Here is a 43,056-nt window from a genome sequence, read left to right as displayed (position 1 = left end):
CCACACCCCAACCAACCCCACGGCGTGTCACCCCAAAACCCAAAAACCAGACGGCGTGTCGCAACCCACCACACCCACGACCAACCACCACCACACAAATACCCGCAACCGGCAGCGCCAACCCTCACCCAACCGCCGCCCACTCCACAAAGAAGCAGCACCCGCACTCAAACAAAAAGAGACGGGCCGCAGCTTTTCAACTACGACCCGTCTCTACCTCTCGCGATCCAGCGCAAGAACTACAAGTTATGCACGAACACCAGCAAGCGTCTTCTTTCCACGACGCAACACAGCAAACTTGCCGTGCAGCAGATCGCTTGAAGAAAGCGTCGCATCCTCGGCAGTGATCTGCACGTTATTCACGTACACACCACCCTGCTTAATTGCACGACGTGCTTCAGTCACGCTTGGCACCAGGTTTGCCTCAACCAAAAGCTGAGCAACCTGAGCATCAACGACACCAGCATCAGCACCGCTCGCCACCGGCAGCTCATCAAGTGCCGCCTCAAGCGTTGCCGCATCGAGCGCGGTCAGATCGCCCTGACCAAACAGAGCCTCGGAAGCGAGAATCGCAGCGTCAACCGCAGCCGATCCGTGCACCAAAGTAGTTACCTCAAGGGCAAGCTTCTTCTGAGCTGCGCGACGGAATGGCTCCTCAGCGACGAGACGCTCGTACTCTTCAATCTCAGCACGGGACATGAACGTGAACACCTTGAGACGATCAATCACATCGGCGTCAGCCTGGTTCAGCCAGAACTGGTAGAAGCGGTAAGGCGAGCACATCTCGGCATCGAGCCAGATTGCGTTGCCCTCACTCTTACCAAACTTGGTGCCGTCAGAGTTCGTGATCAGCGGTGTGCCGATTGCGTGCGCCGACTTGCCCTCAACCTTACGAATCAGATCGGTTCCGCTGGTCAGGTTGCCCCACTGATCGCTGCCGCCCGACTGCAGTTTGCAATCGTACTGACGGAAGAGCTCAAGGTAGTCGTAACCCTGCAGAATCTGGTAGCTGAATTCGGTGTAGCTAATACCTTCATCTGAATTCAGGCGAGCGGCAACGGCATCTTTCTTGAGCATGGTGCCCACACGGAAGTGCTTACCAATCTCACGCAAGAAGTCGATTGCCGAAAGCGGTGCGGTCCAATCGAGATTGTTCACGAGACGCACTGCGTTCTCGCCCTCGCCAGAAAGGAAACGCGATACCTGACCCTGCAGGCGCTTGACCCATTCCTCGACTGTGTCGCGACTGTTGAGGGTTCGCTCAGCGGTTGGGCGAGGGTCACCAATAAGTCCGGTTGATCCACCGACGAGGCCAAGAGGCATATGCCCCTTGAGCTGCAGTCGACGCAGCAGCAAAAGCTGTACGAGGTTGCCAAGGTGCAGGCTCGGTGCGGTTGGATCAAATCCGCAATAATACGTGAACGGAGCACCCTCGAGCAGCTCAGAAAGCGCCTCGGGGTCGGTCGATACGTGCACCAGCCCGCGCCACTCCAGCTCGTCCCAAAGGGTCGCGAAGCTGTCATCATTGCGCTGGGCCGACATGATCTCGGCTCGTTCATCAATTACAGACACGACAACAATCGTACCGGGTATTGGTACGAAGCGACGACTCGGCGAACCGTCTGCTTTTCGCGTCGGATCGCCCGGCCCCACTCAGCGGTCGTATTGACGCTTACTCCCCCTAGAGACTCACACCAAGTAGCACTTTCAGACTGCCCCACCTCAGCCGCTGGTACGATCGGCTCGGCACTGCAGTCCGATGACTTTCCTGTCATACGCTCGCAAACTTGAAGTATGAACGCACCAACTCTCCAAGCGCAGCTGCTTACCAAGCAATACGGATCAACCCGCGCACTCGACGGCGTCTCGCTCGAGATTGCGCCAGGCACCTCCACAGCAATCATGGGTGCCTCTGGCTCAGGCAAAACTACCCTGTTGCATGTGCTCGCTGGAATCTTGTTGCCTGATTCTGGCACGGTCTCTTTCGAAGGGGTACCGATCACATCGGTCAATGACCGCGAGCGCAGTCGCTTGCGTCGCGATCAATTTGGGTTTGTGTTTCAGCAAGGGCTCCTCCTGCCAGAACTCACCGCGATCGAAAACGTCGCTCTCGCGCTCATGCTGCAGGGCCAGTCAAAGAGCCAAGCAATTGGGCCGGCGGCACATGCCCTCGCAACTCTTGGATTGTCAGGGCTTGAGGATCGCCGAATCGGTGAGCTTTCAGGCGGCCAAGCGCAACGCGTCGCAATCGCGCGCGCCCAGGTGACCGGCGCAAAAGTGGTGTTCGCCGACGAACCAACCGGCGCACTCGATTCATCCACCTCATCCGAGGTAATGGATGCGCTCTTGGCCTCGACGGTTGCGCAGGGTCGCACCCTGGTCATGGTGACGCACGATGCCACAGTTGCCGCACGATGCCAGCGGGTGATCTCGGTGCGCGACGGCCAAATCGTGTCTGATAGTGCTGGCACCATGCAGCGCCCGATCACGCCTCTTGCTGATCCGCTGGCTGCACCGCAAGCGATGCCGGTGCCGCAACCCCAGTACATGCAGCAGTACGCGCAGCCGATGCCACCACAGCAGTACGCACAACCGGTAACACCACCGCAGTACGCACAACCGGTAACACCACCGCAGTACGCACAACCAGTGACACCACAGCAGTACGCACAACCAGTGACACCACCACAGTACTCGCAGCCGCACTACCAACAGCCCCCAGCCGTTGAGAACAACTCGAACGGGGCTGACCGTTGATCTTCAGAATTTACAGACTGCTCGCGCGGCCAAGTAAACAAGGGCTTGGCGCCCTGCTGCTGCCAGGCGTCGCGTTTGCCTGCGTTACCGCGCTCCTCACCATTGTGCTCGGGGGCGCTCAAACCTTCTGGCTGTACACGGACGACATGGCTGGCCTTTACCAACTCTTCACGGTGATGGCCCTGGTGATGATGGGCATTCCGCTCATTTCGCTCGGCGCTGCGGCAGCCAAGCTCTCGGCGCGCAGGCGGGATCACCGTCTTGCCACGCTTCGCTTGTTGGGTGCCACCTCAACAACCACTTCTGCACTGGCGGTGCTTGAAGCAGCATCGATCGCGTTGATCGGTTCAATTGTTGGAGTGCTGCTCGCCCTGGCAGCCAGCCCACTGATTGGCCTGATTCATTTCCGTGGCGAAGCCCTCGGCACTGCCGCAGTGCTGCTGCCCGTTTGGGCGGCGATCGCGGTGGTCCTTGCCGTCGTGATCATCGCCACGCTGAGCGCAGTGCTCAGCCTGCGCCGAGTAAACATTTCACCGCTCGGCGTTGCACTCAAACAGCAGGCACCATCACTGCCGTGGCTACCTGCCCTGATCGCGGTGGTCGGAATCATCTTGGCCAGCCTCGTGATGAGCAATATCGCCTCACTCGGCGGCCTCGCCGGCATGATTACCGGCATAGGTATTGCGCTCACCATCACGCTCTTCGCCATTGACGTAATCGGCACCTGGGTGCTCGGAATGTTCGCCCGTCGTTTGGCAAAGAAAGCCCAAAAACCCGCTCAAATGTTGGGGGCTCGTGCGATCCTCGAATCCCCTCGCGCGGCTTGGCGTCAGCTGTCGGGTGTTGCGGTTTCTAGTTTTGTCGCGGTCTTTGCCGGCGCGGGTGTCGCGTTGCTCGGTCTCGCCGAGGGCAGCGAAAGCGGCACCGGTAACGACGCGGATGCGTTCCTAATCGCAGACATTCGCACAGGAATCATCATCGTGGTGGTCGGAACCTTTGTGATGGTGGCGTGCACGATTGGTGTAAATCAGGCCGCACAGATTCTTGATCGGGCAGACATCTCACGCTCTCTCAGCGTGATGGGCGCACCACTTGAGTTGCAAGACAGCGCCCGAAAACAGGCGGCAATTCGACCGCTGCTCCTGGCTTCGCTCGGCTCAGCCTTGCTCGCCGCTTTCATGCTGCTACCGCTTGTTGGGGCCGCGCTCTTGCTTGCGCCTCTCTCGCTCGCGGTGGTGCTGTCGTCTATCGTGTTCGGGTTTGTGCTGGTACTGGGCGCGCTGCAGGTCACAAAACCGCTGCTGCAGCAGGTGTCAGCCGCATAGTACGCACACCTCAGCAGCGTAAAACACAAAAGCACCCACGAAGAAACCGTGGGTGCTTTTGTGTTTTCAGCGTAGATTAGGCGCGAAACTCACCGATTCGCTCAGCCAGACGAGCCAGCTGCTCGTCAACCCGAATGCGCGCGGTGCCACCGACGCCAACACGAGAATTCACCGAGCCCTCAATTGTGAGCACTTCGCGCACTCCGGGGGTCAGGTGCTCAGAAACCGAGAGCATCTCCTCATCGCTAGGTTCGTGCAGCTCGATACCGCGGTCTTCGCAGTAGCGCACCAACTCACCCGAGATTTCGTGGGCGTCGCGGAAAATTACTCCCTGCTTCACCAGCCACTCAGCAACGTCGGTAGCCAGCGAGAAGCCCTGAGGTGCGAGCTCCGCCATACGCGAAGTGTCAAAACGCATCGTCGCCACCATGCCGGTGAAAGCGGGCAAGAGCACCTCAAGCTGCTGAATCGAGTCAAAGACTGGCTCTTTGTCTTCTTGCAGGTCGCGGTTGTACGCAAGCGGCAGGCCCTTGAGTGTTGCCAGCAGACCGGTCAGGTTGCCGATCAGTCGACCCGACTTGCCGCGTGCAAGCTCGGCAATGTCAGGGTTCTTCTTCTGAGGCATGATGCTCGAACCTGTCGAGTAGCCATCGTGCAATCGTACGAAACCAAATTCTTTGGTGTTCCAGATAATGATTTCTTCGCTGAGGCGCGAGAGGTCGATACCGATCTGGGCGGTGATGAAGGCAAACTCAGCAACCACGTCGCGGGCGGCGGTGCCGTCAATTGAGTTCTCCAGCGGATCGCCGAGGCCAAGTTCGGCTGCCACCAAGCGGGGGTCGAGACCGAGCGAACTACCAGCGAGAGCCCCGCCGCCGTATGGCGAACGGCTGGCGCGTGCCTTCCAGTCGCGCAGGCGCTCAAGATCGCGAATGACTGGCCAGGCGTGCGCAGCAAGCTGGTGCGCGAGCAGCACTGGCTGTGCGTGCTGCAGGTGGGTGCGGCCAGGAAGAATTGCGTCCGGGTGAGCGAGCGACTGATCAAGAATTGCACCGGCGAGATCGAGCAGCAGATTCTCAATCGTGTCGGCGTGATCTAGCAGGTAGAGGCGAACGAGAGTTGCAATCTGATCATTGCGGCTGCGGCCAGCGCGAAGCTTGCCACCGAGTTGTACGCCAGTGATATCAATCAGCAAACGCTCAAGAGCCGAGTGCACGTCTTCGTCTTCTTCGGCAGGCATCGCGCGGCCATCAGCTACGCGGGCCGAAAGCTCATCGAGAGCCGCATGCATGTCACGCAGTTCGTCTTCGCTCAGGTAACCGGCGGCGGCTAGGGCAACAGCGTGTGCCTTCGATCCACGAATGTCATACTGTGCAAGAGTCCAGTCGAATTGGGTCGACTTGCTGAGCAGCTGCAGCTCAGGAGATGGGCCACTGGCAAAACGCCCGCCCCAAAGCGCTCCAGCTTCAGCTGCGCGGTTGCCGGTTTCGTTGTGTTCGTTTGCCTCAGTCACGCTTCAAGCTTAGCGAGCGTTCTGGCTCACGATGCACTCGGGTTGAGGTCGAAGCGCCAAATGGTTGACGTGATCCAACGATCAAGCAGCTCTGCACCGTGCAATGCGAGGTCTGGTCCGAGTTGTTCGAACACCTCGGCACTGATCATGCCGATCAGCGATGACCAGGTTTCAAGGGCGGCAACTCCGAGCACCGGGTCGAAAGTGATGCCAAATTCCGCAGCGCCTGCCGCCAATTCGTTGTGCAGCGCTGCCGAGACAGGCGACAACTTTTGCCCTGGCACTGGGACGGCGCCGCTTTGCAAAGTGCCGCTCGCAAGCAGCCCGATCACCACCGCCATGACTCGCGTGCCAGGTTGGTTCGTCTGCTCGGCGGGAGCTTGATAGCCCGGCACTGGCGTTCCGTAGGCGAGCGCCCAGCGCGCAGGGTGTACGAGCGCCCATTCGCGCATATTTCGCGCGATCATCGCGAACTGTTTGGCGTGCGATGCGCGGCTGCCGGGCGCGAGCAGTGCCGAGTTCGCAAGGTCGTCATAAGCATCAATGATCAGCAAGGTGAGCAATTCGTCCCGGTTGGCCACATGCCGATAGATCGCTGAAGAGGCAACTCCTAGCCCTCGCGCAATCTCGCGAACTGAAAGCGCGGCTGCGCCTACTTCTGCGAGTTGTTCATTGCCTAGGCGCAGGATCCCCTCGCGCATTTGCGCGCGAGCTTCTGCGTGGGTGCGGCGGGGGCGGTTCATGATTCTCAGTTTGGCACGGAACCTTAAGCTGCGCAATTTAGTGAGCACTGATCTTGATATTTCTCCGAATGGTGGGTAGTGTTGCAAACGAATTTTAGAGAGCATTGATCACTAAAGGAAGAAATATGCGCTACCTCATCACCGGAGCAGGTCAAATCGGACGACAACTCGCACTCGACCTCACCGCAGCCGGGCACGAAGTATCCATACTGCGCCGATCCGACAGCCCAATCCCGGGAGCGACCACCATTTCGGGCGACGCCGGCAACCGAGAAACCATTCGCAAAGCCGCCCAAGGAGCAACCGCGATCTTCCACTGCATTCACGCGGCCTACTCGGCAAAAACCTGGCGAGCAGAACTACCACAGCGCGAAACCGCGGTAATGGACATCGCGGCAGAACTTAATATTCCGGTGGTGTTCACTGAGCCTTCGGTCTTGGCGCGCGAAAGCTCAGTGAACACTCTCCCCTCGCGCCAGTTTCACCGCTTGGTGAGGTTCGGGCCGAACTGCTGCGCGCCCGCGCCGCACATCGTGCACGCACGGCCTCAGTTGTTGCCTCGGATCTCTTCGGCCCAACCGCCACCGGCGCGGGTTCCGTCATACTATCGACCGTGGTCGAGCCCGCGAGCAAAGGCAAAAGCGCCTGGGCCCTCGGCGATCCAGACGCAGCCCATGCGGTCACCTACATTCCAGACCTCAGCCGCGCCATGATTGCGGCAGTCCCACTCGCTGCGCCCGGCGGCACAGTACTCATCGCGCCAACCGCACCAGCCCGCACCCTCAGGCAGATGGCGATCGATGCGGCAACGATTGCGGGGCAGCCACGGCCGGAGCGCGCGAAGGTGACGCGTATCCCCCGGGCGATCGTAGCGCTCGGCGGTTTGTTCTCTGCACCAATGCGCGAAATGCACAACCAGCAATACCTCTGGGCAGCACCAAGCACGCTTGAAGCGGGCCGCCTCACGACAGAGTTTGAGTTGCAGCCAACACCCTGGCACGACGTACTTGCCGAGTGGTCCTACACACCCACGACAAGCGCGCAGTCAAACTAGCGCGATTTCACCGAGTGGATACGTTGTCATCGAATGGATACGCGGGGGCAGCGCGAAACCCGCCGATTTGCGAACAACGTATCCACTCGCCGCAAGAGCATGGGGGTGCGAAAGTGCGAAAGTGCGGGCACGGGAAAGCCCCTTGGCCGGGGCGTTCACTTCAATTGCTTTAGCGGGCGAGCAACCAAGCCATGAGCGCTTTTTGAGCGTGCACACGGTTTTCTGCCTCGTCCCAGACAGCGCTCTGCGGACCGTCAATAACCTCAGGCGCAACCTCGTATTCGCGGTACGCGGGCAGGCAATGCAAGAAGATCGCGTCATCGTCGGCGCGAGCCATCAGCTCAGGCGTCACACGATAGGCGCCAAACGTCGCAATGCGTGAGGCTTTCTCGGCCTCTTGCCCCATCGAAACCCACGTATCAGTAATGACTACATCGGCACCAGCAACGGCGGCCTCTGCGTCTGCCGTAACAGTGACGCTGCCACCGGTTTCAGCGGCGATACGCTTCGCGTCTTCAACAATGTCGGCGCGCGGCTGGAAACCCTCGGGGCCGGCAACACGAATGTGCATACCCGCGGTCGCAAAGCCAAGCAGGTACGAGTGCCCCATATTGTTTGCGGCATCACCGAGGTACGTCGCGGTGAGTCCTTTCAGATCGCCCTTGCGCTCGCGCACGGTTTGCAGATCGGCCAAAATCTGGCACGGGTGAAAATCATCGCTCAACGAATTGATCACGGGCACACTCGCGTTGGCCGCCATCTCTTCAAGACCCGCGTGATCAAAGGTGCGCCACACAATGAGCGACACCATACGCGAGAGCACCTTGGCAGTGTCGCTAATGGATTCTTTGGCACCAAGCTGCGCCTCACCGGGGTTCACGATGATCGCATTGCCGCCGAGCTCTGCAACACCTGCCGCGAAACTAAAACGGGTTCGCGTACTCGTCTTGTCAAAGAACACTGCAGCGCTCTTGGGACCCTCAAGGGGTCGCTCCGCGAATCGGTCTTCTTTCAGCCTTGCGGCAAGCTCGAGCACCTCAAGCTGCTCGGCTGGAGAAAGATCGTCATCGCGAAGAAAATGCCTAGTCACTCTCTAAGCCTAGTATCCAGAAAGCAGCGTAGGTTACGCAGCGTACAGCAGCGCAAGCACTGAAAGGTTCGGCTGGTCACGCCAGGTACCACGAAGCGAGTATTGGTCTTCACCAGCTTGCAGCGCTGGATCAACCACTCGCACAATGTCGAGCACCGCAAGGTCGGCCTCTACCCGAGTGCGCGATCCAACGTTTTCTAGCGTCGCGCTCTCCAGGTTCGGAACCAAGTCACCAGCTTTACCGGAACCCTCAATACGGACCGCTGGATCACGTAGCTTCTGAGTGCCGTCGGCGCCCTGCACAAATTCTTCTGCCTGTGGCGCACCGGTCGCAATAAGTTCTGCAATAACCGCGCGATAGACCGGATCGCCAGCAGCATCGCTGATCCAACGGGTGCCGAGCACGCCGTGCTCTGAAGTTCCCATCACAGCGGCCTCGCCGCCCTCGCGCAGAGATCCGCGATAGGTCATTGGCACGTGGTACACGGTGTCGCCACCCGCAGTGACGAGCACGCCTTCGAGGCCAACCTCGCCCGCGGGATCGTCAAGGCGGTATCCGCCAAGGCTTTCGAGTCTGCTCGCGTCACCGTCAAACCAGGACTGCGTCGGCAGCCAGGCGGCAATCACTTCGAGTTTGCTTGGGGCCATCGTGGTCTGGTGCATCAGTGCCATGCCCCGATCCTACGCCCTAAAAACGTGTAGGGGGTAGCGGCCAGATGGCCACTACCCCCTACACGAAAGCAGAAATGCTACTTGGCGAGCTGCTGCTTCAGCTTGCTCGCTGCACGAGCGCGAGTCGTCGCATCGAGGTGCACCTTGCGGATACGCACAACCTCGGGAGTGACCTCAACACACTCGTCTTCGCGAGCAAATTCGAGCGACTCTTCGAGAGTCAGAATGCGAGGAGGAGTCATCGACTCGAAGGTGTCAGCGTTCGCCGAACGCATGTTCGTGAGCTTCTTTTCCTTCGTGATGTTCACGTCCATGTCTTCGCTGCGCGAGTTCTCGCCGATGACCATGCCTTCGTAGACCTCAGCGGTTGGCTGCACGAAGAAGCTCATGCGCTCCTGCAGAGCAATCATTGCGAACGGGGTCACTACACCTGGACGGTCAGCAACAATCGAACCGTTGTTGCGGGTCACGATTGGGCCAGCCCACTCGGCGTAGCCGTGCGCGATTGCGTTGGCGATACCAGTGCCGCGGGTTTCGGTCATGAACTCGCTGCGGAAGCCGATCAGGCCGCGCGACGGAACGATGAATTCCATACGCACCCAGCCGGTGCCGTTGTTGACCATGTTCTCCATACGACCCTTACGAGCTGCGAGCAGCTGCGTGATCGCACCAAGGTGCTCTTCTGGGGTGTCGATGGTCAGGTGCTCGTAAGGCTCGTGCGTCTTGCCGTCGACCTCGCGGGTAACCACCTGTGGCTTGCCAACGGTGAGCTCGAAGCCTTCGCGTCGCATGTTCTCAACGAGAATTGCGAGAGCCAACTCGCCGCGGCCCTGCACCTCCCAAGCGTCTGGACGGCCGGTGTCGATGACGCGAAGCGAAACGTTACCGATGAGCTCACGGTCAAGGCGATCCTTGATCATACGAGCGGTCAGCTTGTGGCCCTTCACCTTGCCAACGAGTGGCGAGGTGTTTGCACCAATAGTCATCGAGATCGCTGGCTCGTCAACCGTGATGGTTGGCAGCGGGCGAACGTCTTCTGCGTCGGCGATGGTCTCACCAATGGTGATGTTTTCAATACCAGCGATGGCTACGATGTCGCCGGGGCCAGCCTGCTCAGCTGGGTAGCGGGTAAGCGCCTTGGTCAGCATCAGTTCGGTGATACGAACGTTTGCAACGGTGCCATCGTGCTTCACCCAAGCAACGCTCTGGCCCTTCTTGATCCAGCCGTTGTGCACGCGGAGCAGTGCAATACGGCCAAGGAACGGTGAAGAGTCGAGGTTGGTGACGTGCGCCTGCAGCGGGTGCTCATCGTCGTAGCTTGGCGCTGGCACACGCTCAAGAATGGTCTCGAAGAGTGGTTCGAGGTCTGGGTTGTCAGGCAGCTCACCGTCGGCTGGACGGGTGTGGCTTGCGGCTCCCGCGCGACCCGAGAGGTACACGGTAGGTACGTCGAGCACTGCGTCAACGTCGATCTCTGGGTTTTCTTCGCTCAGATCACTGGCGAGTCCGAGCAGGAGGTCCTGAGCTTCGCCCTCGACCTCTTCGATACGAGCATCGGGGCGGTCGGTCTTGTTGACCGCGAGGATCACTGGCAGTTTCGCCTCAAGTGCCTTGCGCAGCACGAAGCGGGTCTGTGGCAGCGGGCCCTCACTTGAGTCGACGAGCAGCACAACGCCGTCAACCATTGAGAGTGCGCGCTCTACCTCGCCACCGAAGTCGGCGTGGCCTGGGGTATCGACCACGTTAATGGTGATCGGACCGTTCTTCGCGTGCACGCCCTCGTAGCTGATGGCGGTGTTCTTCGCGAGAATGGTGATGCCCTTTTCGCGCTCGAGATCGTTCGAGTCCATCACGCGGTCATCTACGTCAGCGTGCGCGTCAAAGCTGTTGGTCTGACGCAGCATGGCGTCAACAAGGGTCGTCTTGCCGTGGTCAACGTGTGCGACGATAGCGACATTACGAAGGTCTTCGCGTGTGGCGAGAGCCATATTAAGGGTTCCTAACGAACGAAAATTTGCAACGTTCTATATTACATGCACAAAAGTGTACGTTTTCTAGCCAAAACCTCACCCTATCTCGTCGCAACTGCGAATTGCCCGCTTCGCACCCTTGACGCGTGGTGATCCTGCGTTTAATCTGAAACCAAATGGTTGCATATACTCTCTCAGACGACGCGGTGGATCGCATCTTCAAAGCGCTCGCCGACCGCACAAGGCGCGACATCGTGCGCCGCACGCTCACGCAGCAAGCCTCAATCTCAGAGCTAGCGCGAGAGTACGACATGTCATTTGCGGCAGTACAAAAACACGTTGCAGTACTTGAAGCGGCAGATCTCGTCGCCCGCATCCCCAAAGGAAGGGAGCGCATCATTCAGGGAAACCCCGAAGCAATACGCCGAGCCCAACAGCTACTCGGTCACTTTGAAGAGATTTGGCGAGGCCGCATCGACCGACTCGATGCACTGCTCGCAACAGACAACTAACCCGCAACACCCAAAACGCGAAAAGAGACAAACCATGCCTATCACCTCGGTAGATATCGACCCCCAAGCGCTCACACTCACCGTGATCGCCGATTTCACCGCCCCCGTGCGCAAACTCTGGGACGCCTACCTCGACCCCCGCCAAATCGAACGATTTTGGGGCCCACCAACCCACCCAGCAACCTTCACCCGCCACGACGGATTTACCGGCGGACTCACGAAATACCACATGACCGACCCCGAAGGTCAGACCTACCACGGCTACTGGAACTGGGTAGCAGTAGAAGAAGGAATCTCATTCGAAGTGCGCGACGGATTCGCGGGCGAAGACGGCAACCCAAACCCCGAGCTACCGACAACCCGGGCCACATTCGAATTTTCGCCAACCGCACTTGGCTCACGCCTCGTCACCACCTCATACTTTGATTCACTCGAAGAACTTGAGCAACTGCAAGCAATGGGCATGGTCGAAGGCATGAGTTCTGCCATGGGCCAGATCGACGGCGTACTCGCAGACCTTGCCTCATTCGCATTTGGCAACAGCACCGAAACCCAGCTGATCGGCGACACTCAAGCCCGAGTTTCACGCGTAGTACGCGGCACCGTCGCGCAGATCTGGCAGGCCTTCACCGACGAAGCGCTACTGCGCCGCTGGCAGCTCGGCCCAGACGGATGGGAAATGACCGTATGCGAAGTCGGTTCGAAAGCAGGAGACACCATGCGGACCCAGTGGCGCGAAACCCAATCGGGTGAAAGCTTCGGGTTCACCGGCGAAGTGCTCGAAATCACGCCGCCACAGCGGCTCGTCACGACCGAGCGCATGGTCTCCCCCGCCGATCAAAACGGCGAGGAAAGCCCAGAGACCATCAACGAGTTGACACTTACACCAGTAGAAGGTGGCACGCTTGCCGCCTACCTCATCACCTACCCAAGCACTGAGGTACGCGAGATGATTCTCGCAACCGGCATGGCGGAGGGGCTGGAAATCAGCTTCGTGCGGCTTGAACGTGAGGTGCTTGCGTAACACGTATGAGTGGACAAGGCCGATAGAGGCGAGAGCCATTTCTGGCTCTCGTTCGGCCTCGTCCTGTGCCCGTCTCGGGCACAGTCATTCCGTCATCCTGTGGCCGTAAAGGGAGTTGCCGGATCTCACTAGGCTCTAAGCGCGAAGAGATCCTGCCATCCGCTTCGCGGCCGCAGGAGGACGACTGGGGTTACGCCCGAAGGGCGAGACCAGCAGCGGCTTCGAGTACCAGCAGCGCCGAAAGTCGAACGGTGCGCGCATCATCACTGTCTGCCGTGGCGTCAACCTCGGCAATATCGAGGCCACGCACGCGGTGATCCGCTGCGAGCAAGCGAGCAATGCGACGCAGTTCGTGCGCCTGCAAACCACCAGGAACAGAAGCTGGGCAGCCAGGCGCCACGCTGCGATCACACACGTCAACATCGAGGTCGACGTGAATTGCGCCGCCCCCACCGCCAGCGATTGCGAGAGCTTCGGCGGTGATTTCCGCGAGCGGGCGATCATGCAGTTCATCGCGGTGGATCACCGTGATGCCGAGGTCTTTCGCACGCTGCCGGTAGGCCTGCGAATTGGCGAAGTCGGCGATGCCGATCTGCACAATGTGCCGCGGATTCAGGCCCATCTCGATCAGCCGGCGAACCGGTGAGCCGTTGCTTCGACCGTCACGCAGATCGTGATGAGCGTCAAGGGTGATGAGGCCCGCCGACGCAAGGCCACCGTGCGCCTCGGCCACGCCGAGTGCCGCCGGAACAGTGCATGCGTTGTCGCCGCCGAGCGCGACCACGAGTTCCGACTTCGCCGCGAGTTCGGTGATGAACTTGGCCGCGGCAATCTCGCCGTCTTCAGTATCGGGGTCGGCGACGTCGCCGGCGTCTGCGATGTTCAAGGCTTCGTGCAGCACAATCTCGGTTTCACTGCCACGGTGCCCTGGCGATCCAGCGGCGACAATGTGGGTGGAGTATTTGCGCAAGGCTTCGCGAATGGCCGCGGGTGTTTCGTGCGCGTTTGTTGCCGAAATTGAGGTCTTGCTGGTTGGCACACCAACGATGGTGAGATCGGTGCTTTCACCTGGGGTCGACCACGCACCTGCGCGTGGCCAGAGGGGATCAATTGGAAGCTTCGTGCTGCTCATGATTCGACTCTAAGCATCTGGGCTTGGATCTCGACGTGAATGTCACGCGCACAGTCTGGGATTCCGGACAATACTCAGCTGCGCGAGCTACCCGCGCGAATGAAAGTGGGCTGAAATCGATTCATGAGCAACACAGTGATCCTCGGAGCAGCACCCCTCACCGTCGCCGACGTTGTTGCGGTCGCCCGCCATGACGCCCAAATCAGCATTGATGCCGCCGCCCTCGAGCGTATCGCCGAGAGCCGTCGCATGATCGAAGAACTCGCGAACGACACCCGGCCACACTATGGCGTTTCGACCGGATTCGGCGCACTCGCAAAAGTTCAGATTCCCACCGAGAAGCGCCAGCAGCTACAGCGCAGCCTGATCCGTTCACACGCGGCCGGCACCGGCCCCGAAGTAGAGCGAGAGGTCGTCCGCGCTCTCATGCTGCTGCGCCTGAACACACTCGCCAGCGCACGCACCGGCGTACGTCCGGTAGTCGCAGAAACCTACGCGGCAATTATCAACGCAGGCATCACCCCAGTAGTACACGAGTACGGTTCCCTCGGCTGCTCAGGAGACCTCAGCCCGCTTGCACACTGCGCACTCACCCTGATGGGTGAAGGCCAAGTTCGAGTGAGCACCGACCCGCACACCGCACCAATCGACGCAGCCAAGGCACTCGCTGATGCCGGCATCGAACCACTCGTGCTCGCCGAAAAAGAGGGCCTCGCCCTCATCAACGGCACCGACGGCATGCTCGGCATGCTGTGCCTGGCACTGCACGACCTCACCAAGCTGTTCAAAACCGCAGACTTCGCCGCGGCCGCAAGCGTTGAAGCACTCACCGGCACCGACGCCGTATTTGCTGCCGAACTTCACGAACTGCGCCCGCACCCAGGGCAGGCCGCGGCCGCCTCAAACATGGCGAGCGTACTGAAAGACTCGACACTTGTGCAGCGCCCGCAAGAGGGCGAATTCACTCGCGTGCAAGATGCCTACTCACTGCGCTGCGCACCCCAGGTGCACGGCGCCGCTCGCGACACCGCAGAGCACGCAGCTCGCGTCGCATCGGTTGAGCTGCGTTCAGCAGTCGACAACCCGGTAGTGCTGCCAGACGGTCGCGTTGAGTCGAACGGCAACTTCCACGGCGCACCGGTTGCCTACGTACTCGACTTCCTGGCAATTGCTGTCGCCGACCTCGCCTCGATCAGCGAGCGTCGCACCGACCGTTTTCTCGACGTCTCCCGCAACCACGGCCTGCCACCGTTCTTGGCAGCAGACGCGGGTCTTGACTCCGGCCTGATGATTGCGCAGTACACCGCAGCCGGCATCGTATCCGAACTGAAGCGACTGGCGAACCCAGCATCGGTCGACTCGATCCCGTCATCTGCGATGCAGGAAGACCACGTCTCAATGGGCTGGCACGCAGGGCGCAAGCTACGCCGCGCTATCGACGGCCTGACCCGCGTGCTGGCGATCGAGCTTCTCGCTTCGACCAGGGCACTCGATTTCCGTGCCGCTTCGGCCAGCGGATCCCCCGCCGCAGCAACCGCTGCCGTGCACGAACTATTCCGTAGCCGCATTTCGGCGCCTAACACCGATGGTTTCCTTTCACCGGACATCAACGCCGCATATGACTTTGTGCTCGCAGGCGATGTGGTGACGGCAGCCGAATCAGCCCTGGGCGGCGCAAAGCTCAGCTAATTCGCCCGCAGCGCGGCTGCGCCGCGTTGCTGCGTGGCTGGGCTGCGTTGCTGCGTGGCCGCACCGCCCAGTTGCGCGCGCCGAGTGGATACGTTGTCACCCAGTGGATACCTGGGAGCTCGACACAACGTATCCACTCGGCAACAACGTATCCACTCGCGCGCTGATGCTGTGGTTGGCGCTGAGGCTGACGTTTACGTTTACGTTTACGTTTACGTTTACGCTGACGTTTACGAGAACAGCGTCGCCACTTTCAAAGACAACGCCGCAAGGCCAGCGAGTAGGCTCAAGACATGACCCAGCCCAAGGTTCCGGCGGCAGATCAGACGCTGCGAATCCTGAGCATGCTTGCTGCCGCTCGCGGGCCGATGCCGGCCAGCATGATCGCCTCGCAGCTCGATCTGCCGCGATCCACCGTCTACCACTTGCTAGGCGCCATGCAAGAACACGGTTTTGTGATGCACCTGCCCGAAGAACGTCGCTATGGCCTCGGCATCGCAGCCTTCGAACTGAGTTCGGCATACACCAGACAAGAACCGCTTGCCCGCATTGGTCGACCACTTATCGCTGCACTCGTTGACCGGCTCGGTTTTAGCGGCCACCTTGCGGTGCAGCACGGCCGCGATGTGCTTTACATCATCGAGGAGCGCGCAAAGGGTGCGCCAGCGCTGATCACCGATGTAAATGTGCGCCTGCCGGCACACCTCACTGCAAGCGGCAGAGCGATCCTCGCGGCGCTCTCAAAGCCCCAATTGCGCGCACTTTACCCAAACAAAGACGCATTCGTGCATCGCGCCGACGTCGCCACTGGGTTGCCCGAGACAGAGACGATCGATCGATATTCCCGTTTGCGCACCGTGCTCGACGCGACGATTACTCGCGGATTCGCGGTTGAACACGGCTCGGTTACCCTCGGATTCTCGTCGGTATCTGTGCCGGTACTCGATCACCGTGAGCTACCGGTGGCAGCTATCGCCGTAACGTTTCGAGATGAAGAGGTTGCCGAGGATCGCCTTGCCGAACTCGCCGACGAAGTTCGGGGCGCTGCACGCACACTTTCTTCGCGCATTCACGGGCGCGGGCGGTAAGCATCAACCTCGTTACGTGCAGCTACGGCAGGTCGAGTCCGTTATCGAGCATCGCGAATCCGGCTTCGATCATGCCGATTGGATCGTCGCTCTGTAGTGCGAGCACCTGGATCTGCAGCGCGAATCTTGCGTAGAGCCGCACACTTGCGTTCGGTGGTTCCTGATCTAGTTCTTGGGCGATTTCGACTGCGAGGGCTTCCTCGTGTCGCGTCCACATGCGTGCGCCGTAGTCTCTCAATGCCGGGGTGTTCTCAAGCATTTCCATGAAGCGCTTGGCTCCGTCGCCGTGCTCAAGCATTTCGGCGTGGGTGTCGACGTAGAGCGTTTTTAGTGCTTCAGAAATTGATACACCTGGCGCTCGGTTGCGCACCGCGCCGATCAGCTGTTCCCGCTGTTCGTCGTCTTCGTCAAAAACGATCGCTTCTTTTTGGGAGAAGTGAGCGAACACCGTGGTGGGAGAAACATCGGCAGCATCGGCGATCTCGCGAATACTGACGTTTTCATAACCGCGCTCAAGAAACATGTTTGTTGCGGTGTCAGAGATCAGCTTGCGAGTCGCGGCTTTTTTGCGTTCCCGGCGCCCTGGGCTCACGTTGGTCATGCGGCCATCTTATCGAAGTTGATTCGAAGTTGGACCAGATTCAAAACTGTATTGACTACAAAACTGGTATTGATACACTTTTGCTCATGGCAGCAGAACACACCGCATCAAGCCCGGCTAACAACACACAGCACCGCGCCTGGGCAATGCTCATCTCCATCACCATGCTCAATGTGATTGGCATGACATCCGTGCTGCCAGTGCTGCCATTCTTGGTGCAGAGATACGTAGATACACCCGACCACCTTGCCGTTTGGGTAGGCGTTCTAGAAGCAGTCAATGCACTCTGCGCGTTCATCGTCGCCCCACTCTTCGGCGGCCTCTCCGATCGCTTCGGCAGGCGACCTGTCATTGTGATCGCCACTCTTGGCGCAACGCTCGGATTCCTCACCTTCGGCATCGGCGGGTCAATCTGGGTGCTACTCGCAGGGCGAATCATCCAAGGCATCACGGCCGGAGACATGCCCGCTCTCTTTGCCTACGCGGCCGACATCACGCCACCGAAAGACCGCGCGAAACGTTTTGGCCTACTCGGCGCCCTCAACGGCATCGGATTCATGATCGGACCCGCACTCGGAGGCCTGCTCGCTGCCGTGCACATCGACCTACCCGTATTCTTCACCGCGGCGATGGCCTTCATCGTCGCAACACTGAGCTTCTTCTTTTTGCCAGAAAGCCTGAAACCCGAAAGCCGCACTTCAAAGCTCGAAGTCACCCAGCTGCACCCCTTCTCGGCATTCAAGAAAGCGTTTGTGCGCCCCCAGTTACGGGGGCTACTGGTCGCCGTGATTCTTGTAGGAATCCCGTTCAGCATGTTCGTGAACAACTTCAGCGTGCTCGCACTCGATGAACTCGCATGGACAGCCACAAGCATCGGACTACTCACCTCGTGCATAGGCGTGCTCGACATTGTGCTGCAAGGCGGCCTCATGCAATTACTGCTACCTCGCCTCGGTGAACGCGGCGTGATGATCGCTGGCGTAATCGCACAGGCAGTTGGCCTGCTCGCATTCGCGCTCGTCGCGAGCGTGCTCGCTCAACCCTGGCTTCTGATCATCGGAGCGCTCACCCTCGGCGGGGGCCAGGGGCCGGCCACCGCAGCAATGGACGGCGTGCTTTCACAACAGGTTGGCGAAGACGAACAGGGGTGGGTCGCCGGCGTGATCCAATCACTCAACTCAGGTATCGGCGTGATCGCGCCGCTGCTCGCAGGTTTTCTCTACGCAACAGTTGCGCACTCAGCCCCATATTGGCTCGGATTTGGCCTGGTGATCCTCGCCATAATTGTTATTTCGAAAGCCCCCTTCGCGAGCCCATCACTGCGACGTTCCCGAATCCCAGGCACCTCAGCAACAGCTACTACCGCTGCGACTAGTGCTGAGGCTGCCGCTGCGACTGCCGCACACGAGGGCTCTGCTGAGTAGGGCCCTGATGGGTTCTCGCAAATTTTTGGTCAGCGCGCGTGCCGATTGCTCGGAGGGCTCCGAGGATCGCCACAAGATCGACGAGCTCCTGCATCCAGGCGCCAACAAGCGCTGGCAGGAAGCCAAACGCGGCGACAAGCATGAGCGCAACACTCAAAAGAATGCCCAGCCAAATGCTCTGCAGCGCGATTCGCACGGTATCGCGACCGATCCGCACCGCGTCGGCAACACCCGCAATGGTGTCAAAACGATTGACAATATCAGCTGATTCGCTGGCCGCCGTTGCCCCACGAGCACCCATCGCGAAACCAACGTCTGCGGCGGCAAGCACCGGTGCATCGTTGAGCCCATCGCCAGTCATAATCAATGGCCGCGGAGTGATTGACGCCGCAATCTTCACTTTGTCTGCCGGGGTGCACTCTGCGTGCACCTCAGCGATACCGAGATCATCACCAACCGAACGAGCGGTAGCCTCAACATCGCCGGTCACGATAAGCATACGATCGAGGCCCAACTCTTCAAGCTGCTGCACAGTGCTGAGCGCCTCAGGCCTGAGCGCATCGCGCATGATCAGTGCGCCCGCAAACCGGGCGTCTACGGCAACGTAGATCGCAAGTTCGCCAGGCTCAAGCTCGACTCTCACAAGATCATTCGCGGCCTCTGCTACCCAGGCCGGTTTACCAACCCGAACCTTGCCCCGAACGACACTCTGCATGGCAGTCGCCGATTCAGAGGTCGGTTCAGAGGTCTGCTCAAACGCCGCCTCAAAAGTTGTCTCAAGCGCCTCCTCAAGCGTCGCTTCAACACCGTTCGTAGCGAATTCTTGCGCCTCAGCCATCGCCAGAATCTCAAGCCCGCGATCTTTTGCCGTCTGCACAATAGCGGCAGCAAGCACGTGCGACGAATACACCTCGGCGCTTGCAGCGAATTGCAGCAGTTGATCCTCCGAAACTCCCTCAGCAAGCTGCATCCGAGTGAGCTTTGGCCTGCCTGTTGTCAACGTGCCAGTTTTATCAAACGCGGCCGAGCGAACCCGAGCGAGCTGCTCAAGTGTGCCGCCGCCCTTCACGATGAGACCGTGTCGTGCAGCGCGGCTCATGCCGCCGAGAAACGCGACCGGAGCAGCAATCAGCAGTGGACATGGCGTCGCAACCACAAGCACCTCGGCAAACCGAGTCGGGTTTCCACTCACAATCCATGCGGCCGCAGCGATCCCCAGCGATAGCAGCGTGAACGGCACAGCGTAGCGATCAGCCAGACGCACAGTAGGCGCTTTGCTCTCTTGCGCACGCTCGACCAGCGCCACGATCTGCTGATATTGGCTGTCTGAAGCAAGCGCCTTCGCCCGCAGGTAGATCGCTGTTGAGCCATTCACCACTCCACTCGAAACCACCTCGCCAGCAGCGCGATCAACGGGCAAACTCTCTCCAGTGAGCGAAGACTCATCAAAACTAGCGCTCGGCGAAAGCAGCAGAGCGTCAACCGGCACCACCTCGCCGGGGCGCACCAAAAGCACATCGTTTATGGCGATAGCGTCGACTGGCACCACCTCAAGACTTTCGGCACTTTCAGCATCTGTGGGCATGCCACCGATCACCCTCGTCGCCTGACGTGGAGCGCGATCAAGCAGCGCCACCAGTTCGCGCTTCGAACGGTTTTCCGCATAGTTCTCGAGGGCTTCGCCGCCGGTCAGCATCAACACCACGACAATCGCAGCCCACGGTTCACCAACCAGTACGGCAGCTGTAATCGCGGTCACCGCAAGAATGTCGAGACCAAGGTTTCCCTTCAGCAGCGAGCGCACCATCTGCACTGCTTCACAAGCAGCAATCGCGAGCGCGTAGATTCCGACAACCCACGGAGCGATATCGCGAGCTGGCGTCGCGAGCATCAGCAATCCGACCACGGCGACAACAAGAGTGGTCGCTACAAGAGGGTACGAGCGGATCGCCCGGCGAAATGCGTTCATCACCCCATTCTGCTCTGTTCAGGCATTTTGCGCATCGCAGTGTCGCCTAAGTAAAAGAGCGTGGCCCGCCTGCCGAGCAATTCGGCAAACGGGCCACCAGTTACTGGCTTGAGCTGAGAGGGCTATTTCTCTTCGAGCTCCACCACCGAAATCGGCGCAGTCTCATCAACCAGCTGATACGGCTTTCGCCCGTCGCCCTTCACGAAAACGAAGTAACAAACAGTCAGCAGCGCCACCCAGATCAGGCCGACCCAAAGCGCTGGCCGAGACGCGGGCACGACGCCCACCATCACGATCACAAAGACAATAAATCCAACGGTGAGCCACGACGCCACCGGCCAGAACGGAACCGGGAATTCGCTTGGTAGACGCTTTTCGCGAGCAATCTCTCGCTTCATACGAATATGCGCAATCAGAATAACCAACCACACCAGAACCGTCGCGAAGGTCGCGAGTGCACCAAGCAAAAAGAGCACCTGATCCGGGTAGAAGAAATTCAATACAACACCGATCAACAGGCCAACGATCATTGTTGCGACAGTCATGATCGGCACGCCGTTGCGAGTGGTCTTAGTGAATGATCGTGGGGCCTGACCCTGCTCGGCGAGGCCGTGCAGCATACGGCCAGCACCGAAAATGTCAGCGTTCATGGCCGAAAGGGCTGCCGTCACCAGAATCACGTTGAAGACCGCGGCAGCCGCTTGGAAACCGATGGACTCAAAGATCGACACGAAAGGACTGGTCTCACCCGTAATCTCGTTCCAAGGCTGGATGCACATGATCACGCCGAGCGTGAGTACATAGAAGAGCAGGATACGCAGCGGAACCGAGTTGATCGCCTTCGGCAGCACCTTCTTCGGGTTCTGCGCCTCACCCGCGGTGACGCCAATGATCTCAATGCCGCCGAACGCAAACATCACGATGGTGAATGAGGCGATGAGCCCCCACAAACCATTCGGCATAAACCCACCATGCTCAACAAGGTTTTGTGGGCCCATCTGGTCATGGCCTGCGATGCCGAAACCGAAAAGGATCACGGCGACACCCGCGACGATCAGCGCAATGATTGCGACGATCTTAATCAGAGCAAACCAGAATTCAAGCTCACCAAAGACTTTTACGCCGATGAGGTTAATCGCGGCAATAAAGAAAACCACTGCGAGCACCCACACCCACTGCGAGACATCTGGGAACCAGAAGCGCATGTACAGGCCGATGGCGGTGGCATCAAACACTGCCACCAAGAACATCTCGAAGGCGAAGCTCCAGCCAACCAAAAAGCCGGCAAAAGGGTGAATATAGCGCGAGGCATACTGGCCGAATGAGCCCGACACCGGGTGCCGCACCACCATTTCGCCGAGCGCACGCATCACCATGAAGACGGCCGCGCCGCCAATAATGTAGGCGATCAGCACGGCTGGGCCAGCGGTTTGGATCGCGCCAGACGAGCCCATAAACAGGCCCGTGCCGATTGCCGAACCAAGCGCCATAAAACGAATATGGCGGGCCGTGAGGCCACGCTTCAAACCATTGTCTGGGTTCGTTGCGGTCGCTGTTTCAAAGTCACCAGCATGCACGGTGGGGCTACCACCGGCATTGGGGGGTGTGCTGGGCGACGTTGCCATCTGCTCTCCTTTGTATTGTTGTGGCGCGTCGTCACGCCACGGGTTTGCAGCATGGTGAGGGCAAATCACCCAAACCAAGTCTGGTTGTTTATCGCGGGCGATGCCCCATCGGCACTCGTTCCGCGTGTCTTCTCGATCGAAATAACGGGGCTAAATTTCGCGCTGGCCGGCATGCCACACCGCGGAAGTAAGTGGCATACCTGGGCGGTACGCGAGGTGCGTGACCGATGGCGCATCAAGCAGTTGCAGATCTGCGCGTGCTCCCGGCGCGACCACACCGATCCGCTTATGCGATACACCGCGCGGATCGACCCATCCGTCTTCATGCATGCCAAGCGCAATCGCGCCGCCGAGCGTCGCCGCACGCACCGCCTGCTGCACAGTGAGCTGCATCTGCAGCACAGCGGTCGCCACGGCGAAACCCATTGAGTTGGTGTACGAGGTGCCCGGGTTGCAATTCGAAGCAATCGCCAGCATGGCACCGGCCTCGACGAGTCGTTTTGCTGGCGCAAGCGGCATACGTGTTGAGAGGTCACAGGCCGGCAGCACAGTCGCGACGGTACCTCGCTCGCCAGCACCACCTCGCCAATCTGTCCAAGACCCAGCGAGCGCTTCAACGTCTTCATCACTCAAAAACGCGAGGTGGTCAACGCTCAGCGATCCGTGCTTCACAGCCAGCTGCGCACCCGGACCGTGCCCAAGCTGGTTACCGTGCACCCGAGTAGCGAGCCCCTTCGCAGCCGCCGCCTCAAGAACTCGCGCCGAAGCTTCGCCGTCAAAAGCGCCGGTTTCGCAAAACACATCGACAGCGGTGACAAGCGGCGCAACCGCGTCAAGCATTGGCCCAACTACCAGATCGAGGTATTGCGCTGGATCGGCACCGGCCGGAACCAAGTGAGCACCAAGGAAGGTGACCGCGTCTGCGCTCGCACCAGCGATGCGCGCGCTGCGCACCTCATCTTCGACGCTCAGACCGTAGCCTGTTTTGGTTTCAAAAGTCGTGGTGCCGCCGCGACGACCCTCGTTGATGAGTCGTTCGAGGTTTGCGGCGAGCGCCTCGTCACTTGCCGCACGAGTCGCGTTCACCGTCACATTGATGCCACCGGCAGCGTACGATTCGCCCGCCATACGTGCTTCGAACTCGGCCGTGCGATCCCCCGCGAACACCATGTGAGTATGCGAGTCGACCCAACCCGGCAGCAGCGCTCTGCCAGCCGCATCAAATCGCTCGTCGGCCGCCGGAGCCTCGTGAGTCGGCCCAACCCAGGCAATGTTTTCACCTTCGACGATCACGGCCGCGTCGGCGATACGGCCACCGAGGCCCTCGCCGAGCGTCTCGTCGTTAGTGGTCAGCTCAGCAATGTTCTCAATCAGAAGCGTGCGGGTCATGTCATTACCTTTGCATGAGTTCGGTTGCGGGGATCAGCGAGTGGTTTGGCTGTGGGCTGCGCGGGAGCGAGCTTCCTGTTTTGGCGGCCACCGTCGCGGGAAGCGTTTCGCGGTTTTGGCGCTTTTTGCGGATTCCGAGTATGCGATTTTGCATACTCGGAATCCGCAACGTCGCGCATGAAACAGGAAACCCACTTCCGCGACAAGGCTCGATTGCCTACCAGGCGCGATCAGTATTCAGCGTGGTTGGTTCCATCGGCACACGCACTCCACGCTCTACAGCGACCTCGGCCGCACGCTCGTAGCCAGCATCAACGTGACGGATCACGCCCATGCCTGGATCGTTCGTGAGCAGACGGCTGAGCTTCTCTGCCGCGAGTTCGGTACCGTCGGCAACCGATACCTGGCCGGTGTGGATCGAACGGCCAATGCCCACTCCTCCACCGTGGTGGATCGAAACCCAGGTCGCGCCAGATGAGGTTGCGGTGAGGGCGTTCAGCAGTGGCCAGTCGGCGATCGCGTCTGAACCGTCAGCCATGGCTTCGGTCTCACGGTATGGCGATGCTACCGAGCCCGAGTCAAGATGATCTCGGCCAATTACGATCGGTGCTTTAACCTTGCCCTCTGCAACAAGCTTGTTGAAGAGCAGGCCTGCCTGGTGACGCTCGCCGTAGCCAAGCCAGCAAATGCGAGCTGGCAGACCCTCGAATTCGACACGCTCTGCCGCGGCGTCGAGCCAGTGATGTAGGTGGGTGTTCTCTGGGAAGAGCTCCTTGAGCGCTTCGTCGGTAACACGAATGTCTTCTGGGTCGCCCGAGAGTGCCGCCCAACGGAACGGTCCGAGACCCTCGCAGAAGAGTGGACGGATATAGGCAGGCACGAAGCCTGGGAACTCGAATGCGCGGTCGTAGCCGCCCTTGCGTGCTTCGTCACGGATCGAGTTGCCGTAGTCAAAGACCTCGGCGCCGGCGTCCTGGAATTCGACCATTGCCTTGACGTGTGCAGCCATGGCTGCCTGCGCGTCGCGGGTGAAGCCCTCAGGGTCGGCCTCGGCACGGGCAAGGCGATCCTCGACCCGGTAACCAATTGGCAGGTATGACAGCGGATCGTGTGCCGAAGTCTGATCGGTGACGAGATCGATCTTGATTTCACCAGCCTGGTGACGGCGCAGAATCTCTGGGAAGACCTCTGCCGCGTTGCCAACGAGACCGACCGACCAGCCGCGGTTCTCATCGCGAGCCTGCTGCACCTTCGCGAGAGCTTCGTCGATGTCGTCGACTACCTCGTCGAGGTAGCGCTTGCCAACTCGGCGCTCAAGGCGAGTGCGGTCAACGTCGACGATCAGGCAGGCGCCATCGTTCAGGGTGACGGCGAGTGGCTGCGCGCCACCCATGCCGCCGCAACCACCGGTCAGGGTGATGGTGCCTGCGAGCGAGCCTTTACCCTCGACGGTGGCGATGCGGCCCTGGCCTTGTAGCTTGCGACCGGCAGCGGCGAAGGTTTCGTAGGTGCCCTGGAGAATGCCCTGGGTGCCGATGTAAATCCATGAACCTGCGGTCATCTGGCCGTACATCATCAGGCCTTCTGCCTCGAGCTTGCGGAACTCTGGCCAGGTTGCCCAGTCGCCGACAAGGTTCGAGTTTGCCAGCAGCACTCGGGGTGCCCACTTATTGGTGCGGAATACGCCGACTGGCTTGCCCGACTGCACCAGCAGCGTCTCGTCTTCTTCGAGGTCGCGCAGGGTGTCGACAATTGCGTCGAATGCTCCCCAGCTGCGTGCTGCGCGGCCGGTGCCACCGTAGACGACGAGGTCGTCTGGTCGCTCGGCAACCTCTGGGTCAAGGTTGTTCATGAGCATACGAAGCGGAGCCTCGGTCTGCCAGCTCTTTGCGCTGATCTCGGTGCCGCGTGGGGCGCGGACGGGGCGTGCTCCCGGGAGTGCCATGGTGATGCCTTTCATCTTGCTGCGTCATGCCTGCTGGCGCCGCGGTCACCCTGTTCAACTGCTCTGTGTGGTGACCTCTGCGCGAGCTGTACCCCCATTTCACCGTGCGCGGTGGGGCTGTTCAATGAGCTTGAGCAACCCACTGTCCGGTGGGCCAGACAGTTGACTTTTAAGTTGCCGCTACAGTTGTTTCAGAGCTTTCGTGACACGCGACGGCCAGGAGAAAGGAGAGCCCGTGAAGGGATTCAGAGATTTCATCATGCGCGGCAATGTTGTCGAGCTGGCAGTCGCCGTGATCATCGGCGCCGCGTTCACTTCGATCGTGAATTCGCTGGTCGACGGGATCTTCAACCCTGTGATCGCTGCACTGTTCAACGCCGACGAAATTAACAAGGCCGTACTGCAAATCGGCCCAGTATCGCTCGGCATTGGTGCCGTCATGGGCGCAATCATCAACTTCCTGCTGGTGGCAGCGGTTGTCTACTTCGCGATTGTGATGCCAATGAACAAGTTCAATGAAGCAATGTACGTGCGCAAGCACGGACACAAGCCATCTGAAGCTGAAGAGGCTGAGGCAGCAGCGAGCGAAACCGATCTGCTGATCGAGATTCGTGATCTGCTCGCAGCGCGCGAAACTGGCGATTCAGCGCCTCGCTCGGGCAGCCACGGCGCACACGGCGAGTAAGTTCACCAACGCTCAAGTCGTTGAGAACGGGCCCTTGACCAGTTACGACTGGTCAAGGGCCCGTTTATTAACGCGGGGGCAGCGCCGGGCCCTCTGGAAAATCGCTGCGGGTGAGGTCCATAAAAAGCGCGTCCTCAAGGTGGCCCCCGGGTCGAACCTGGTAGTCACGAAGCACGCCGATCTTTTGAAAACCGAGCCGCTCGTAACTACGAATTGCACCGTCGTTGTGAATATTCGGGTCGAGCGTTACTCGAGTAATTCCCGCAGCAAATTCTTCGCGGATCGCCAGCGCTAGAGCCTCTTCGCCGATTCTGCGGCCCCGGAAACCGGTGGCAAGAAAAAGATGCATAACCGTAGTGGGATATTCTGCATCCTCACCGCGCAGCACAAACATGGCGCCGACGCAGTTGCCCTCAACCTCGATTACTCGCGCTTCTGTGTTGCCAACAAATTCTTTCTCAACGCGCTCAGCCGTATAGCCGACCCACCATTTCGAAACCTCGGGTTCAAGCAATACCGCAAGTAGCGGATCGCGGTCACTCTGAGTGACCTCACGAAGAGTGACAAGAGGACCGACGATTGGCGTAACTGCTGCGGAGTTCATGTGCTCAGCGTAGTAGTTTGCCGAGGTACCAGCCATGCGCAGTTTCCGGGAGGGCAGAAGCCTTAGGCTGGAGCAATGAGCACGCACGCAAACGGGGAAATTCGAGTCAGCGCAGTAGTGATGCGAGATGCAGACGGCCGCGTGCTCAATGTGCGTAAGCGCGGCACCACCACCCTCATGTTGCCCGGTGGAAAGCCGGAACTCGGTGAGAACGCAGCCGAGACTGCTGCGCGCGAAATCTCAGAGGAGCTCGGCATCGAGCTTGATCCATCGCTACTTACTGAGCTTGGCGAGTTTCGTGCAGCCGCCGCGAACGAAGCGGGTTTTGACGTCGTCGCCAACGTTTTCGAGCACCCATTCGTTGCCGGCGTTGAGGTTCAGGCTGAGATTGAGCAACTCGAGTGGGTGCACCCGAGCGAACAGCGTGAAGACATGGCCCCGTTGAACACGGAGCACGTGTTCCCTGCGCTGCTCGCCCGGGGCTGACCCTGCTCGCCTAGTTCGATTCGTTATTTTCGGTGACCGGATCGCTCATTGCAAGAAGCACCGCAAAACCGGCCCACAGAATCGCGAGTGGCATCGCGGTGTCTTTACCGTTCCAGGTGCTTGATTGCCACATGGCGAACCACTCGGAGCCGATCACGATGAACCCGATAAACCAGATCACGAAGCCCATGCCGTAAGCTCCGTAGCCCCAGCTCTTTGCCTTATTAAAGGTCGCGGCGTCTGCGTTTCGGCGCAGGAACAGCTTGATACCGCCGATCAAGCCGAGCGCGGTGAAAACGCCCTCGGCAAGAATGATGCCGATGTAGCCCGCGGTCCACATCCACGGCTCCGTGATTGCGCGCCACATGAGGGCGTTGCCCTCGAAGGTGGTGTCCATTGACAGAACGTGCTTCACAAATTGATAGTTGGAGTCGTAGTCCATGAGATTTCCCATGAATACGAATAGGCCGTAGAGGCCGGCCGAAAACAGCGTGAACGCCTGCAAGAGGCGGAGCGGATGTTTCATTTCTTCACCTTTTCTTTCAACCTACGCGTGAACACGAGATCAAGACGCGGCTCCGCGAGATGTTCGAGTGGGATCGCCTGCACAAATTCCCAGCCAAGCTTTGCGTGCTTGGCGATGACCTCTCGATAGTCACTTGCGTACTCTGCCCCGTCGCGACGACGTGTCATCGCGATACTGACGAATGTGTATTCCTGCATTGGCCCACCTCTCGTGTGATCCCAGCATCCTCCACCCGACAAGTGTCGTCAATAGCTTGCGGAACCTCTGCTGCGGAGTGTGGCAGTGTCTCTGGTTACTGGCTATGGTGAGAATTCAGGCGACTGCGCCAATTTTTTAGGCCCCGAACATCGGAGAACGTTGGACCAGGAAATAGCGCGTTCGCGACTCAAAAATATTCTCGTAGGCGTTGCCGCGTTCGTCGTTATCGGCCTCATTCTTTGGCTTGATATCACCACGGGCATCTGGGCTGATCTCGCTGTGGTGTCAGGTCTTGCCGGTGGTCTTGTGAGTTTCCTTCTTACGGTGACCGTGCTTGATCGTCTCGTCGCACGAGCCGCGGCGAGACGGTGGGCTCCGGTGAACCGTCTCGCACTCGTTGAGTTTCTGAACTCGATTGCTGATGACGAGCAGAGCGAAATCTCCCGTGGCCTGATCGTGCCGCGAAAACTCCCAAATCTCGATGAAAGCTCTATTGATTTATCAAAGGACCTGCATGTTTTACGTGAGAGGGTGCTTCGAGAACGAGCCTTGCTCTCTGAAGCGCTCGGCACCTGGGCACAGTTTCTGGCGTCGAGTGGTGACAACACCTTCGTAATGCGACACGTTGCAGAGTTCGCTCTCCAGCTTGAACGCGTACGTGACGCCGCCCTGGATGCCGAAGACGCTCGCAGCGAAGCGGGCGCGGCTGTAACCGGCAACGAGTTCGTACTTCTAAACGAGCAAATCGACCGCTGCAACTCAGCAATGGTCACACTCGAAAGCGAACTGCGCACGCAGATCACTCTTGAAGATGAGGCAGCGACCAGCAAATAGTCGCGGTGACACCTCAGATCACAAAGCGTGAACGCAGGCCTAAGCGCTCACGCCTTTCTTAAACAGCTACCCGCAGTATCTTTTCCATTGGGCGGCCCTTAGCGAGTTCGTCAATGAGTTTGTCTAGATAACGAATCTCGCGCATCAACGGATCTTCGATCTCTTCGATTCTGACACCGCAAACAACACCGGTGATTTGTGCACGGGCCAGATTTGGCTTTGGAGCTTCACCAAAAAACTGCTCAAGATTGACCGGATTACCCGGAACAATCAATTCGTTCAATTCAGGCTGCGTGTAGCCAGTCAACCAACAAATAATCTGGTCAACTTCTTCTTTTGAGCGCCCCTTGCGCTCAGCCTTCGCCGTGTAGTTCGGGTAAAGGTCTGAAAATGCGAGTTTGTAAATTCGGTGGCCAGCCATGGGATCAGCATAGGTGCGACCACCGACATTCAGCCGACAGCATGCTGACAGCTTGCTGCATCCGCGCTAATCCCAGGAAAACGCGACACCACACCGACCTACCTCCGCGCCAGTTCGGCAGCACACGAATTTACCGCTAGCATGGAGTGGTTGCCTGGCGTTGAAGCCAGAAACAACGGGTTGTGGCGCAGCTTGGTAGCGCACTTGACTGGGGGTTAAGGGGTTTACCCCGCCCGGACAGCCCAAAATAACTGAAAATTGATGCCACGGGCTGTGGCGCAGCTTGGTAGCGCACCTGACTGGGGGTCAGGGGGTCGCAGGTTCAAATCCTGTCAGCCCGACAGAAAAGCCCTGATGAGACGTAAGTTTCATCAGGGCTTCATCGTTTGTCTGGCGGGTTTTTGTTGGTCCCCCTCTGGTCCCCCTGGCCGATTCCGCGTTGGCGCTTGGGGGTCGAAGCTTGGTTCGAAATCGGCTGACCTGAGGATAAGGGGACCAAAAGGGGACCAGAACCACTCCGGGCATTGTTTCGGCCCCTCACAGGCGTCGTGTCGGCGACCCGCTGCGGGCGTTCTGGCGCTTCTGCCCCGATGGCGAGAGGAACGCGTTCGCTTGCTCTGCGGCGGAGGCCAGATGCCGATTATCGGGGTGGAGATACCCGCGCGTGGTTTCCATCGAGGCGTGCCCCAGAATCTCTTGAAGCACGTGCAGCGGGACCCCGGCGTCGGCCATCCATGTCGCGCCCGTGTGGCGGAGCCCGTGGCGGGTGAGATCAGGCAGGCCGAGGGTTGCGACGATCTTGTCCCAGTTCGTCGCATCCCGCACGGTCGCCGTCGTCAGCACCCCACCCTTCGGCCCGACCAAGAGCTGCGCCTCGGGTTTCTTCCCTTCAGTAAGTCGTTCGAGTACGGGACGGAGTGGCTCTAAGATCGGCACGCGTCGTTCTTTGCGGCTCTTGGTGGGCTTCGTGATGAGTCCACCCTTGCCGGGGAAGATTTGGCGTGCAATGACGACGAGGTTCTTCTCAAACCTGACATCCCCAACCTGCAGCCCCGACACTTCCGATGATCGTGCCGCGAGGAGTGCGGCGAGCATCACGAAGTCGCTGTAGGACTGGTCGACCTTCCCGCACGCTTTCGCGAGCTTGTTCAACGTCTTCATATCCGGGATCGCGTGCGCCCGCGGTGATGCTTGCTCGGCAGACAGGGTGCGGAACGCGTTGCGGTTCAAGCTTCGCTTCGCACGATTCTTCGCAGGGTTGATCGTCAGCAGACCATCTCGCACTGCCTCATCGAGCACCCTCACAAGGGGAGCAATGGAGTTCTTGATCGTTGAGGCCCCGTACCGCTGCTCCCACTCATCAATGGTCCGATCGATGATCCCCGCGGTGACCTGCGTCACCGGGAGATGCCCAAGCGCAGGCAGCACCCGCAGCTTGAGACCGAACCCGTACGTCTCGCCGGTGGAGGTCGGGTCGAGGCCTCGCGCCCAACGGTCGCCGATTGACGTGACGAACTCCGTCAACGTCATGGCGGTGTCCATGCCCTTGACGGACGAGTTACGCAGTTGATCGAAGAACGAGTGAGCTGCCGCTTCATCGGCGACAATTTCGGAGCGGATCACGCGGCGTTTGGTGATCGGGTCCGTCCACCTTGCTCGCGCCCGGATGCCATACGAGCGGCGCTCCATATCGGTGGAGACTTTCACACCGATCGGCGGTACCGGCTTCGGGTCGGCCTTCGGAAGCGGCTCACCTTTCCGCGGCATGTTCGCGTTCCAGTTCAGTAAGCCACGCCTCCACCGCTTCGATCCGGTAGCGGGCGATTCCGCTCATGCGGATGAACGGCGGCCCCGTACCCGCTGACCGCCACCTGGACAATGTTGATTCCGACACCTTCAGATAGGTGGCGACATCACGGCTGTGCAGCAACGGCGACTGAACGGGTGACTCTGTTGCCTCGTTCATGAGATCTCGCCTGTGGTCGGATCGAGAGAACGGTAGAACTGATCCTCTTCCTCCCGCCGTTTTTCGACCTCGGCGAGCACGAACTCGATGAACTCCTGCTCACGGTTATCGATGACGACATCTTCGACCTGCGGAGCGGGCGTCTCGCCCGGCCAAGCAGTCTGCCGCGTGGGGCGGTCACGATCGAGACGAGTGCCGTTGGTGGCTACCCAGTCGCGAAGACGAACCCGTGCATCGGCGAAGTCGCGGTGCCAGGCCAGCGGTGCTGATCCGCTCTTCTCCGAGTCGTAGCAACAGAGCCAGTGCATATGCAGAGCGGAAAGCTCCCACAACAACTCCGTGTGATGGTGCCAGAACGGCGGGATCACCGCTGCTGGGAGTCCGTAGGTGCGGCGTAGCCAGTGCACCCAGCGGTTGAGCTCAAGCCATTCGGCTTCGAGGTCTTCCGGGCCAAGCAAGTTCCAGTTGATCGGATGCGGAGGCTCAACCAACAATGGTCCTTCAAAGTCACCATCGAACTCGATCTCTTCGTCAACCGTGTCCTGGTCTTCAGCGGTGTTCTCGTCCATGATCGGCGCCGCTGTCAGATGCTTGCCCGGCCCGGGCCACTGGCGTGAGCCCCTGCGACCGGGTCTCGACTGGGACCATGGTGCGATGGCGCATCCTGGTCGACGCTGCTGCGTCGAGGTGTGCGATCCACTTCGTATCGGGTGCGAGCAAGATCGTGGCCGATACGAGAAGCAATGAACTCCTCTGCGGCAACTTGCTGCCCGTCCTTCTCATACGTGTATTCATGGACGCGACCAGAGGCGATGAAACGGTCGCCTTTGCGGAACCGTGAAGCTGCCTCTTCTGCGGTCTTTCGGAAGATCGCGAGGTCATGGAAGGTCGGCTCCAGCTGGGTGAATGAACCATCGGATTCCTGCCGCGAATGCTCAATCCCGATGCGTGCGTGCAACCTCGAAACTCCGTTTTCCCCGACCGTCAGTCGAGGCTGCGTAGCGATGAACCCAGAAATGGACTGCTGCGTATCGATACTCATCGACGTGCTCCTCTCAGAAGGGGCGACCGCCATGGCCGCCTTATCGGAGAGGTGCGCCAAGTACCCCTGCGGTTGACCCGGTTACGGGCGCTGACGCAGAGACTCTTCAACGGCTGCCCGCTGAGCGCGGAGAACATCACTGTCACGCCGACCAGTCCAAGCACGCAGTTTCGCAACGATTGGTGGTGCGGCGCGTAGCAGGATGAGGCCGGTGCCGAATGGGAGGGTGCGGATCACGTCGGGCGGCATGATCGATACCCGGCGGATGGAGCGTTGTGCGGTGCGGGAGCCGTGGTCACCGATGGTGGTGGAGTCGGTGATCTCGTCGCGTTCACCGATCAATGTGGTGAGGTCTTGAAGGTCACGGGAGTTGGATGCGCCACCGAGGATGATCTTCACAATGCTGGCGTCCCAGATCGCGCCGGCCGCGTTATCCGACCACTTCTCCCGCGCCTGCGCGAGCGATTGCAGCACCGGCATCGTCGTGATCCCCGTACCGCCGCCTTCTGCCATCAACGTCGGCAGCGATGGCAGCGGGGCGAGGTTTCCGATCTCATCCAGCGCGAGCAGCAGCGGTGGGTCGAGGCGGACTGCGGGTGATCGGGCGGCGAGACGGCGGGCGGCTTCGACGAGGTCTTCCACGAACGCTGACACCAGTGCGGCACTGTTGTTCGCCCCCGCACCGGTCGCGAGCAGATACACGGTGCCGCGCTTACGCAGAAACTCCTCCGGATCGAACCGCTCCTCCGGGCTGGGACTCACAGCATCGAGGACGCGGGGGTCTGCGAGGGCAGCAAGGGAGAGGGAGACGCCTTGCCAGATGGAGTCGCGGGTTCGGGGGTCTGCGTCGATCATCGCCTGCAGCGAATCCGCCCACCCCGTTGCGGCTTTCGGATGTCCGGTGAGGATCGCGACCGCATCGGACGCTGCGGCAGGGTCGAGGGTCCACCGGAACAGCTCGGCAGGCGCACGCTGGTCGAGGGCTGCGGCGTGGAGAAGGGCTTGGAGGGCGGTTCGGGTTTTCCCTTCCCAGAAGTCTCCACCTTCGACACCGCCAGCGGAGAGGCCGGTGCCGGCGGCGAGGCCGGTGGCACGGATCATCGCTGTCAGCGGGTCCTCGCATCCTCGGATCGGTGACCACCTTAAGCCTGCGGGGATGCCTTCGGCGAGGTGCTGCGGATCGAACACCGCCACCGGCCGCCCTTCCGCACTTCGTGCTTTCAAGGTGGCGGTGAGGTTGTCGGGGCGGGTGGAGGTCGTGACGACTGCGCCGGGGGCGTCGAGGATCGCGTTGATGACCACATGCAGGCCCTTCCCGGAGCGTGGCGGCCCGATCAGCAGGATCGAGTCCTCCACGCTCGCCCACACATTCACGCTCCGTGATGCGCCGAGGAGGTAGCCGACATCAGTGACCGCAGGCTGCTCGATAGAGGGCCTGAGTTGCCCGGCGCGTCGCAGCAGCGCCTTCTCCGATGCCGCAGTGGTGACATCGGTGCGGGTGGCGATCCCGACGATCCGGTACGGGTCGACCTTCGTCTGCCGCGACTGTTCACGGAAGAACCGCCACACCCACCACCCCGCACTCCCGACCGCGACGATGAGAATGCCGCAGACGATCCAATAAGCCACCGGGCTCAGCCCGTCGGCGCCAAGCGCACGGCCGGGGTCTGCGGGGTGCAGGATGACGCCGAGGCCGGCTTCGACCCCGCCCGTCGGCTGCGCGGCCCCGGTGACCCAGGCGGTGATGGCGCCCGCGACGCGGAGGATGACGGCGAGGACGGCGGCGGCGATGAGTGCGATGATGCCGAGGTTCGCCAGCTCGTCCCCAAGCGCCCCACCTTGCCGCGGGGTGGTCATTGGATTCTGCCGATGGTGAGGGTGCCGGAGATGCGGCCGAGGAGGATCACTTCGCCCGTCATCGCAAGCGCTGCTTGTTCTGCGGTGAGGAGGGTGCGGGCGGTGCCGTCGCTGCTGGCGTCGGTGTGGGCGTGGATGATCGCGACGGCGACATCCTCACCCGGAACGAACCCCGCCCCTGCCACCTGATGCAACACCGGCTGCGCGGCCCGCACCGGAGGCGACACCACAGCCACAGGTGCTGGAGCCTCCCAGGGTTTCGGGGTGGGGCGTTCGCGGGGTGGGGTGATGATGTCGGTGAACGTTGACCCGTCGACCTCGTGTACCTGCACCCGCAGCGGCGACCGATGCTGGGCGGTGAGGGCGTCGAGGATGGTCGGGAACGCTTCGCGCCGCCACCCCGGAGCGAACGGCTCCGGCATGTACGCCACCCCGTCCACTGTGACCGTCATCGCACCATCAGTGGTGATGGTGAACTCCACCACCGGCACGACGACCGGTCCACCGGGCTCAGACTTCGGTGGCTTCACGGTTTTCGGGGGTTGGTGGTCGGGGTGGGTGCGGCGGTAGCGGGGCTTCGGCGTCACAGGGTTCCTCTCCGTGGAGTGCAGGGGTGTCGCCAGGCAGGTGCACCCGCACCGCCCCCGGAACGCAGGTGGGAGGGCACGAACCTGGGGGTGGTTCGTGCCCTCCCGTGCCGACCCGCAGTATTGGGGGTGCCGGTGGGTCGGCAGTCTGTGGTTAGTCCTCCTTTGCTCCCTCGGACTGGGCCTTGAACTCCTCGAACGACAGGTCCTCGTCACGGACGTATCCGGCGCGGTCGCGGGCGATCGCGAGGCGACGCCCGAACAGCAGCACCCCACCAGTCGCCGCAGCGATCAGCCCACCAGCGAGACCGAGCGGCCACCAGTCACCGCCGCCGGTGTGCGCAAGCTCACCCGGAGTGCCCGGCTTCGCCGGCTCCTCCGGAGTGTCGGTGACGGTGGTGGTCTCATCCGGTGCGCCGCAGACCCCACGGTGCAGGATCGTGCCGTCCTGATCGGTGACGGTCTCCACCCAGTAGTAAGTACCGACCGTCTCGAAGGTCACCTCGTCGGAGCGATACTCACCCGGACCATCCAGCTCGATCACGGTGGAGGTGAAGACGAGTTCTTCCGGGGTGCAGCTCGCGGTGTCGCCGTCCTGCCGGTATGCCTCGAACAGCAGGCGTGCCCCGTCGGGGACGGTGCCGGTGACGGTCGCGACATCATGCGCCGGATCACCCAGCTGCACCGTCGCCACGGCGTTCGTCTTCACGATCAGCTCCTCCGGCTGCTCCTTCACCACCGTCGTCTCACCCGGCGCCCCACACACACCCTCGGCGATCACCTCGCCGTCGGCGTTGTAGAAGGATTCGACCCAGTAAACGTTCCCCGGGGTATCGACGGTGGTGGTGCCGGAACGGTAGACACCGGCCTGAGTGACGGGGATCTCCTCGCTCTCGTAGAACGGTGCCTCGCACACGGCTCCGGCGTCTGCCGGGTGGGGTCCGTAGGCGCGGAACACCAGATAGGCGCCGTCAGGAATCTTCGTGCCCTGCACGAGCGCGGTATCCGAGAACGGTTCACCGACGAACGCTTCCGGTGTCGCCTGCGTCACCACCGACACGGGGACGTCGGTGCCGGTGGGTGGGACGTAGAAGCGTTCCAGTACATCCGCCGGAGACGACGCATACGGCTGCACCCGGTCATCGCCGACGAACGTCGTGACGAGGACGTAGAAGCCGGGCTCGGTCGGCACGATCTTGTCCTCATCCGTGTACCCGAGCTTGTACACCCCATTCCGTGCCGGGGTCATCAGCTCCGCCAGCACCGGTGCGCTGGTGAGGTCGAGATCGTCGGTGAGTTCCGTATCTGACGCGAAGGGGCCGTAGACGGTGTGATTCAGCTCATCGACGTCGGCGTTCCAGTAGCCGTCGCCGGTGAAATCGCCGTGGTTCGCCGGGAACCCCGTGACGGTGATCACATCGAAGGCGCGTCCACCGGGATGCACGTTGTACTCCCGCAACAGCGAGGTCACCGTGACCGGCCACCGCACCGACGTCGTCTCCACCGTGATCCCGTACTCGTCGGCCCAGTCGTTCGCGAGGTAGTCGCGCACCCACTCCGGCTGCGACGACTTCTTCACCTCCCACACCCAGGTCACAAACCCACCCGTCGGCGCGACCACCTGTGGGGACGTGTAGACGCCGGGGCCGTCGGCGGTGACCGTGACGGCGCCGAGCGGCACCGCGTTCGGGTCGATGCCGGTGTGCTGCGCCGGTGGCAAGGTGCCGGGCACCTGGTAGGCGGTGCCCTCGAACACCACCGGAATGAAATCACCGTCCTTCTTCAACCACGCACCATTGCTGCTCGACACCGTGATCGAGTCCGTAAGTGCATCGCCGGGGACGGCGAGACGCTGATCCGCTTCCGAAACAGCTTCGGGCTGGAACGGCACCACCGACGTCTCGGCGACTTGGCCGAAGCGGTCGGTGAACGAGTCGGTGAGGTACTTCGCGGTCTCACCGTGCGCGGTCTTGTCGATGCTCCACACCCACGTGTAGAACCCCGACTCCGGCGCAACGATCGTGCCCGGCGACGTATACGACCCCGCACCCGTCAACGTCACGCTTTCGGTCCCCGTCACGGGTGCTCCGGCAGGTGGAGTGTTGGCCTCTGTGGGCTGCTCATCGAACGGCCCATACAGGGTGCCGGTCGCGGTCACCTCAATCGGGTTCCCGTCCAGGTGAATCCAGGTGCCCTTCGACACCGACACCGTGAGCCCATCCACGAACGCATCACCCTCCGCGACGTAGCGAGAGGCGACCTGGGTGGTGATCTCCGGCTGAAAATCAAGTTCGATCACCGGCGACTCCGCCGACGCCGACAACCCCGTCGATGACCCCGCGACGGCAGCGATCAGACGCTGCTTCCCAGGAGTCGTGTAAAGATCAAGCGCCGCACCATACCCGGCCGCATCGATACTCATCGACGCGCCAACCCGGTAGGACGGGACACCGTCTGCGGGGGTGCCGGTGATCGGGTGCGCTCCGGAGCCGATCGTGCGCGAGGAGGAACCGTCAGCGAAGACCGCATCCGACAAGATCGCAGCCCCAGTGAGCCCTGCGGGGTGGGTGGCGACGGTGAGTGTGCCCGTGTATTGATCTGACATCTCCAGCGATAGCGACAGTGACGGGTCGGTGACCGCGTTTGCTGCGGCCTCCTGCCGCATCGCGGCGAGGTTCGCGAGGATCGTGCCCCGCTCCGACGCGGGGGCTCGGGCAACGTAGTAGTCGTCCCCGGACATACCGTGCGAGTTGTATGAGCCGGCACTTGCCACCGACCACACATGCAGTGCGACAGCGGCGGTGACGTTCGGGTCGCCCGACTGCCCCCACCGGTCCATCACATAGTTCAACTCGGCAAGCTGCTGCCGCGACAGCGAATCCAACGCGGTGATCCGCTCCGGCCCCGACGTGTTGCCGTAGGGCGGGTCCGCGTCCAGGTCCGCGCAGTACGCCTGCCGGCCGTCCACATCCGTGTTGTACGCGCCGAGGAACGCACCATCTGACCAGTACCCGACCCCTTCACTGCCCGCATGGGCAGCCTGGGGGCCAAGCGCGAACGAACCCGCGATGACCAGGAGCGCGAGCAGCGCTGACAACCAGCGACGCACTCCCGTTCTGGGTGGCGCAGCCTCCGGCTGCGTGATGTGGGCGAGTGATCCTGACACGAGAAACCTCCTGGTGTTGTCCATCAGCGACCAGAGCCGGCCGCCTTCACACCAGGTGCACCACCAGCCTCACAACACCGGCCCCCGCAAATCACGACCCTGCGCCGACGGCCCAGCATCGAGCGGGTCGGACTCGAGGCCTGCACGCTCCCGCACGGCACGGTGAGCCCGGTCACGAACCCCATGCAGCAACTCCCGCACATCGTCATACCCAGTCACCACCGCGGCGAGGCCATCACGCAGCAACCGATGACACCCCGCGGACGTGGCGCTCGTGACCGGCCCAGGGATCGCACCGACCGGGCGGCCAAGCTCTGCGGCGCGGGCTGCGATATGGAGGGTGCTGGAACGGTACCCGGCTTCCGCGATGAGGACGGTCCCGGAGAGCGCGGCAAGAAGCCTGCCTCGTTGCAGGAACCGCCACTTCGTCGGCGCAGCCCCCGGCGGCAACTCCGACAACAACAAACCCTCCTGACCGACACGAGTCAGCAGATCAGTGTGCCCTGCCGGATACAGCCGATCCAGACCGCCTGCGAGCACCGCGACCGTGGCACCGTCCGAGGCGAGTGCGGCACGGTGTGCGGCACCATCGATCCCATACGCCCCACCAGAAAACACCACACGGGAGTCGGCGACCGCCGACTGCACCAACTCCGTCGTGGCGTGCTCCCCGTAAGCGGTGGAGGCCCTGGCTCCGGTGACGGTGAGGCGATCCCACACCGGCCGGCTCAGCAGCCCGATGTCACCTTTCGCCCACAACGCCACCGGTGCACCGTCCCCAAGCGCGTCGACCCCGGCCGGCCACTGCGCATCGCCGGGGATCAGCACCCGCATCCCCTGCCGCTCCGTGTCAGCAAGCACCCGTTGGATTTGTGTGGCGTCGAGGTGTGGTGCGAAGCGTCGCTGCCAGGTGTCACCGTCCGACCCGGGTGGGACTTCATCGGCGAGGACACGGGCGACCGTTTCGGATGCGCCGACGGTGCGGATCATCCTCCCCGCCACCGCATCTCCTGGTTCGGACGCGATGGCGAGGATGATCCTCGCGGTGCGCTCATCTGCTGCCAGATCGTTGATCGTGTCCATCAGTGCTGCTCCCTCGTTTATGGCGAATCAATCGAAGGATAGGTACGAACCAGCACGCCAAAACAGTCACCGCGAGTGCCCAAGTAGGTGCGGGAACTTGCGCCCTCACAACACCCCACCGATCAGCCGAGATCGGCGGAATCACGCGGAATCAGGGTTCAGAAATCCCGAACGTAAGCGTTTAGCCCTTCATCCTTGCTGTGGTGTCGAACGCGGCGAGCTCAGCCGGGTGGAGTTGGTGCTGGACGACGAAGGAGCGTTCCTTGATCCGCCAGAGTCCTTGCCCGGTGCCGAGTCCTGGGAGGAGTTTCTGTTCGGTGCCGGTGAGACCGAGGGCGGCGGCGGTGGCTCCGAGTTGGTCGGGTTCTTGCCGGTAGATGATCCTAGTCTCCGCATTCGCCAACAGGCTGTTCGCGAGGGCGCGCATCGCGGACCCGGAGTCGCCGACGTTGTCGAGGTCGGTGAGTTTGTGGAAGATCAGCATGTTCGCGATGCCGTAATGCCGTGCGAGTCGCCATTGCGCGTCCATGCGGCGTAGGAGGGCGGGGTAGGCCATGAGTCGCCAGGCTTCGTCGTAGATCACCCACCGGTGCCCGCCATTTGGGTCCATCAGTGCTGACTCCATCCACGCCGATGAGCAGGTCATCAGCACGGAGATCAACGTGCTGTTCTCCGCCACCCGCGACAAGTCCAAGCTCACCATCGGCAGCGACGGGTCAAACCTGACCGTCGATGGCCCATCGAACAGCCCCGCAAGATCACCGGCAACGAGGCGTCGGAGGGCGTGGCCGACGAGCCGGCCGTCCTCTGCCAGCCTCCCGTCGGTGTCGGTCGCGGGGTCAGGGGCGAGGATACGGTCGACGACCATCGGCAGGATTGGCACGTCAGCGGTGCGGACGGTGTCTTGGAGGGCGAGGTCGATCGCGGTGTGCTCCAACGGCGACAGCACCCGATCCAGGACGGTCTCTGCGAGCGCGCCGATGAGTTCCCGGCGGCGGGACGCGACTTGCGCCGCCCATTCCGCATCGCTCACCCCGGATGTGCGGTGGCCTTCATCGAGGGGGTTGAGCCGGTTGCGGAGCCCATGCCCGAGCACGATCGCCCGCCCGCCGACCGCCTCCGCGACCGCGGTATGTTCGCCCTTCGGGTCGCCGGGCACGTACACGCGGCGTCCGAACGGGATCGACCGGGTGTAGAGGGACTTGGCGAGTGAGGACTTGCCGGAGCCGACGATCCCGGCGAGGACGATGTTGGGTGCGGTGATGAGGCCGCGGGCGTAGAGGGTCCAGGGGTCGTAGACGAAGGAGCCGCCGGAGTAGAGGTCTTGGCCAATGAATACGCCGTCGGCGCCGAGGCCGCCTTCGGCGAGGAACGGGTATACGCCCGCGAGCGTCGCCGAGGTGTCCTGATGTCGCGGCAACCGGAACCGCCCCGGCGTCCGCAGCGCCGCTGCCCCTGGTTCGCCGGCGGCGGGGAGGTAGGTGGTGTTACGGCGTTCCGCACGCTCCGCCGCCAGCCGTTCACGCTCCGCCGACTGCTCGGTGCGACGGGCGCTGGTTTCGATCTTCGCGGCGGCGTGCTTACGTGCCTTTCGCTGCTTGCGGCGTTCACCGGCCGGTTCGACCAACGCCGCGGTATGGAGCTTCTGGCGATCGCTCACAGTGCCCGCCCCCGCAACGCGGATGAGGACTGTGACTGCGCGAACCAGTCGTCTTCCTCCTCGTCCACCGCCGCTTGGCGCCGCGCCCGTGGACGGGTCGGCGTCGTCCGCGCAGACGGAGCCTCAGCATCCGGCTCTCGTGTTTCCGTGTGGGCTCGGAGCAGGGACACGTGCCCGTGGTCGTGGTTGTACGTCAGGGTGTAGACGCCTGCGGTGGTGGTGTGGTCGAGGGGGCCGGTGGGGATGGTGTTGTAGACGTGTCCGTTGACGAGCGCGGCCTGCGTGGTCTCCTCGCCCAGGTCGAACCCGGACAGGTGCTCGATCGCCGCGTCAGTGCCGTCGCGGTCGATGATCGTCAGCACTTCGTCGGCTTCCTGCCCTTGCAGGAATACCACGCTCACCCACCGCGACACCGGGCCTGGTTCTCGAGCCGCGGGGTGCCAGGCGATCCGTCCTGAATCAGCCACCGCCGCATCCACTCGCTGATGCACGCCATCCAGCAACGCCGCCGCCTGCTGTAGCTCGGCGGTCGCGGCGAGCGCGTAGGTTGCGCCGGCGGTCTGATCCCCGGCGTCGTCGTGCGCGCGCACCCGGTTCGTCTCGTGGGTGGTGGCGAGCTGGTCGAGGACTTGCCGGAGGGAGCGCACCCCGGCAAGGAGATCACCGAGCACCGTGTAGGTGTCAGTGGGGTCCTCGAACACGCGGGAGGCGTGCGCGAGCCCACGGAGCGCTTCGGACGCTTCCGCGGCGTCCGTGGTCGGGTTCTGGAAGGTCGGCATGACGGGCTCCTGTCGTTCAGACGGTGCGGCACAGCGGCAACGCTGCGACGGTGAAGGCTTGCGCTTGCTGCCCAACGAGACGCCGGGTCTCGCAGGATGCTTGGATCGCGGCCTGCTCGATCGCCGCGACCGCGGTATCGAGTTCTTCCGAAGTGGACGCGCTGATGCTGATGAGGCCGGTGTAGCGGAGGACTCCGTGGCCGGCGGTGAGGTCGGCTTCTTGTTGGAGTACGTCGCCGTATTCGGCGGTTTGGGAGGCGTCTTCGATTTGCCCCATCTTCTGCCGCTGCGCGGCATCCGAGATCAGCTCGGTCTTCTTCTTCCTGATATCCCTGGCCGCCTGATCCGACCGGATCGGCGTACAGATCAGCGAAAGCGCCCGCTGTATCCCGGAGGACAGCAGCACGGGTGCGAGGAACCCTGGATACACCTGCGACCTCGGCCACTCCGACACCCACAGCACGGCATGGTGCGCGGAATCCGACCGCAGGCGATCCCAAGATTCGGTGACCGCGACCGGGCCCGCGGTGGCAAGCGTGCGGCCGATGTCGGTGTTCCGTTCGAGGATCGCGGCCGTGGCGGGGTCGTAAGCGGATCGGAGGATCACTGCGACCTGTGCGGGGGTGAGCCACCCGGTGATCGTGAGCTCCGCCGCCCGCAGCGCCGTCACGAGGGTGGTCATCTCCTGTCGTAGAACGGCGGCGGCTCCCTTGATGCCGCCGCCGTTGGTGCGGACCTGGCGGGCGGCAGCTTTGAGGTCGAGGGCGACGCTGATGTTGGTGGCGTGGCGTTCCCCGGCGGGTCCGGCACGGTCGATGAGCTCGCGGTACACGGTGGAGGTCCAAGACCCGTCGTCAGTGCCGTGGCGTTGCCACCACTCGATCAGTCCGGAACCTCCATCGGGGAGGGTGCGTTCGCACACTTGAAGGCGGGCGATCCGACCGGACCGGCAGGTGGTGGCGAGCACGCGGCCCCAGGTGGCGACGCGGCGTTCCTGTTCGCCGGGGTCGAGGAGCACGAACGCGGGATGTGAGATGCCGACGATCGCGGTGAGGGTCTGGGCGTGGGGGTCGTGGATCATCGCCGCACCCGTCTCCGGGTCCTCCCACTCCCGCAGCGACGCCGCATCACCGGGAAGAGCGAGCGTGCCCGCAGGACGGGGCTTCACGACCCGCCGCTGGAACACCGTCTGCCGTGCCTGCGTGCGGGCCACCCACTGGAAGGTGACGGGCACCCACTCGATGAGCTTCCTGCCGCCGATGGGTGTCCATGCGAGGGCTGCACAGAGCAGCCAGATGGGTGCGGTCCAGGCCAGCAGCATCCCGCCCCCGGCATAGAGGGCGCCGACGATGGAAAGCACGCCGACGGCGAGGACGAGGAGTTGCGGGAGGGAGAGGCCGAGGAGGATGCCGCGGCGGGTGAGGCGGGAGAACTGCACCGCCCGCAACCCAAACCCCGCACTGCTCGTGTTCTGCTGAGTCGACATCGGTCACTCCGTCCTGGCAGTCGGCTTCGATGAGGGCGCGGGCGGAGGCGTCGAGGGCGTCGGTCGCGCCGGTGGTGCGGTCGGGGTGTGGCTCGGTGCGGGCGGTGGCGGTGCGGGTTGCGCGGGTTCACCGGCCCCTGCCGCGTGACCCTCT

General features: G+C 61.6%; 38 protein-coding genes, 1 tRNA gene and 1 pseudogene (1 of these 40 cut by a window edge). 12 read left to right on the top strand and 28 right to left on the bottom strand.

From position 1 onward, the window contains the following. Positions 1 to 246: 246 nt before the first annotated feature. A complete protein-coding gene (gene tyrS / locus QBL02_RS11540; RefSeq protein ID WP_282726571.1) occupies positions 247 to 1,542 on the bottom strand; it encodes a tyrosine--tRNA ligase in 1,296 nt (431 codons plus the stop codon). Positions 1,543 to 1,794: 252 nt separating this feature from the next. On the opposite strand from tyrS, the pseudogene QBL02_RS11535 reads away from it, so the two are divergent. Both QBL02_RS11535 and QBL02_RS11530 read left to right on the top strand, forming a co-directional pair. Further along, positions 1,795 to 2,463, top strand: a pseudogene (locus QBL02_RS11535) (ABC transporter ATP-binding protein); the annotation flags it as partial. Between the two features lie 290 nt (positions 2,464 to 2,753). Further along, the gene (locus tag QBL02_RS11530) at positions 2,754 to 4,082 is read left to right on the top strand and encodes an FtsX-like permease family protein (RefSeq protein WP_282726566.1); all 1,329 of its coding nucleotides are present in this window, start codon (positions 2,754 to 2,756) and stop codon (positions 4,080 to 4,082) included. Between the two features lie 76 nt (positions 4,083 to 4,158). Here QBL02_RS11530 and argH read toward each other — a convergent pair whose 3' ends face one another. After that, a complete protein-coding gene (gene argH / locus QBL02_RS11525; RefSeq protein ID WP_282726565.1) occupies positions 4,159 to 5,595 on the bottom strand; it encodes an argininosuccinate lyase in 1,437 nt (478 codons plus the stop codon). 26 nt (positions 5,596 to 5,621) lie between these two features. Then, positions 5,622 to 6,338, bottom strand: coding sequence for a TetR/AcrR family transcriptional regulator (locus tag QBL02_RS11520; protein ID WP_282726564.1), 717 nt, complete (start codon positions 6,336 to 6,338; stop codon positions 5,622 to 5,624). Between the two features lie 613 nt (positions 6,339 to 6,951). On the opposite strand from QBL02_RS11520, the gene QBL02_RS11515 reads away from it, so the two are divergent. Next, positions 6,952 to 7,392 (top strand): hypothetical protein, encoded by a 441-nt coding sequence (locus QBL02_RS11515; RefSeq protein WP_282726563.1) that lies wholly within the window; start codon positions 6,952 to 6,954, stop codon positions 7,390 to 7,392. A 169-nt stretch (positions 7,393 to 7,561) separates the two neighbouring features. On the opposite strand, the gene argF is transcribed toward QBL02_RS11515, so the two are convergent. The 3 genes from argF to typA form a co-directional block, all read right to left on the bottom strand. After that, entirely contained in the window at positions 7,562 to 8,482 is a 921-nt protein-coding gene (argF, locus tag QBL02_RS11510; RefSeq protein ID WP_282726562.1) for an ornithine carbamoyltransferase, read from the bottom strand. 33 nt (positions 8,483 to 8,515) lie between these two features. Continuing rightward, a complete protein-coding gene (locus tag QBL02_RS11505; RefSeq protein WP_282726561.1) occupies positions 8,516 to 9,154 on the bottom strand; it encodes a hypothetical protein in 639 nt (212 codons plus the stop codon). Between the two features lie 77 nt (positions 9,155 to 9,231). Continuing rightward, the gene (typA, locus tag QBL02_RS11500) at positions 9,232 to 11,142 is read right to left on the bottom strand and encodes a translational GTPase TypA (RefSeq protein ID WP_282726560.1); all 1,911 of its coding nucleotides are present in this window, start codon (positions 11,140 to 11,142) and stop codon (positions 9,232 to 9,234) included. Positions 11,143 to 11,300: 158 nt separating this feature from the next. On the opposite strand from typA, the gene QBL02_RS11495 reads away from it, so the two are divergent. Together QBL02_RS11495 and QBL02_RS11490 are read left to right on the top strand one after the other, a co-directional pair. Then, positions 11,301 to 11,636 (top strand): metalloregulator ArsR/SmtB family transcription factor, encoded by a 336-nt coding sequence (locus QBL02_RS11495; RefSeq protein WP_282726559.1) that lies wholly within the window; start codon positions 11,301 to 11,303, stop codon positions 11,634 to 11,636. A gap of 34 nt (positions 11,637 to 11,670) precedes the next feature. After that, entirely contained in the window at positions 11,671 to 12,660 is a 990-nt protein-coding gene (locus QBL02_RS11490; RefSeq protein ID WP_282726558.1) for an SRPBCC family protein, read from the top strand. A gap of 190 nt (positions 12,661 to 12,850) precedes the next feature. Here the strand turns inward: QBL02_RS11490 and QBL02_RS11485 are convergent, their stop codons facing one another. After that, positions 12,851 to 13,792: an arginase family protein gene (locus QBL02_RS11485; RefSeq protein WP_282726556.1), complete on the bottom strand. Its 942-nt coding sequence runs from the start codon at positions 13,790 to 13,792 to the stop codon at positions 12,851 to 12,853. A gap of 123 nt (positions 13,793 to 13,915) precedes the next feature. Here QBL02_RS11485 and hutH point away from each other — a divergent pair, with 123 nt between their 5' ends. Both hutH and QBL02_RS11475 read left to right on the top strand, forming a co-directional pair. Continuing rightward, positions 13,916 to 15,481: a histidine ammonia-lyase gene (gene hutH, locus QBL02_RS11480; protein WP_282726555.1), complete on the top strand. Its 1,566-nt coding sequence runs from the start codon at positions 13,916 to 13,918 to the stop codon at positions 15,479 to 15,481. A 293-nt stretch (positions 15,482 to 15,774) separates the two neighbouring features. Further along, the gene (locus QBL02_RS11475; protein ID WP_282726554.1) at positions 15,775 to 16,569 is read left to right on the top strand and encodes an IclR family transcriptional regulator; all 795 of its coding nucleotides are present in this window, start codon (positions 15,775 to 15,777) and stop codon (positions 16,567 to 16,569) included. Positions 16,570 to 16,591: 22 nt separating this feature from the next. On the opposite strand, the gene QBL02_RS11470 is transcribed toward QBL02_RS11475, so the two are convergent. Continuing rightward, complete coding sequence (locus tag QBL02_RS11470) at positions 16,592 to 17,170, bottom strand: TetR/AcrR family transcriptional regulator (protein ID WP_282726552.1); 579 nt, start codon at positions 17,168 to 17,170, stop codon at positions 16,592 to 16,594. 86 nt (positions 17,171 to 17,256) lie between these two features. Here QBL02_RS11470 and QBL02_RS11465 point away from each other — a divergent pair, with 86 nt between their 5' ends. Continuing rightward, complete coding sequence (locus tag QBL02_RS11465) at positions 17,257 to 18,594, top strand: MFS transporter (RefSeq protein ID WP_282726551.1); 1,338 nt, start codon at positions 17,257 to 17,259, stop codon at positions 18,592 to 18,594. Here QBL02_RS11465 and QBL02_RS11460 read toward each other — a convergent pair. From QBL02_RS11460 to hutU, 4 genes are all read right to left on the bottom strand, one after another. Continuing rightward, positions 18,542 to 20,563, bottom strand: a complete 2,022-nt coding sequence (locus QBL02_RS11460; RefSeq protein WP_282726550.1) for a heavy metal translocating P-type ATPase — start codon at positions 20,561 to 20,563, stop codon at positions 18,542 to 18,544. The two genes, QBL02_RS11465 and QBL02_RS11460, sit on opposite strands and share 53 nt — an antisense overlap. Before the next feature lie 122 nt (positions 20,564 to 20,685). Beyond that, complete coding sequence (locus tag QBL02_RS11455; protein ID WP_282726570.1) at positions 20,686 to 22,053, bottom strand: amino acid permease; 1,368 nt, start codon at positions 22,051 to 22,053, stop codon at positions 20,686 to 20,688. Positions 22,054 to 22,338: 285 nt separating this feature from the next. Next, on the bottom strand, positions 22,339 to 23,577 hold the full coding sequence (gene hutI, locus QBL02_RS11450) for an imidazolonepropionase (RefSeq protein WP_282726549.1): 1,239 nt from the start codon (positions 23,575 to 23,577) through the stop codon (positions 22,339 to 22,341). A gap of 217 nt (positions 23,578 to 23,794) precedes the next feature. Then, positions 23,795 to 25,522, bottom strand: coding sequence for a urocanate hydratase (hutU, locus tag QBL02_RS11445; protein WP_282726548.1), 1,728 nt, complete (start codon positions 25,520 to 25,522; stop codon positions 23,795 to 23,797). A gap of 235 nt (positions 25,523 to 25,757) precedes the next feature. On the opposite strand from hutU, the gene mscL reads away from it, so the two are divergent. After that, on the top strand, positions 25,758 to 26,207 hold the full coding sequence (gene mscL / locus QBL02_RS11440) for a large conductance mechanosensitive channel protein MscL (protein ID WP_282726547.1): 450 nt from the start codon (positions 25,758 to 25,760) through the stop codon (positions 26,205 to 26,207). Between the two features lie 67 nt (positions 26,208 to 26,274). Here mscL and QBL02_RS11435 read toward each other — a convergent pair whose 3' ends face one another. Continuing rightward, entirely contained in the window at positions 26,275 to 26,811 is a 537-nt protein-coding gene (locus QBL02_RS11435) for a GNAT family protein (RefSeq protein ID WP_282726546.1), read from the bottom strand. A 75-nt stretch (positions 26,812 to 26,886) separates the two neighbouring features. Between QBL02_RS11435 and QBL02_RS11430 the strand changes: the two genes are divergently transcribed. Further along, positions 26,887 to 27,297, top strand: coding sequence for an NUDIX domain-containing protein (locus QBL02_RS11430; protein ID WP_282726545.1), 411 nt, complete (start codon positions 26,887 to 26,889; stop codon positions 27,295 to 27,297). A 10-nt stretch (positions 27,298 to 27,307) separates the two neighbouring features. Here QBL02_RS11430 and QBL02_RS11425 read toward each other — a convergent pair whose 3' ends face one another. Beyond that, complete coding sequence (locus QBL02_RS11425) at positions 27,308 to 27,823, bottom strand: DUF2165 domain-containing protein (protein WP_282726544.1); 516 nt, start codon at positions 27,821 to 27,823, stop codon at positions 27,308 to 27,310. Then, positions 27,820 to 28,020 (bottom strand): DUF4177 domain-containing protein, encoded by a 201-nt coding sequence (locus QBL02_RS11420; protein ID WP_282726543.1) that lies wholly within the window; start codon positions 28,018 to 28,020, stop codon positions 27,820 to 27,822. The genes QBL02_RS11425 and QBL02_RS11420 overlap by 4 nt, the downstream gene beginning before the upstream one ends. 160 nt (positions 28,021 to 28,180) lie before the next feature. Here QBL02_RS11420 and QBL02_RS11415 point away from each other — a divergent pair, with 160 nt between their 5' ends. After that, a complete protein-coding gene (locus tag QBL02_RS11415; RefSeq protein ID WP_282726542.1) occupies positions 28,181 to 28,855 on the top strand; it encodes a hypothetical protein in 675 nt (224 codons plus the stop codon). A gap of 58 nt (positions 28,856 to 28,913) precedes the next feature. On the opposite strand, the gene QBL02_RS11410 is transcribed toward QBL02_RS11415, so the two are convergent. Beyond that, positions 28,914 to 29,276 carry a DUF2200 domain-containing protein gene (locus QBL02_RS11410; RefSeq protein WP_282726541.1) on the bottom strand — a complete coding sequence of 121 codons (363 nt, stop codon included), beginning with the start codon at positions 29,274 to 29,276 and terminating at the stop codon, positions 28,914 to 28,916. Between the two features lie 267 nt (positions 29,277 to 29,543). Here QBL02_RS11410 and QBL02_RS11405 point away from each other — a divergent pair. Next, positions 29,544 to 29,617 (top strand) — tRNA-Pro (locus QBL02_RS11405). 196 nt (positions 29,618 to 29,813) lie between these two features. Here the strand turns inward: QBL02_RS11405 and QBL02_RS11400 are convergent. The 12 genes from QBL02_RS11400 to QBL02_RS11345 form a co-directional block, all read right to left on the bottom strand. Continuing rightward, positions 29,814 to 31,043, bottom strand: coding sequence for a site-specific integrase (locus QBL02_RS11400; protein ID WP_282726539.1), 1,230 nt, complete (start codon positions 31,041 to 31,043; stop codon positions 29,814 to 29,816). Further along, on the bottom strand, positions 31,027 to 31,242 hold the full coding sequence (locus QBL02_RS11395) for a helix-turn-helix domain-containing protein (RefSeq protein WP_282726537.1): 216 nt from the start codon (positions 31,240 to 31,242) through the stop codon (positions 31,027 to 31,029). Before QBL02_RS11395 ends, QBL02_RS11400 begins: the two co-directional genes overlap by 17 nt. Further along, on the bottom strand, positions 31,239 to 31,811 hold the full coding sequence (locus QBL02_RS11390; protein WP_282726536.1) for a hypothetical protein: 573 nt from the start codon (positions 31,809 to 31,811) through the stop codon (positions 31,239 to 31,241). Before QBL02_RS11390 ends, QBL02_RS11395 begins: the two co-directional genes overlap by 4 nt. A gap of 14 nt (positions 31,812 to 31,825) precedes the next feature. Then, on the bottom strand, positions 31,826 to 32,284 hold the full coding sequence (locus tag QBL02_RS11385) for a single-stranded DNA-binding protein (RefSeq protein WP_282726535.1): 459 nt from the start codon (positions 32,282 to 32,284) through the stop codon (positions 31,826 to 31,828). 81 nt (positions 32,285 to 32,365) lie between these two features. Next, positions 32,366 to 34,141 (bottom strand): type IV secretory system conjugative DNA transfer family protein, encoded by a 1,776-nt coding sequence (locus QBL02_RS11380; RefSeq protein ID WP_282726534.1) that lies wholly within the window; start codon positions 34,139 to 34,141, stop codon positions 32,366 to 32,368. After that, positions 34,138 to 34,728, bottom strand: a complete 591-nt coding sequence (locus tag QBL02_RS11375) for a hypothetical protein (protein ID WP_282726533.1) — start codon at positions 34,726 to 34,728, stop codon at positions 34,138 to 34,140. Before QBL02_RS11375 ends, QBL02_RS11380 begins: the two co-directional genes overlap by 4 nt. Before the next feature lie 154 nt (positions 34,729 to 34,882). Further along, the gene (locus QBL02_RS11370) at positions 34,883 to 37,894 is read right to left on the bottom strand and encodes a hypothetical protein (RefSeq protein WP_282726532.1); all 3,012 of its coding nucleotides are present in this window, start codon (positions 37,892 to 37,894) and stop codon (positions 34,883 to 34,885) included. 69 nt (positions 37,895 to 37,963) lie between these two features. Then, positions 37,964 to 38,755, bottom strand: coding sequence for a DNA-processing protein DprA (locus tag QBL02_RS11365; protein ID WP_282726531.1), 792 nt, complete (start codon positions 38,753 to 38,755; stop codon positions 37,964 to 37,966). Between the two features lie 403 nt (positions 38,756 to 39,158). After that, positions 39,159 to 40,637, bottom strand: coding sequence for an ATP-binding protein (locus QBL02_RS11360; protein ID WP_114320125.1), 1,479 nt, complete (start codon positions 40,635 to 40,637; stop codon positions 39,159 to 39,161). Then, positions 40,634 to 41,416, bottom strand: a complete 783-nt coding sequence (locus QBL02_RS11355; RefSeq protein ID WP_282726530.1) for a hypothetical protein — start codon at positions 41,414 to 41,416, stop codon at positions 40,634 to 40,636. The genes QBL02_RS11360 and QBL02_RS11355 overlap by 4 nt, the downstream gene beginning before the upstream one ends. A gap of 16 nt (positions 41,417 to 41,432) precedes the next feature. Further along, positions 41,433 to 42,902, bottom strand: coding sequence for an SCO6880 family protein (locus QBL02_RS11350; protein ID WP_282726529.1), 1,470 nt, complete (start codon positions 42,900 to 42,902; stop codon positions 41,433 to 41,435). Between the two features lie 3 nt (positions 42,903 to 42,905). Next, positions 42,906 to 43,056 carry the end of a conjugal transfer protein TrbL gene (locus tag QBL02_RS11345; RefSeq protein ID WP_282726528.1) on the bottom strand. Its footprint extends 1,229 nt past the window's final position, so 151 of the gene's 1,380 nt are visible here — the last part of the coding sequence; the start codon falls outside the window, past its right edge; its stop codon occupies positions 42,906 to 42,908.

Origin of the sequence: Leucobacter sp. UT-8R-CII-1-4, assembly GCF_030010235.1 — a bacterium.
In the GTDB taxonomy this organism is placed as follows: Bacteria; Actinomycetota; Actinomycetes; order Actinomycetales; family Microbacteriaceae; genus Leucobacter.
The sequence above is the reverse complement of the archived record's forward strand: the minus strand, read 5'-3'. Positions and strand labels throughout refer to the sequence as shown.

Coding starts and splice junctions, on each gene's coding strand:
- tyrS (WP_282726571.1), bottom strand. CDS start 1,542: ATGTCGGCCCAGCGCAATGATGACAGCTTCGCGACCCTTTGGGACGAG.
- QBL02_RS11520 (WP_282726564.1), bottom strand. CDS start 6,338: ATGAACCGCCCCCGCCGCACCCACGCAGAAGCTCGCGCGCAAATGCGC.
- QBL02_RS11505 (WP_282726561.1), bottom strand. CDS start 9,154: ATGGCACTGATGCACCAGACCACGATGGCCCCAAGCAAACTCGAAGTG.
- typA (WP_282726560.1), bottom strand. CDS start 11,142: ATGGCTCTCGCCACACGCGAAGACCTTCGTAATGTCGCTATCGTCGCA.
- QBL02_RS11495 (WP_282726559.1), top strand. CDS start 11,301: ATGGTTGCATATACTCTCTCAGACGACGCGGTGGATCGCATCTTCAAA.
- QBL02_RS11490 (WP_282726558.1), top strand. CDS start 11,671: ATGCCTATCACCTCGGTAGATATCGACCCCCAAGCGCTCACACTCACC.
- QBL02_RS11485 (WP_282726556.1), bottom strand. CDS start 13,792: ATGAGCAGCACGAAGCTTCCAATTGATCCCCTCTGGCCACGCGCAGGT.
- hutH (WP_282726555.1), top strand. CDS start 13,916: ATGAGCAACACAGTGATCCTCGGAGCAGCACCCCTCACCGTCGCCGAC.
- QBL02_RS11475 (WP_282726554.1), top strand. CDS start 15,775: ATGACCCAGCCCAAGGTTCCGGCGGCAGATCAGACGCTGCGAATCCTG.
- QBL02_RS11470 (WP_282726552.1), bottom strand. CDS start 17,170: ATGACCAACGTGAGCCCAGGGCGCCGGGAACGCAAAAAAGCCGCGACT.
- QBL02_RS11465 (WP_282726551.1), top strand. CDS start 17,257: ATGGCAGCAGAACACACCGCATCAAGCCCGGCTAACAACACACAGCAC.
- QBL02_RS11460 (WP_282726550.1), bottom strand. CDS start 20,563: ATGAACGCATTTCGCCGGGCGATCCGCTCGTACCCTCTTGTAGCGACC.
- QBL02_RS11455 (WP_282726570.1), bottom strand. CDS start 22,053: ATGGCGCTTGGTTCGGCAATCGGCACGGGCCTGTTTATGGGCTCGTCT.
- hutI (WP_282726549.1), bottom strand. CDS start 23,577: ATGACCCGCACGCTTCTGATTGAGAACATTGCTGAGCTGACCACTAAC.
- hutU (WP_282726548.1), bottom strand. CDS start 25,522: ATGGCACTCCCGGGAGCACGCCCCGTCCGCGCCCCACGCGGCACCGAG.
- QBL02_RS11435 (WP_282726546.1), bottom strand. CDS start 26,811: ATGAACTCCGCAGCAGTTACGCCAATCGTCGGTCCTCTTGTCACTCTT.
- QBL02_RS11430 (WP_282726545.1), top strand. CDS start 26,887: ATGAGCACGCACGCAAACGGGGAAATTCGAGTCAGCGCAGTAGTGATG.
- QBL02_RS11425 (WP_282726544.1), bottom strand. CDS start 27,823: ATGAAACATCCGCTCCGCCTCTTGCAGGCGTTCACGCTGTTTTCGGCC.
- QBL02_RS11420 (WP_282726543.1), bottom strand. CDS start 28,020: ATGCAGGAATACACATTCGTCAGTATCGCGATGACACGTCGTCGCGAC.
- QBL02_RS11410 (WP_282726541.1), bottom strand. CDS start 29,276: ATGGCTGGCCACCGAATTTACAAACTCGCATTTTCAGACCTTTACCCG.
- QBL02_RS11400 (WP_282726539.1), bottom strand. CDS start 31,043: ATGCCGCGGAAAGGTGAGCCGCTTCCGAAGGCCGACCCGAAGCCGGTA.
- QBL02_RS11395 (WP_282726537.1), bottom strand. CDS start 31,242: ATGAACGAGGCAACAGAGTCACCCGTTCAGTCGCCGTTGCTGCACAGC.
- QBL02_RS11390 (WP_282726536.1), bottom strand. CDS start 31,811: ATGGACGAGAACACCGCTGAAGACCAGGACACGGTTGACGAAGAGATC.
- QBL02_RS11385 (WP_282726535.1), bottom strand. CDS start 32,284: ATGAGTATCGATACGCAGCAGTCCATTTCTGGGTTCATCGCTACGCAG.
- QBL02_RS11380 (WP_282726534.1), bottom strand. CDS start 34,141: ATGACCACCCCGCGGCAAGGTGGGGCGCTTGGGGACGAGCTGGCGAAC.
- QBL02_RS11355 (WP_282726530.1), bottom strand. CDS start 41,416: ATGCCGACCTTCCAGAACCCGACCACGGACGCCGCGGAAGCGTCCGAA.
- QBL02_RS11350 (WP_282726529.1), bottom strand. CDS start 42,902: ATGTCGACTCAGCAGAACACGAGCAGTGCGGGGTTTGGGTTGCGGGCG.